Raw genomic sequence first — 53,616 nt, 5'->3', positions numbered from 1 at the left:
GCACCCCGGCCCCCCCCGCCCCGAAGCCGCCCAGACCTTGCTGGCCCTGCTTCACGCCCAGGGTGAAGTGGCACGTCTGAGCGAACGCGAGCAGTTGTACAGTTCTCTGCTCGACAGCGTTAACGCAGTGCTGTGGGCGTTCGACTGGGAGACGCGCCAGGTGCTCTACGTGAGCCCCGCCTACGAGCGCATCTTCGGTCGCCCGGCCAGCCTGGTGCTCGCCGATTACAACGAGTGGCGCGACGCCATCTACCCCGACGACCTCGAGTACGCCGAGCGCAGCCTGGCCCAGGTGCTGGTCAAGGGTACCGTGGAAGACCGCGAGTACCGCATCCTCAACGCCGCCGGCGAAGTGCGCTGGATCAGTGACAAGTGCTACATCAACCAGCCGCGCGAGGGTGACCAGCGGGTGATCATCGTGGGTATCGCCGAAGACATCACCGAGAAGAAGCGGCTGGAAGGCGAGCTGCAGCGCCTGGCCACCACCGATGTACTGACCCAGAGCAGCAACCGCCGACACTTCTTCGACTGCGCCCAGCAAGCCTTCGACAGCGCCCGTGAAGACGGCACGCCGCTGGCTTTTCTGCTGCTGGATATCGACGACTTCAAGCAGATCAACGACAGCTACGGCCATCAGGAAGGCGACCAGGTGCTGCAACGCATCGCCGACGCCGGCAAGGCCGTGCTGCGGCGCGGCGACCAGTTCGGGCGTATTGGTGGTGAAGAGTTCGCGGCGGTGTTCCCCGGCTGCACGGCACAGATGGCCGAGCAGATCGCCGAGCGCCTGCAGCGGGAAATCCAGCACCTGAGCTTCAGCCACGGGCAACAGACCTACGGCGTGACCGTGAGCCAGGGCCTGACCGGGCTCACCGACGAGGACGAGACGCTGGATAGCCTGTTCGCTCGAGCGGATGCCGCCATGTATCGGGCCAAGCGCCAGGGCAAGAACCAGATCGTGAAAGGCTGAGCGGATTACCCACGGCTCACGCGCCGCAAGCAACTCGGTTCACTTCGAAGCGGCGGCACTCCACTCATAGTCAATAGGGCCGCTACGTGGCCCGGCCAGTATCCCCTCTGGCTCCTTTTCCCGACCTTCCTTGAATGCAACTTCAAGAATGTGCCGTTGCTGGTCCGTAATTCCACCCGCCAGGGCGATGGCCTCGGCAGTGTATCGCTTGATCAATGCAGCCTTCCTCGAGCTTGTCGGATATTGCATGGACACCTCTGATACCTGGACAGTGATTTGTGGAGTAAGCGCCCCTACCGGCATTACAAGACGCCCAGCTGGGTCACGGGAGAAACCAAGCGATAGATACAAGGGCTCAGCGCCCGGATCAGGTTGCTGAACTTCAATTTGCGAGCACCTGAGCATCCTGGCGTATTCAATGACAGCTAACAGCGATAGCGATGCCACCAGCCCTCTCAATGGATTCGTCGGGCCTGGGTTACCCTCCAGCAGAATGATCTTGATGCAGTGACTGCTCCGTCGAGGACTGGCATAGCAGAGACCGCAAAGCTCGCGGGCAGACCACAACGAGACGTCGAGCCCCTTGAAATCTCGATCAGTCCAACGTGGCACCTCCTCCCATGGAAAGTGGTGAGTTTGCCTGCCCCAGAGCTGGAGAGCTTCAATAGCACCATGCCCGATAGGTTCGAACCGTACCTTTTCAGCATCAAGCTCTGTACCCGGCGAGCAGGCACCGGTGGAAAATGCTTCGTGAGCGAGCATTCGCGCCTGGGACCGATAGACCTGATAGCGCAGACCACGGTGTCTGTACGTGCTCATCTTCAGCCGCAACCTTCCTGCCATTCCGTTGGTGGAGTGGAGGGAACGCTACGCCTGGGGGACTTGCCTGGATACGAACAACCGTCTGCAAACCCTGTAGGACCAATCCCAAGAATGAATCGCCTACAGCAATGAACAGATCAGGTCGGACGCTCCTCATCTGCTTCGGGCGGGGTTTCTGCCAGTGCCGGATCGTTCAAGGTGGTTTCCGCTTCGTCGGACGCCTCCTGTGCTACCTGGCGCTCGGCCTCCTCGCGCGCCAATGCCTCCGGGTCCACCTTGCGCAGTTGCATCAGCTCCGGCAACCCGAGCTTGAGTAAACGCGCGGTCTTGCTGCTGGCAACCTTCTCCAACCCTTCACTGGGCCGCAACCGTGCCAGCTGTCCCGCCAGGTTCATGGCCAGGATCTCGCGGGAGTAAACGCCACCGCCCAACTGGTACACAGAAGCAATCAGCTCGCGCAGGTTCAACGGCAGGCGCCAGCGAGTGCGCAGCGCCGACCCGAACGGAGCGCCGAATTCGTTGAGCGACAGCTCCACCTGGTCCTCGTCCAGCTCGCCGCCAGCCAGGCGCCATTCCTGCAAGGTACGCAGGACAGCCAGGTCGCCCAGGCAATGCAGCAGGCCAGCGCAGTAGCAAAGGCCCTCGTCCACCTCGACCATGCGCGCCAGGGTACGGGCGTAGTCCGCGGTGTGCAGGGAAAGGCTCCAGTAGTGCGTCGCGTAGCGGGCCAGCAAAGGGTCGCTCAATCGCGCGCTGCGCTTGAGCGTAAGGCCAAGGATGAGGTTCATGCTCTGGGTGCTGCCGAGCTTGTTCAGCGCCTGCAGCAGGGTCTGTACCGGCGACTCGCTGTGCAGCGCGGCACTGTTCGCGGCGGCGATGAGCACGCCGGTGATCTGTGGGTCGTCACGCACCTCCTCCTCGAGCACCCGCAGATTCAGCCCATGGGGGTTGAGGGCACGTTTGATCGCCACCTGCACGTCGGCGAACAAAGGGCCGCCATCGGCCGAGGCGCGGCGTTGTTCGAGGAACGCCGGCAGCTTGAGCCCGGCTTGCAGCGGCGGCACCGGGCAGGCGATCTGCTCGCCGACTTCAAGCAACAGGTTTTCCAGGCGCTTGCGCAGGTTATCCAGGTCGAGCGGCTTGCTCAGGTAGGCGGTGGGGTGCAGCGGCAGCGCCTCGCGCACACTGGCGCTGTCGGTGCGCTCACTCATGAGGATGAACGGCAGGCCAGGTTGCCCGCCCTTGCCGCGTACTTTACGCAGCAGGTCGAGGCCATCGAGCCCGGACAGTTCACGGGCCGCGATGATCAGGTCAGGCTTGGCGGACAACGCATTCAACGCCTGGGAACCATCGGCGCAGACCTGCAGCCGGGCATCGCAGCGCACGCTGAGCAGCATTTCTCGGAGCATGTCACGCACCCAAGGGTCGCCTTCGGCGATCAGCACGCAAGGGGGGACGGGATCGACTGCGCTCATGGGCATTTCTCCAGGCAATGACGCGCGTTCCTTCGCAGCTTCCACGGAATCCTCGTACAACCTTAGCGCCTGATGCCCACAAGCGGCATAAAAAAAACCCGCCGAAGCGGGTTTTTTTCTGACGCGTGTCACATATTTCAGGCCAATTCAGCGAAGCACTCTTCGATGATTGCCAGGCCTTTGTCCAGCAGTGCATCTTCGGCGGTCAGCGGCACCAGGATGCGCAGGACGTTGCCGTAGGTGCCGCAGGACAGCAGGATCAGACCCTTGTCGCGTGCCTTGGCCACAACCTGTGCAACGGCGGCGGCGTTCGGGGTGTGGGTGCCCTTCTCGAAGACTTCCACGGCGATCATCGAACCCAGGCCACGGACGTCGCCGATGATCGGGTGCTTCTTCTGGATTTCGCGCAGGCCAGCGGTCAGACGCTCGCCAACAGCCTGGCTACGCTCCAGCAGCTTCTCTTCCTCGAACACTTCGATCACGGCCAAGGCCGCGGCGCAGGCGATTGGCGAACCGGCGTAGGTGCCACCCAGGCCACCCGGGGCGATGGCGTCCATGTATTCGGCCTTGCCACACACACCGGCCAGCGGGAAGCCGCCGGCGATGGACTTGGCGAAGGTGGTCAGGTCAGGCGCGACGCCCATCTGCTCCATGGCGAAGAAGGTGCCGGTACGGCCAGCGCCGGTCTGCACTTCGTCGGCGATCAGCAGGATGCCGTGCTGGTCGCACAGGGCGCGCAGGCGCTTCATCAGCTCTTTCGGCGCCGGCAGGAAACCGCCTTCGCCTTGGACCGGCTCGAGGATGATCGCGGCGATGTCGCGCGGCTCGGCGTCGTTCTTGAAGATGCGCTCGACCGAGGCGATGGCGTCATCAACGCTGATGCCGTGCAGCTCGCTCGGGAACAGGGCGCGGAAGATGCCGCCTGGCATCAGGCCCATGCCTGCGGAGTACGGCACGACCTTGCCGGTCAGGCCCAGGGTCATCATGGTGCGACCGTGGTAGCCGCCGGTGAAGGCGATCACGCCAGCACGGCCGGTGGCGGCGCGGGCGATCTTCACGGCGTTCTCGACGGCTTCGGAGCCAGTGGTGACCAGCAGGGTCTTCTTGTCGAAGTCGCCTGGGACCAGCTTGTTGATCTTCTCGCACAGCTCGACGTAGGGCTCGTAGGCCAGCACCTGGAAGCAGGTGTGGCTGACCTTGGTCAGCTGCTCTTGCACGGCCGCGACCACTTTCGGGTGCAGGTGGCCGGTGTTCAGTACCGCGATGCCGCCGGCGAAGTCGATCAGTTCGCGGCCTTCAACGTCGATCACCGTCGAGTTCTTCGCGGTATCGACGAAGATCGGGTGGATCTGGCCGACGCCACGTGGAACGGCGGCGATACGGCGTTGCATCAGGGATTCGTTGGTCTTGCTCATAGTGCCCTCAATTGCGCCGGTTCTGCGGCGCTTTTATTCGGGGGTGGCTGGATGCAGGCGTACACAGTATTCGTTGATCGACTGTCACGCATGCCCTGGCCACCAGGTACCGCTATGTCAAAAAGGCCAGCGAGACGTCGCTCTCGCGCCCCGCTGGCAGAGGTAAAACCGTTTACCTGGCGATCAGACGCTGATGCACAGGTATTTGATCTCGAGGTAGTCCTCGATACCGTACTTGGAACCTTCGCGGCCCAGGCCCGAGGCCTTGATGCCGCCGAACGGCGCGACTTCGTTGGAGATCAGGCCGGTGTTGATACCGACCATGCCGTACTCCAGGGCCTCGGCGACGCGGAACACGCGGCTCATGTCACGGGCGTAGAAGTACGAGGCCAGGCCGAATTCGGTGTCGTTGGACATGGCGATGACTTCGGCCTCATCCTTGAAGCGGAACAGCGGCGCCAGCGGGCCGAAGGTCTCTTCCTTGGCGACAGCGGCGGTTTTCGGTACGTCGACGAGGATGGTCGGCTCGAAGAAGTTGCCTTCGATCAGCTTGCCGCCGGACAGCACCTTGGCGCCTTTCGAAACGGCGTCCTCGATGTGCTCCTGAACCTTGGCGACAGCCTTGCCGTCGATCAGCGGGCCAGTGGTGGTGCCTTCTTCCAGACCGTTACCGATCTTCAGCTTGGCGACAGCGGCCTTGAGCTTCTCGGCGAACGCGTCGTAGACACCGTCCTGCACGTAGATACGGTTGGCGCAGACGCAGGTCTGGCCGTTGTTGCGGTACTTGGAGATGATCGCGCCCTCGACCGCCTTGTCCAGGTCGGCGTCGTCGAACACGATGAACGGCGCGTTGCCGCCCAGCTCCAGGGAAACCTTCTTGATGTCCTTGGCGCACTCTTCCATCAGTTGGCGACCGATTTCGGTCGAGCCGGTGAAGGAAAGCTTGCGTACCAGCGAGTTGCCGGTCAGCTCGCTGCCGACTTCGCCGGCGCTGCCGGTGATCACGCTCAGTACACCCGCCGGGATGCCGGCACGGGTGGCCAGCTCGACCAGGGCCAGGGCGGAGTACGGGGTCTGCGAAGCAGGCTTGAGGACCATGGTGCAACCGGCGGCCAGGGCTGGGCCGGCTTTGCGGGTGATCATCGCGGCCGGGAAGTTCCACGGGGTGATGGCAGCGGTGACGCCGATCGGCTGCTTGATGACGATCAGGCGCTTGTCCGGCTGGTGGCCAGGGATGACGTCGCCGTACACGCGCTTGGCTTCTTCGGCGAACCACTCGATGAACGAGGCGGCGTAGGCGATCTCGCCCTTGGCTTCGGCCAGTGGCTTGCCCTGCTCGGTGGTCATCAGGCGGGCCAGGTCGTCCTGGTGCTCGATCATCAGCTCGAACCAGCGGCGCAGCTTGCCGGCACGCTCCTTGGCGGTCAGTGCGCGCCAGGCCGGCAGGGCCTTGTCGGCGGCCTCGATGGCGCGGCGGGTCTCGGCGGCGCCCATCTTCGGCACGCTGCCGATCACTTCACCGGTGGCCGGGTTGGTCACCTTGATGGTCTGGCCGCTGTCCGCATCCAGCCATTCACCGTTGATGAAAGCTTGCTGGCGGAACAACTGAGCGTCTTTGAGCTGCATGTCGGCTTCCCTTTACTGCGAATTATTGATTGTTGAAAAGGCGCCCCCAAAAGGGGGCGGCCGTCAGAAATTCGTGCACCAGGGTGTTCGACGCCTGGGTGCTGAGCGTTTGAAATCTCAAACGGAATGCTAAGCGGGGGTTGGGGTGTTGGACAATAGGCTGTTCGAAAAAAAGAACGAATGGTTGAACACCCTGTCTGAAATTCGCGTCGCCCCCTTCGCGGGTAAACCCGCTCCTGCAGGGTCGGCGATGAACCTGCAGGAGCGGGTTTACCCGCGAAGAGGCCGGTACAGGTTAGCCGATAACCTGTAGGAGGGAGGATCGAGTCAGAACGCCTTGTCGAGGTCGATCACCAGCGCGCGGTAACCCACGCTGCCCGGCTGGCGACTGTGCACTTTCAGCTCCACCGCCACCTCCTGGGTACCACGGCGCACTTCATTGAGCACGGTGGTCGTCAGCTTTTCCGGCGTCAGATAGTTCACCGAGGCCGAATAGATGAACTGGGTATCGGTGTCCGCCCGATACGCCACCACCGAGGTGATCGGGCTGTACCACTCGTCCCCGCGCGCCTTGCCGTACTGCCACACCTGCTCGACCGTGCCCTTGGCCTCGTCGATCCGGTATTCCACCGCCCGGCTGTAGTTGCCGGTCAGCTTGGTCGGCCCGAAGTCACGGCCCCAGCCATTGTCGAACACGGTCAGCGTGCCACGCCCGGTCAGCCAGGCGGTGTGCTGGGTCCAGGACCACTCGAAGCCCTCGCCCAGCGGTTTGAGCACTTTGTCCTGCAAACGTGCCGGCCAACCTTGCGGTGCGGCGAGGATCCACTTCACCCGTTTGTCGCGGCCGATCTTCACCACCCCCTGGTGGCGGGCTGAAACGATGATGCTGTCGTCATCGGCGTCGTAGTCGATGGCATTGACGTGGGCCCAGTTGCGCCCGGTGCCGACGCCGGGGGTATCGCCGAACGGCAGGTCGCCTTCGTTCAGCTCGTTGGCCAACCGGTCGTCCTGTTTCTGCACGCCGTCCGGCAGTTGCAGCGCGGCCTTGCCCAGGGTTTCCAGCAATTCGCCGCGATAGGGGTCGAGAATCTGGTTCAGGTCCCAGAAATCCAGCACGTCGCCCGCCTCGCTGACCTCGATGATGTGGTCACGGATGGAGCGCACGCGCTTACCGTCAGGGCGCCGATAGTCGCTGGTGCCCACGCGTAGCAGGTAGGTGCCGATTAGCGTCTCGCGGATCTCGTGGGAGAAGTCGGCGAACTTGTCCGGCAGGCTGCGTTGCCACACCTGCCGGCCGAGCAGGTCGTACTTGGAGTAGGTCTGGCCCTGGCCCCAGATCAGCTTGCCGTCGCGGGTCTGGTGGAAGCCCATGGTGCCGCCCAGGCCGTCGCGACGATTGGAGTCGTGGATCTGCTCGATATCTAGGTACCAGCGCACATCGCCGTTGCTGTCGGCGATCCAGTTGTTGCCCACCGAATCCCACTCGGCGGCGCCACCCAGGCCATTCCATTTGAAGGCGCGCCCACCGGGGATCTCGGCCAGCAGGTGGTTGAACAGGTACAGGCGCTTTTCGAAACCAGGGGCGACCTTGATCGGCTCCACCTCGGGCAATGCGGCGGTCTGTTTCGCCACCACTGGCAGGCGCACGGCCGGGGCGTAGATCTCGTAACGCTGGCGGATACGCTCACCGTCGAGCTTGTAGCTGACCTCGACCTGGTTGACGTGGTCCGGATAAAGGCCGAACACCGGGATGCCGCCGTAGGTCCACAGTGAACGGTCAGAGACGTCATAGGTGATGTCGACACCGCGCTCGCCCCGGCCCAGCACCCGCACATGGGCACTGGCGATGGCGCGACCTCCGTCGCGGATGATCGCGGTCAGCGGCGCCAGGCGATAGGGGTTGACCACCACGTCGCCCAGCAGGGCTTCGTCGCGATCAGGCACCTTGGCGGTGAGGCAGGCACCTTCGGGCAGTTCATGGGGTTGGGTCTTGGCATTCATGGCAAAGCTCCTTGTGCTCAGAAGTCGTAGCGGGCGGTGGCGCCCACGGTGCGTGGCGTACCCAGCACGCCGGCATAGCCGCCGTTGGCGGAGTTCCACAGGCTGGTGAAATAGGTCTTGTCGCCGGCGTTCTTCACCCACAGCGACAGGTCGAGCACGCCGTCGCCCTGGTCCAGGCGCACGCCGGTGGACAGGTTGACGATGCCGTAGCTGGGGATCTGGCCGTAGTCCGAGTCGTCGATGGTGCCCACCGCCTTGGAGCGGAAGGCATAGCTGGCGGTGACGTAGGGCTCGATGCGCTCGGCCAGCTGCCACTTGTACTGGCCGTTGAGGTTGGCGATGTACTTGGAGGCGCCAACCACCTGGTGGCCGGACAGGTCGCAGGTGGCTGCGGGGTTGGCCAGGCTCACCTCAGGTGGGCACGGTGCATCCTTGTAGTCGGTGTAGCGCACGTCGTTCCATGAACCGTTGAAGTTCACCGTCAGACCCCGGATCGGCAGGGCCGTGGCCTCGAACTCCAGGCCACGCGAACGCACGCTGCCGGCGTTGGCCAGGTACTGCACGCGGTTGGCCTCGTCGTAGACGTTGGCCTGGTAGCCATGAACTTCAGTCCAGAACAGGTTGGTGTTGAGCTGCAGGCGGTTGTCGAACAGGGTGCTCTTGAGCCCGAGCTCGGCGTTGTTGGCGCGCTCGGTGCCCACCAGCAGCGAATCGGTGCCCAGCCGTGGCGCGGCGCCGACGGTGAGGTTGACGCCCCCGGACTTCTCGCCGTGGGACAGGCTGGCGTAGCCCAGCAGGTCGTCAGTGAAGCGGTAGCTCAGGCTGAGCAGGCCGGACGGGGCGAAGCTGTACTGGTTGAGGTCGCCGGAATCGTAGGCCCCCACCCGGCCCTGCCGAGCCGTAGCCGCGGCACCGGCCACCGCGGCACCACCGTAGGGCGCATCGCGGGTAACCCAGGCACTCTTCTCTTCATAGGTGCCGCGTACCCCGGCGGTGAAGTCCAGGCGTTCGGTCAGGTGCCAGGTGCCTTGGGCGAACAGCGCATAACTGTCGGTGTCGATGTGGCCATTGCCGAGGGTGTTCACATTGGCCAGGGCGCCGGCCGGGGTCAGGTTCCAGATATCGGCCTGCGGCCCGTAGTAAGTGAACGATTTGTTGTCCAGGTCCTGCTTGAAGTAGTACGCCCCCAGCACGTAGTCGAAGAAGCCGCCGGTGGGCGAGGCCAGGCGAATCTCCTGCGAGTACTGCTTGTCCCGCACCGACACCCCGGCGCTGTAGAACACCGGCACGTTGAGGCCGTCGTCGTTGCGCGGGGTGAAGTCCCACCAGCGGTAGGCGCTGATGGAGGTGAGGGTGAAGTCGTTGGGCAGCGTCCAGTTGGCCTCTATCGACGTGCCGCCCTGGAATACCTTGACCATCTGGTCGGCGTCGAAGTTGACCTTGCGGTCCTTGCCCGACACCAGGGTCGCCCCGGCTTGGGCGGCCAGGCTTTCGTAGCGGTTCACACCGTTGATGGTCGGGCCGGTGCTGTAGAGGCTGAGGATGCCGTTGTCGGAGTTCTCTTCGTTGTACTCGCCGATCCAGCGCAAGTTGAACGTCTCGTTGGGCTTGAACAGCAACTGCGTGCGAAAGCCCTGGCGCTTGCCGCCGTTGAGATCGTGGCCGTCATGGATGTTCTTCACATAGCCGTCGTCTTCGGTGTGATAGGCACTGATGCGCCCGGCAAGGGTGTCGGCAAGCGGGCCGGAGAAGCTGCCCTGGGTCTGCCAGTAGCCATCCTCACCGAGGGAAGACTGCACGCTGCCTTCCTGGTGGAAGGTCGGCTTGCGCGTGGTGATGTTCAGCACCCCGGCGGTGGTGTTCTTACCGAACAGCGTGCCCTGCGGGCCGCGCAGTACTTCCAGCTGCTCGACATCGAGCAGGTCGAACACCGCCATGCCGGGGCGCCCCAGGTAGACGTTGTCCAGGTACACACCGACGCTGCCCTCCAGGCCATCGCTGGCCGGGTTGTTGCCCAGGCCACGGATGGAAATGCTCGACTGGCGGGCATGCACGTAGGACACGTTGGTGCTCGGCACCAGTTGCTGCAGGTCCTGCACCCGGTAGATGCGCTGGGTTTCCAGGGTTTCGCTGCTCAGCACGCTGATCGGCGTGGGCACGCTCTGGGCGGTTTCCTCACGACGCCGGGCATTGACGGTGACGGTACCGAGCTTGGCCTCCTGCTCGACGGCGGGGGCGCTAACGGGTGCTTCGGCGAAGCTGTTGCCGGCGGCGGCCAGCAGCACGCCAGCCGCCAGGGGCTGCAAAGCGAACAACGATACGCGTGCAGGCCAACGGGAAAGTCGGGACATGCAAATGCTCCTTGAAGGCATGGGCCCTGGCGAGCATTTCCGTTGGCGGAACCGAATCGCGGTCGGACGGGCTTATATTCTTTTAAGAAATATAAATATTTTTAATTCATATTTTGTGGAATAAGTAAGTCCCTTTATAAGGTTCCCAACCCTTCCCAGCAATTGCATTCGACCGAAAGTTTCCATGTAGAAAATGCATATCGACCTGCGCCAGCTCCGCCACTTCATCGCCCTTGTCGAACACCGCAGCTTCGTGGCCGCGGCGGCCGCGGTGAACCTTTCGCAATCGGCGTTCAGCCGCAGCATCCAGACGCTGGAACACAACGTCGGCTGCCGCCTGGTCGACCGCGCCAGCAAGGAACTGGCACCCACCCGCCAGGGGTTGCTGGTGCTGGAGCATGCGCGGCGGCTGGTGCACGGGGCGCACAACCTGGCCAACGAGATCAACCAGTTCAATGGTGCGACCACGGGGGTGGTGCGCTTCGGCTCGGGGCCAGCGCCAGCCGGTGGTTTGGTGCCGCGTGCGGTGGCGCGGTTCGTCGCCGAGTACCCGGCGGCACGCACCTGTTTCCAGGTGGACAACTGGCAGGCGCTGAACCGTCGCCTGATCGCCGAGGAAATCGAATTCTTCGTCGCCGACACCCGCCAGTTCGAGGCCGACCCGGATTACCAGGTGCTCAAGCTCAAGCCCCAGCGCTGGCACTTCTGCTGCCGCGCCGGGCACCCGCTGACCGAGCATGCCGAAGTACGGGCACGGGACCTGTTCGATTACCCATTGGCCACCACGTTTCGCCCACCGAACATCCGCAAGATCCTCAGCGACCTGAGCGGTCGGCAGGACTTTCTGCCCAGCGTGGAGTGCGAGCACGGCTATGCGCTGCTCAATGTCGTGCTGCACTCGGACACCATCGGCATCGCTTGCAGCGCGAATCTGCGGCCGTACCAAGGGGAGCGGGGGTTGGTGGCGTTAGCGTTGGCGGACTTGGCGCCGGAGCAGGAAGAGGCGTTCTACACGCGCTATGGCGTGGTGAGCCGGGTGGGGTATGGGTTGTCGGCGTTGGCGCAGGGGTTGGTCAGGCAGCTGGTGGCCTGTGATACCGAGTTGTAGCAATAGGGGCTGCTGCGCAGCCCTTTCGCGGCACAAGGCCGCTCCTACAGAAAATCGCATGGTCCTGTAGGAGCGGCCTTGTGCCGCGAAAGGGCCGCAAAGCGGCCCCCACGCTCTCAACCTTTACGCGTGGTCCGGCTCAACTGCCCATCCACTCCCACCGGCACCTCTCCAGCCAGCGTCACCCGGCGCACGATGCGCGGCTGGGTGCCGTAGTCGTCCACCGCGTAATGCTGCGTCGCGCGGTTATCCCAGATCGCCACGTCCCCCGCCTGCCAGCGCCAGCGCACGGTGTTCTCCAGGCGTGTCACGTGCCCTTGCAACAGCGCGAACAGGTGCTGTGAATCGGCCAGCGAATAACCCTTGATGCGTTTGACGAAGTGCCCCAGCTGCAAGGCTCGCTCGCCGCTGATCGGGTGCACCCGCACCACCGGGTGCTCAGTCTCGTACACCGTCGAGGTGAACACTTTGCGGTAGCGCTCGAGCTTGGCCGGGTCGACGTCCGGCTTGACGCTGGCATAGTCGTATTCGTTGCTGTGCACCGCCCACAACGAATCGGCCAGCGCCCGCAGCGGCTCAGGCAGTTCCTGGTAGGCGGCGGCGGTATTGGCCCAGACCGTGTCGCCACCCGATGCCGGTGCGACCACGCTGCGCAGGATCGAGGCCTTGGGGTAGGCATCGACGAAGGTCACGTCGGTGTGCCAGGAATTGGCCCGCTGGCCTTCGGCGCCATCGAGCTGGAGCAAGTAACTTGTGCCGTCGACCACCGGCACGGTGGGGTGGGCGATGGGCTCGCCGAGCAACTGGGCGAAGGCCTCCTGGCCTGTGTCGTCCAGGTGATCCTGGGCGCGGAAGAAGATCACCTTGTACCGCACCAGCGCGGCCTGGATGGCCTCGATAGTGGCGGGGTCGAGGCCGGCGGACAGTTGGATGCCACGGATCTCGGCGCCTATACGCCCGGCGACGGGCTGGATGTCGAGTTCGAGGGCTTGCGGCGCGGTGGCCAGTGCGGCGTTGCTCATGGTCGTGCTCCTCACGGTTTCTTGTCGGGGTTCGGGTTCAGCGGGCGGCCTGGGTGGCCTGGTCCTGTTGCAAGGCGGCGTCGAGGAAGCGTGGCTCGATCCAGTCGGCAACCTGGAAGCCGCGGCGGATCAAGCGCTCCTTGGCGGCCAGGTCCACGCCCTGCTGCAGCAGGCCGACGAATTCGGCATCCAGCCGTGGGTCGAAGTAGCGGGCCAGGTTTTCCTGAGCCAGGTCATCGCGCAGGATCGCCCGTGGCCAGTTGGCCTGGGCCGACACCAGGTCCACGTAGGCGTCGCGGTTGTGTTCGTTCTGCAGCCACCTCACTGCTTGCTGCTGGGCAGTGACCAGGCGCTGCACCAGGTCGGGGTGCTGGCGGATGAACTCGCCGGTGCCGATCAGCACGGACTGGGTACCACCGGCACCCTTGAGATCGCGGGAGTTGACCGGCAGCTCGACCAGGCCACGCTCACGCAGCGACAGCAGGTTGGACAGCCCCCAGGTGGCGTCGATCTGCTTGGCGGCCAGGGCGGCGTTGGCGGCGTTGAAGTCCAGGTTGATCACCTTCAGCTCACGCTCGGACAACCCCTGGCTGGCCAGGGCGCTGGCGAACGACAGCTGGTTGGCGGTGCCGCGGAATACCGCGACGCGCTTGCCCTTCAGATCCTGCAAGCTGTGAATACCCGAGCCAGGCACCACGCCCAGGTAACTCTTCACCCCACGCACGCCGGCAGACAGCACGCGGGTGTCGAGGCCATTGGCCTTGCCGATGATTGCCGCCAGGTCACCCAGGTAGGCGAAGTCCGCCTGGCCGTTGGCCAAGGCTTCATTGACCACGGGCCCCGCCCCCTTGAAGAAGTGCCAGTCGATGCGGATGCCATCCTTGGCAAATTCCTTCTCAAGCAGTTGCTGGTCGCGCAGTACATCGACCACACCGCCGGCGCTGGGCTTGCTGCCGGCGCTCAGGTCCGGGACGGCGATACGGATCGACTCGGGCTGGGCAGCATGGGCAGCCAACGGCAAGGCACTTAGCAGGCCGGCCAGCAGGGGGGTGAGCAGGTGGCGGATTCGGGCTTTCATGGCAATGCTCCTGGGCAGGCTGCCACCGGCGATGGCCGGCGCTTTGGCCAGAAGCTAGGCAGGTCGGGTTAGAACCTACAAAGATCAAAACTTCATTTTTTAGTAACCAGAAGACATAAACCAGGTGACACGCGGGGCGCCGGACGGCTTGCAGCGCATGCATGGAAAATATGAGGAAAACGCAATGCCTTGGGGCTTTCGCATGCAGCAGGCGCATGTTCTTATCTCTTGAATATCGTTTATGAGAATTTTTAATTCCATAAGCGAATAAACAAGGAAGGGTTTGAGAGGTGCCTTGATGAGCGAAGTCTTGAGCGTTGGCCAGCGCCGTCGGTGGGGGCCGCTAAGCGGCCCTTTCGCGGCTCAAGGCCGCTCCTGCATACCGTGGGTCGTGCCGTTGGCGGTGGCGGCATTGTGGATTATCGCCAGCCGTGAACACTGGATGAGCGAGCAGATCCTGCCCGCGCCGTCGCTGGTCTGGCACAGCGCGCTGGAGTACGGCTCCAGCGAGCTCTGGGGGCATCTGTGGATAAGTTTGCAACGGCTGATCTGGGGACTATTGGCGGGGGTCGCCGGCGGGTTGCTGCTGGGTGCCTGGCTGGGCGCGTCGCAGCGTGCGCAGACACTGGTGCTACCGACCTTCATCGCGCTGGCGCAGATCCCCACACTGGCCTGGATCCCGCTGTTCATGCTGTTCTTCGGCATCGGCGAGCAGCTCAAGCTGGTGGTGCTGGTCAAGGCCGTGGTGGTGCCGGTCACCCTGCACACCCTGGTCGGCGTGCGCGACGCCCAGCCCAAGTTGCGCGAAGCCGCTGCCACCTTGCGCCTGCCGCGCCACCTGCTGTTCCTGCGTTTGCTGCTGCCGGCCGCCCTGCCGGCCTTCCTCGCGGGCGTGCGCCTGGCCTTGGCCACCGGCTGGACCTCATTGCTGGCAGTGGAGCTGCTGGCTTCTAGCGAGGGCATCGGTTACCTGATGGTCTGGGGTCGACAGTTGTTCATGCTCGACCTGGTGTTCCTGTGCATCCTGCTGATCGGTTTGGTCGGCGCGTCGATGGACCGAGGCTTCTCAGGCCTGGAGCGCCGGCTGTTGTACTGGCCGCAGCCGGCCACCGGCGAACAGGTGCGCGGGCCGAGCCCACGAGGCTGGCAGAGCCTGTTGCTGCCGGCGGCGCTACTGGCCCTGTGGCAGGCCAGCAACAGTTTCGGCTGGATCGATGGCAGCATCCTCACCTCGCCACTGCAGGTGCTACGCAGCTTGCAGGACGGTCTGCTGGACGGCTCGCTGCCCGAAGCCCTGCGCCTGAGCCTGCAACGCACCCTGGCAGGCCTGCTGCTCGGCGGTGGCGCAGGCTTGGCCCTGGGCCTGTGGCTGGGGTTGTCGCATGGCGCCGAGCGCCTGCTCGGCCCGAGCCTGTCGGCGCTGCGCCAAGTGGCGTTGTTCGCCTGGGTACCGCTGCTCACCGCCTGGTTCGGCCTGGGTGAGGGCTCCAAGCTGGTCTTCGTTGGCCTGGCGGCGTTCTTCCCGCTGCTGATTGCCACCCAACGCGGCATCGCCAGCCTGTCGCCGCAGCTCGGCGAGGCCGCCAGGACGCTGCGCCTGAACCTGGCGCAGCGCCTGCGCCTGCTGGTGCTGCCAGGGGCCGCTCCGGCGATCTTCGCCGGGGCCCGGCTGTCATTGATCTATGCCTGGCTCGGCACCATCGGCGCCGAGTACTTCATGCCCTCCAACGGCGGCATCGCCAGCCTGATGATCGGCGCCCAACAGTTGTTCCGCATGGACCAGGTGATGGCCGCCATGGTCCTGATCGGCCTGGTCGGTGCCCTGCTCGGCCATCTCGGCCAATCCCTCGAATCACGCGCCACGCGCTGGAGAACCGCATGAACGCCTTCATCACCCCGGCCCTGCACGCGGCCAACCAAGCCGATGCCACGCCACCGCTGGTCAGCTTCGAGCGGGTCGGCAAGGCCTTCACGGTCGACGGCCAGTCATTCGAGGCCATCCGCGATTTCGACCTGTCGATCAATGAAGGCGAATTCATCGCCATCGTCGGTGCGTCCGGCTGTGGCAAATCCACCCTGCTGCGCCTGCTGGTGGGGCTGGACACCGAGTACAACGGCAGTATCCAGGTCGATGGCCACCCCGTCGGCGGCGTCGGTGGCGAACGCGGCATCGTGTTCCAGGAACACCGTCTGTTCCCCTGGTTGACGGTGGAGCAGAACATCGGCCTGGGCCTGGCGACTGAAAAACTGACCCAAGGCGAGCGCGCGCGGCGCGTGCACGAATTCGTGCAACTGGTGGGCCTGGTCGGCTTCGAGTCGGCCTACCCGCACCAGTTGTCCGGCGGCATGGCCCAGCGTGTGGCGATCGCCCGCGGCCTGGTGGCCAGCCCCAGGATCCTGTTGCTGGACGAACCCTTCGGCGCCCTCGACGCCCTCACCCGCCAACAGTTGCAGGATGAACTGCTGGCGATTCGCAAGCGTTCGGGGGTCACCATCCTGCTGGTCACCCACGATGCCGAGGAAGCGACCTACCTGGCTGACCGGGTGGTGGTGCTGGAACCGCGTCCCGGGCGCATCAAGGCCGTGGTGGAAATCGACCTGCCGCACCCGCGCCTGCGCACGGGCGCGACCTTGCACGAGCTGCGCGAGAAGGTGCTGCTGCAGATCACCGGTGGCGACGGCCATCGCCCGCCCCCGGCACGCCGGATCGAAGGGCTGCGTCCCGAGCTGATCGCCCTCTAGTGTGGTGTTTTGCAAATACGACCAATAACTCGCGAGCGATTTTTGCGCTCAGGCAAGGCGTCGCGACGAGTCGTAGCCCAGCTATGGCGAGGAGCGACAACGCCGCATGAGCGCAAAAAGCGCCGCGAATCATGGTCGTTATTTGTGAAACACCACACTAGGCCTCAGGCCATTGGCTGGCCGGGAAACAGCGCTCCACCAGCTTGTCGTACTGGACCCGCTCGAGGTAGGCCTCCCGATCGAACGGCAGGCCGCTGCGCAGATCGAAGACCCGCTCACCCTGCGCCCGCTCAACCTCGCGCAACCTGAAGCGCAGGAAGCGATAGTGCTGGCCACCGATGTCGCGGACCGACTCGATGCGGAACAAGCGCCCCGGCGTGAACAGCACCTCTGACTCCTGCCACTGCGTCATCGGCGCGACGGGCACCCCCGTGACCTTGCCGTCGTTGACCAGCTCGTAGAGCACGGTGTGCTCGTCGAACTGGCCGGTGATTTCCGCCAAGGGTCGCCCGACGAAGGGCTTGTCCACCATGAACCACCGGGGAATGTAGGGGTTCTCGGTAAACGAGGTGATGTCGGTGCTGACCAGCAGGTCGCCCGGCCCGACCGCGCCCGCCCGATAGTGTGCAGCCAGCCCCGAGCGCCCGCCTCGCACGCCACGCCACAGCAACGGCGCCGTCGAATGCGGCAGCTCTGCCATCGAGGCGAACAGGTTGTCCAGGTAGTGCATCAACTCGGGGAGTTGGACGAACGTCGGTCGCGGCCGAGTGGCGGAGAACAGGTCATTGATCTTGGCCATCTGGCCGCTGTACTGCTCGAGCAGGCTGTTGTGGATATCGCCTTCATGCCAGAACGTATAGTGCGTCGTGCCATTGACCGTGACGCAAGGATTGCCATGGGTATCCATCGGGGCCATGTGGCCGACGAACTCCGGCAGGTTGCCCGACCTGAGCAACGCGCGCTGCCGGGCCTCGATACGCCTTGCCAATGCCTGGCTTTGTACTTCGTCGACCTCCATGTAGACATTCCAGAAGTCCGTGGCGAGCGCGTCGAGGTCGCCGTCGGGGGCGAGCAGCTGCCAGGCGCCTCCCTCGCCCAGGCGCACGGGCAAGGCTGGCATCAGGCCGTAGGGGGCTCGTTCATGGGTCACCACCCAGCTGTCCAGCTGTGTCTCGAAGCGGGTGCGCAGGCTCAGGCCGTTCATTTCGATCCAGGTCGCCCCCTGTGCATCGACCTCCACCCCCTGGAAGCGTCCGGGCGTCTGTATGGCGTTGCCAGCACGACGCGCACTGGCAAATGGCACCAGCTCCTCGCCGGGCGCGCCCACCGGCAGCCATGCCTTCGGCGTCGCCCTGAGCACCTGCGGCGCGGCGCGATAGCCAACCGCGCTCGCCCCCACCGCGACATCCAGGCTCGCCAGCACCACCGTCAGCGCATCGGCGAAAGCACTTAGAAAGGCTTCCCAGCGCCGCTTTTCATTGGTGGCGACCAACGATGCCTGCACATCCAACGCCACACTGACCATGCCCAGGCCCACCATGAACAGGCTGAACGGCCAGAACAGCAAGGTGAACGAACCGAACATCCGGGTGGCCGTGGTGATGTAAGCGTGCCAGTGCTGCTTATCCAGCGCCTCGTTGCTGACAATGACCTGGTGCTGGGCGCTCAGGTCTTCCTGGGTCATGCGCTTGAGCAACGCGAACAGGTCGCCGGTGACGTCCGCCCCAGGGCCGAAAGGCCACCAGGGCGAGACGGGGATGCGTCCTCGCCACGGTCTCCTCAGGCGAAATTCACGGCGCTCGGCGGCGCTCGCCAGCCAACCCGGCGGGTGCAACTGATCGAACCACTGCTGGGCATCCGGCGCGCTGGCGCGCTCGCCAACCCAGGCCACCAGTCGCGCCCCACTGGCAAACGCCTGCAGCACCGTCGGAGCGGTAGGCGTGTACAGCAGTATCCGCCCGTCCTCGGTGCTCAGCGTCAGCAGGTGCCCCCCTCCTTGCACCTCATACTGGCGAATCTTGAAGCGACTGTCCGGCACGTTGCCCCGCAGTGTCTCGAGCCCCACTGGCCCCTCTGCCTCAAGGCCCAGCCAGGCCCGCAGGCGCTCGGCGTCGAAGGGCTCGATATGCCCTTGCGCCAGGCTCTGCTGGATCTGCTGGACGAAACTGACCTTGGCCAGCATCTCGAATACGCTGCCGTTATGCGCCCAGAAATCAGCCGTGCGCTGTTCGACCCGAGCCGCGAAATCCAGTGCGCGCATGTCCTCCCTGATCCTGATCGGGTCCAGCTCCAGCTGGTTCTCGACACCGTAGGCATCGGCGCTACCGTCCTGGCGGTAGAAGCCGCCATAGACCGGGAGCAGGTCGACCGCCCACTGGAACCCTTCGTCGAAGCGGCTGATCCACAACTGGGTGAATGTCAGGGAATGCCGGGGTTTGCCAGTGTGCTGCCAACCCGTGAATGTCGGCCCGTTCAGCGCATTGTCGAAGACATGCCACCAGACCTGGTCGGGATCCGGTGACTGCGGATGGTGCTCGCGCAGGTACTCGCCTGCCGCCTGGCGCGCCAGGCTGAAGACATCGGGCCAGGTCTCGGCAAGCTGCCGGGCATTGTCCATGAGCGCCCAGGCGCCGCTCAGTTCGGCAAGGTCGCGTTCAGCATGGTCGGTATTCATGAGTATTGAACCCAAGTAAGTCACGAACCCTGAGTGGGCCATGCCGCCCATGGCTGCTGGCGGTAGGTATGTAGCGCACCGACTCACGTGACCGGGACATCATTGGCCAGTTGCGGAAAACGACTACAGATCAAGGCGATGGACGCCACCGACCCAGATGGGTATCATGCGCCCCGTTGCACTCGTAGCTCAGCTGGATAGAGTACTGCCCTCCGAAGGCAGGGGTCGTGGGTTCGAATCCCGCCGAGTGCGCCATCTTCTGAAACCCCGGAATGCTTCCGGGGTTTTTTCGTTTCAGGGTACCGGTAGCGTGAAAGCCAACTGCTGGACCACCGTGGCGCTGCTTGTCTGCCTTGGCCTGCATGGCTGCGCGACCCTGCCCTTGCCACAGCAACGCAGCCAACAGGCAGACGCCCTGGCCAGCACCGTGAACTTGACGCGCGAGCAGGTACGCACCGATACCTTCCTGCTGACCAGTTACGTGCGCATCGAACGCCCGGACCTGCCGCTGACGGTATACATCGAAGGCGACGGCCTGGCCTTCCGCAGTCGCTCGCAACCCTCGGACGACCCCACCCCGGTCAACCCGGTGGGGTTGGCCCTGGCAGCGGCGGACCCTACCGCCAACGTGCTATACCTCGCCCGCCCCTGTCAGTTCGCCCACGCCGCCGACAACCCGCGCTGCGCCGTGGGGTACTGGACCGGCAAGCGGTTCGCCGAAGAAGTGGTGCAGGCCATGGACCAGGCGGTCGATCACTATGCCCGGCAAGTGCCCGGGCAAGCGCTGCACCTGATCGGCTACTCCGGCGGTGGCGCCATCGCCGCGCTGCTGGCGGCGCGCCGGGTCGACGTGGCCAGCCTGCGCACCGTGGCGGGCAATCTCGATGTCGCCGAGTTCAATCGGTTGCACAGGACCACCCCTATGCCTGAGTCACTCAACCCGATCGACCAGGCTGCCAGGCTGCGCGCGCTGCCACAGATTCACTTCCATGGCACCGCCGACCACGTCGTGCCTGGTGTCATTGCCGAACGATTCGCCCAGGCGGTGGCCGGCGACTGCACGCAAGTACGTGCGGTTCCCGGGATGGGCCATGGTGGTGACTGGGCGGCGCGCTGGCCAGGCCTGCTCGCCGAACCGGCGCGCTGCGGGTGCGAACACTAACGGGTGAAATTGTGCATGAATGCACGGTGCTACCTCTCCCTGGGAAGCGTGTATTGGTGTTAGCGTGGGCATCTTCCCGTTTGCGTAAACGGGCACCACCCACCTTTGCAAAGGAATGCGCACACCCATGCCATTTTCCAAGCTTTCCGCCGCTTCCCTGATGCTGGCCAGCCTGGCGATGTTCTCGATCCCGGCCCACGCCAACCTCTCCCAGCAACAGTCCGCCGCCATCATCAAGGCCTACGACGGCAGCAACCCGGCCGACTTCAAGCAGTTCCTCGGCAAACTGGCCGGCAGCGACCTGGCCAAGGCCGACAAGCTCGGTGACACCCTCAAGCTGTACCTGGCCGGCAAGCCGCTGAGCACTGAGCAGCAGGACGAGATCAACCGCCTGCTGGGCCTGTACACCCGGATCAAGTACGGCGAGGCCGCCAAGCAGACCCTGCGCGAACTGGTGGAGATCCCGACGGTACGCAAAGAGGGTGTTGAGCAGCACGAGAACCCGGAATTCCTCAAGATCGCCGACAAGATCAAGGCCCTGGCCGAGGGCTTCGGCCTGCAGTTCCGCAACGTCGACAACCGTGTCTACGAAATCACCCTCGGCGAAGGCAAGGAAGTGATCGGCATCCATGCCCACGCTGACGTGGTGCCGGTAACTCCGGAAAACTGGAAGCTCAAGGACGGCACCAAACTCGACCCGTTCAAGGTCACCCTGGTGGGCGACCGCATGTACGGCCGTGGCACCGAGGACGACAAGAACGGCATCGTCGTTGCGCTCTACGCGTTGAAAGTGGCCAAGGACGAGAAACTGCCCCTGGCCCGCCAGTTCAAGCTGCTGGTGGACACCACCGAAGAAACCACCGGCGACGCGATCCCCTATTACTTCGCGCGCAACGCCACCCCCGACTACAACCTGGCGCTGGACGGCGGCTACCCGGTGGTGATCGCCGAGAAAGGCTACGGCACCGTCATGGCGACCTTTACCAAGCGCGCCGGCACCGGCAAAGGCGCCGAAGTGGTGAAGCTGACCGGTGGCCTGGCCACCAACCAGATCCCCGGCAGCTCGGTGGCGACGCTGAACGCTGACAAGCCAGCTGACGTGGCCAAGGCCCTGGAAAAAGCCGGCGCCGAGTACGTCAAGCAACACGGCGGCGACTTCAGCATCGACGCCAAGGCCGAAGGCAAGCAAGTACTGCTGACCGTGACCGGCGTGTCGGCACATTCCTCCGAGCCTGAGTCCGGGGTCAACCCGGTGGCGCGCATGCTCGACTTCCTCAACGGCGTGCAGAAGCAGGTGCCGCTCAAGCACAACCACATCACCGACGCTGCCCGCTACGCCGCCGACAACTGGGGCCTGGACTACCTGGGCAACAAGCTTGGCGTAGGCTTCAAGGACGATTTCATGGGCCCGCTGACCACCTCGCTGACCTTCGTCGGCCTGGATGACAAGGCGCTGAAGCTGGCGGTGAACCTGCGCATTCCCAAGGGCAAGTCGCTCGAGACCCTCAAGTCCGAGATCTCCGACAAGCTCGGTGAGTGGGCGCGTACCAGCCACACCTCGGTGGCCTTCGACTACACCCTCGACGAGCCGATGTACCGCAACCCCGAAGGCGAGTGGGTCAAGGCCCTGCTGGCCGTGGCCAGCGAGAACCTGGGCATGAAGCACGAGTTCGGTACCTCCGCCGGTGCCACCTCGGTGCACGACCTGCCCAACGGCGTGCAGTTCGGCCTGGCCATGCCGGACGTGAAGTACACCGGTCACAACGACAACGAGTTCAAGACCGTGGAGCAATTCATGCTCGACCTGCAGATCGTCAGCGAGATGGTGGCGCGGATCGGGCAGATGCCGAAACTCTGAGGCACGCGTGTAAAGACGGGAGGCGCCTGCGGGCGCCTTTCTCGTTTGCGTGTTGATTTTCTGGCGCCACTGTTTCGCCACCCATGAAATGTTTGGTAACCTTCGCGCCGGCCACCCGTTCGGGTGACACGTTATGCGAACAGGGACGCGTTCGACGAACGCTACAAAAGGAATTGCGATGGCGATGGTCTATTGCCGCGGCTGTGCCAGACAGCTGCACGAAACGGCACCCACCTGCCCACAATGCGGCGCTCCACAGCACGCAATCTCCCCCACGAACCCGGTCAGCGGCGAATCGCCGTGGATGGGCATCGTCTCCCTGATTCTCGGCGTTCTCTGTGTACTGACGCTGTTCGATGACGCTGACTGGGACGGTGAAACCCTCCTTGGCATGGTCATGCTTTCAATGGCGGGCCTGGTCCTGGGCATCGTCAGCATCAGTCAGAAGAAGCCCGGTCACGGCATGGCCATTTCCGGTGTGGTCATGGCAGTCATTTCACTGCTGTGCTTCATCGGCCTATCTGCTAGCTAATCAAAACGTGAGGGAAAACAAATGAGCATGGTGTTCTGCCGCGGCTGCGCCAAACAGATCCATCAATCGGCCCTGAGCTGCCCGGGCTGCGGCGCACCCCAGGCCGCCACTGCCGGCAACGGCACAATCGCGGGTACCACTGCCGTGAGCAGTGGCAATGCCTACCTCGAAGTGATGAAGAAGTACGCCGTATTCAAGGGCCGCGCGCGCCGCAAGGAATACTGGATGTTCGTGCTGTTCAACCTGTTGATCACGATCGCGATCGGTATCGTCGACAATGCTATAGGCACCAAGCCGCTGCTGGGCCTGGTGTACAACCTGGCGATCATGATCCCGAGCATCGCCGTTGCCGTACGTCGTGTGCACGACAATGACCACAGCGGCTGGTGGTTGCTGGTGCCTATCGTCGGCTTGGTGTTCCTGATCAAGGACGGCACCCCAGGCAACAACCGCTTCGGTCCGAGCCCCAAGGGCCTGGTGTAAGCGCAGCCTGCACGGGAATCGAAAGGCGGCCTTCGGCCGCCTTTTTTCATGCTGCCCGCCCATGACGTTTTTCAATCGCCTCCATGCCGTTTCCTGCATTGCCGTGCAGAGCGCCGTGCCGGATGCTTTATTTACCCCGACACATCGCCTTTCCACCCACTGAGGCCCGTATGAAGAACGTCGAACAGATCCTGAAAAACAAGTCGCAACCTCAGGCCGTCTATACCATCGCCCCTGATGATTCGGTGCTGGATGCCTTGAAACTGCTGGCGGAGAAAAACATCGGCGCCCTGCCGGTGGTGGAGAACGACCAGGTGGTCGGGATCGTCAGTGAGCGTGACTACGCTCGCAAGCTGGTGCTCAAGGGCCGTTCCTCACCTTTCACCACCGTACGCGAGATCATGAGTTCGCCGGTGGTCACCGTGGAGCCCAAGCAGAACCTCGAGTACTGCATGAACCTGATGACCAACCGCCACCTGCGTCACCTGCCGGTGGTGGACAATGGCCAACTGCTCGGGCTGCTGTCGATCGGCGACCTGGTGAAAGAGACCATCGCCGAGCAGGCCAATCTCATCCTCCAGCTGGAGCAGTACATTCGCGGCGAATAATCCTCAGTGGTAGGCGCGCTCCAGCTCGTCCAGCTGATGGTCGAAGCTGCGCAGCCGCGCCGACCAGGTGTACACCAGCACTTCCAGGTCACGGTTGAGCACCGCGGTGTTGCCACCGTCGCGTACCGGCGCATCGCACAAGTCCAGCTGATAGCGCTCGCGGGCCATGGCCGTGGCCACGCTGGACAGGTCGCGGGCATTGGCCAGCCAGTGGTGATGGTGATCATGCACTTCCCGGTCGAGCTCCCGGCACTGGCGCTTGAGGGCATCCAGGCTTTGCTCCAGGGGCGTGCCCTTGAGCTCGCCCATGACCTCTTCGAAGGTCCGCCCGGAGTGCCAGTAGCTACCCCAGAAATAACGGTCGAACACCGTCTCGACCCGGCGCAGGGCGACCTTGGTGTTCCAGATGGTCAGCAGCGTTCGCCCCTGCGCCACTTCGCGGCGGTTCAGGTGCAACTGCTGCCAGGCGATCCATGCCAACCCGCACAATGCCACCCCCGCGGTCACGGCGGCGGCGGCATACAGAAACTGCACGGCCTGGTTCATCTGCTGGGTGTGCCGGATACCATAGAAGTAGCCGGCGGTCAGGGTGCCCAGGATCGTCACGGAGCACCAGAAACCTGGTGCGTAGGGATCTTTCATCGCGCCATCCCCTGTTGTTTTTCCTGAGCATAGCAACGGCCCGATCACCCATCAGGTGCCGCTCGGCACTTTATTGTCGGGGGCGACGCAAGGCTTCGTTGAGCTGATCGAATAGCTCCGCCCAATCGGCATCGTCATCAATGCTTTGCCTCAGAAACGCCCGCTGGCCATCGGTCCAGAAGGGCGCATCCACCAGTTTCACATCGCCCTTGAGCGGCGAATGGCTGGTGATGAACTGGTCGATACCCAACGGATCGTCCGGCAGCCCCAGCTGCTTGAACAGTTCGGAAAACTTGTGGATCGGCGCTTCCATGGTTCACTCCTTCGGCCGGGCCGGTCATCCACGATGCCCGCCCGGCATGGGTTGCGAGCATCAGCTCAATTCGCGCACTTCGGCGTGCGGCACCAGTTTCAAGTATTGCTCCATGCTCATGTGGATCAGGTGATCGTGGTCACCCGCCTCAAGATAGACATCACCCTGGCGGGTCAGCGTGCGATCGAGCAGCATCGGGATGTTGTAGGCATCGCCGAGCGCCGGGATCGCGCCACGTTCGCAGTCACCGAACAGGCTGGGCAGCGCGCTCTCGCGGGTCAGCTGCCAGGCGCCGGTCATGCGCACCTCGGTCATGTCCAGATGCCGGTTGGCCGGCAGCACGGCCATGATGTAGTTGCCATGGCGGTCGTCGAGCATCACCGACTTGGCGACCCGCTCGGCGGGTACGCCGGCCGTGCGCGCCGACTCCAGGCTGGTGGCCGAATGTGGATGGGGAACGATGTCGTAGTCGCAGTTGGCCTGGTCCAGGCGCTGCTGAAGGGTCTTGGCCATTCGCATGATGCACCTCCGGTTTAGCCCCCACCCTCAAGTTTAGGCCGTGGTCGGTCGGGCACGACTAAACTTCAGGAACAGGTCCGCATGAGGTGACGACAGGTGATCGCTCACTGCTGGCGCGTGTTGTTGCTGTCGCTGTTGCTTGGCCTCGCCCCGGGCGGCCAGGCCACGCCGGTTACGGATGTCTGGCTACTGAGCGTGGACGACGCCATCGGCCCGGCCAGCGCCGATTACCTGCTACGCGGCCTTGAACAAGCACAGGCGCAGGGTGCGCAACTGGTGGTGATCCGCCTGGACACCCCCGGTGGCCTGGATAGCGCCATGCGCCAGATCATCAAGGCCATCCTCGCCAGCCCCGTGCCGGTGGCCACCTTCGTCGCTCCCGGCGGCGCCCGGGCGGCCAGCGCCGGCACCTACATCCTCTATGCCAGCCATGTGGCGGCGATGGCACCCGGCACCAACCTGGGCGCGGCGACGCCGGTACAGATCGGCGCGCCTGGCATGGGCGACAAACCGCCCGCCAACAACGAAGACGAAACCCGCGCCCGCAAGCAGGTCAACGATGCCGCCGCCTACATCCGTGGCTTGGCCCAGCTGCGCGGGCGCAACGCCGATTGGGCGGAAAAAGCGGTGCGCGAGGCCGTGAGTCTCTCGGCCAGCGAAGCCCTGCGCCTGAAGGTGATCGACCAGGTCGCCAGCGACCTGCCTGAACTGCTGCGCCAGCTCGATGGCCGCACCTTGCAGGTCGCCGGCCAGCCCGTGCAACTGCGCACCGCCGACGCTGCCGTGGTGGAGCACCTGCCCGACTGGCGCACTCGCCTGCTGGCGGTGATCACCAACCCCAGCGTGGCGCTGATCCTGATCATGATCGGGGTGTACGGCCTGTTGTTCGAATTCATGAACCCCGGCACCGGCGCGGGAGGCGTGGTCGGCGGCATCAGCCTTTTGCTGGCGCTGTACGCCCTGCAATTGTTGCCGGTCAGCCATGCCGGCGTGGCGCTGATCCTGCTGGGAATCGCTTTCATGGTTGCCGAAGCGTTCCTGCCCAGCTTCGGCGTGATCGGCTTCGGCGGCATCGTCGCCTTCGTGGTCGGCGCACTGATCCTGATGGACACCGATGCCCCTGGCTTCGGCATTCCCCTGGCACTGATCATCAGCCTCGCCGTGGTCTCGGCGCTGCTGCTCGGCGGCGTGCTGGGCATGGCGCTCAGGGCGCGGCGCCGGGCGCTGGTCAGCGGCGACGCCGGGCTGGTGGGCAGCCTGGTCACCGTGACCGTGGTACACCAGGACAACCCGTTCCTCGGCTCGGTACAGGCCCAGGGCGAACAGTGGCAGGTGCAGTGCGCGACCCCCTTGCAACCCGGCCAGCACGTCAGGGTCATGGCCCGTAACGGTTTGACACTCGAGGTCAGCGCCACCGCGCCCACGGCGCAAGGAGAGTGAAGATGTTCATGCAGTTCGGTTTTGGCACCCTGCTGGTGCTGCTGGCCCTGTTGCTGCTGTCGGCCTTGCGCATCCTGCGCGAGTACGAGCGCGGGGTGGTGTTCCAGCTCGGGCGCTTCTGGCAGGTCAAGGGCCCGGGGTTGATCATCCTGATCCCGGGGATCCAGCAAATGGTGCGGGTCGACCTGCGCACGGTGGTGCTCGACGTGCCGCCCCAGGACGTGATCACCCGCGACAACGTCTCGGTGAAGGTCAACGCCGTGGTGTACTTCCGCGTGCTCGACCCGCAGAAGGCGATCATCCAGGTCGAGGATTTTCTCAGTGCCACCAGCCAGCTGGCCCAGACCACCCTGCGCGCGGTGCTTGGCAAGCACGAGCTCGACGAGCTGCTGGCCGAACGCGAACAGCTCAACGCCGACATCCGCGCCGTGCTCGACGCGCAGACCGATGCCTGGGGCATCAAGGTGGCCAATGTCGAGATCAAGCATGTCGACCTCAACGAGTCGATGGTCCGCGCCATCGCCCGCCAGGCCGAGGCCGAGCGCGAACGGCGAGCCAAGGTGATCCATGCCGAAGGCGAGCTGCAAGCGTCGGAGAAACTGATGCAGGCAGCGCAGATGCTGGGCAAGGAGCCTGGGGCGATGCAGTTGCGCTACATGCAGACGCTGGGGGCGATTGCCGGGGACAAGAGCTCGACCATCGTCTTTCCGTTGCCGGTGGATCTGCTCAAGGGGTTGGTGGACAAACAACGTTGAGGCCACACGATCCCCCGTAGGAGCCAGCTTGCTGGCTCCTACGGGATGAAGTTCAGATCGGCGCCCGCCGCAGGGTGGCGAGGAAGGTCGCCGCGCCGATGAACAACCCGGCGAACGTGCGGTTCAGGCGTTTCTGCTGTCTAGGGGTGCGCAACAGGCGCAGCACCCGCGACGCCAGCCCGGTGTAGCCCGCCATCACCAGCATGTCGACGCTGATCATGGTCACGGTGATCGCCACGTACTGTGGCAGCAGCGCTTCATGCGGGTTGATGAACTGCGGCAGCACCGCAAGCATGAACACCAGCGCCTTGGGGTTGCTGACGTTGACCAGGAAACCCCGGAACACCAGGCTCAGCGGCTTGCCGATCGGGCGCACGCCGGACTCGTCGCTCATGTCCATCGGCAAGGCTTTCCATTGCTTGTAGGCAAGGTAGACCAGATAGACGACGCCGAACCACTTGATGATCTGGAAGGCGGTTGCCGAAGCGGCGAGGATGGCACCAACGCCGGCGGCAATGATGGCGATCTGCACGATCAGGCCCAGTTGCAGGCCCAGGGCATTCCAGTAACCGCGCCAGAAGCCATACTGCAGGCCACTGGACATCGAGGCGATCGCCCCGGCGCCCGGCGACAGGCTGATCACCCAGCACGCGGCAAAGAAGGCCAACCACGTTTCCATCGACATCGCACACCTCGCTCGAACATTTATTGCAAAACGTTAAGCTACGGTGCTGGCGAAAAAATAACCAGTGGTTTTTACAGTGTCGGTGAGGGCCTCTTCGCGGGTAAACCCGCTCCCACTCCGACCGCGCCAACCTTGCGCGCTCCTTGTAGGAGCGGCCTTGTGCCGCGAAAGGGCTGCGCAGCAGCCCAAGATTTCAGTGCTGGCGACGTTCGTCGGGGCCGCTTTGCGGCCCTTTCGCGGTACAAGGCCGCTCCTACAGACTGAATAGACCAGTGCAGCCTTAATCAGCCTCGATGGCCGGATCCTTGACTGGAACAGGCACTTCGGCCCCGCGCCAACGCCGCACCGCCTTCTGGAAGAACTGGCTGTTCGGCACCTGTACCAGCGCCCCGCCCGCCTCGGGCGTCTCCATCAGCGTGGTGTACAGCAGGTTGATGGCGATCACCCGGCCTTTCACTCCCGGCTTGTCGAGGGTATCGACCAGCTCGACCACATCACCGATGCGAAACGGCCCGACGGTGAAGATCAGCACCGCGCACAGCAGGTTCGACAGCACGCTCCAGATGGCGAAGAAAGCCACCGCCGCCACTGCAACGAAACCGGAGAGCGCCGTCCACAGTACCGTGGCCGACACCCCCATGCGCTCCAGCACGAACAGCAGCGCGCTGCCCATGATCAGCCAGCGCAGGGCGCCGCGCACCGGCACCATCAACTCGTGCGGCAGCGGATAACGCTCGCCCAGGCTCCTCAACCCACGGGCGACCATGCGCTGCAGGATGAACGCGGCGATCAGGATCAGCAGGATCTGCAGCCCCAGCCAGAACGTGTCCATCCATTGCCCTGGCAGCAGCGAACGCAGTTCCTCCATCAGCTCAGCGCCTCGAGCTCGGCCTGCATGCTTTCCAGCGTTTCCAGAGCTTCCATCCAGGCCTCTTCAAGCTCGCCTTCGCGTTGCTTGAACTGGGTCTGGCGGGCCAGCAGGTCGCGCAGCTCGTCCTTGCGCGAAGCCTCGTACACACCACCGTCGCCCAAGGCCGCCTCGATCCCGGCCAGTTCCTTGTGGACCTGGTTGAGCTCGGTTTCCAGCTTGTCGGCCGCCTTCTTGTGCGGCGCCAACTGCTGGCGCAAGGCCGCGGCGGCTTGGCGCTGGGCCTTCTTGTCGGTCTTGTCCGGGTTGACCGGTGTGCTGCTGGCCGGCGCGTTGCGCTGGCGGTACTCGACCAGCCAGCGGCTGTAATCGTCCAGGTCGCCGTCGAAGGTGTCGACCTTGCCATCGGCCACCAGCAGGAAATCGTTGGTGGTGCTCTTGAGCAGGTGACGGTCGTGGGATACCACCACCACGGCGCCGGCGAACTCTTGCAGGGCCATGGTCAGCGCCAGGCGCATCTCCAGGTCCAGGTGGTTGGTCGGTTCATCGAGCAGCAGCAGGTTCGGCCGTTCCCAGGCGATCAGCGCCAGGGCCAGGCGCGCCTTCTCGCCACCGGAGAAATTGACCACCGGCTCATCGACGCGGTTGCCGTGGAAGTCGAAGCCACCGAGGAAGTCGCGCAGGGTCTGCTCGCGCTCGCCGGGGGCGATACGCTGCAAGTGCAACAACGGGCTGGCCTTGTCGTCCAGCGAGTCGAGCTGATGCTGGGCGAAGTAGCCAACAGCGAGGTTCTCACCCCGCACCAGGCGGCCGGACAACGGCTGCAGTTCACCGGCGAGGTTCTTGATCAGGGTCGACTTGCCCGCGCCGTTGGGGCCAAGCAGGCCGATCCGCGCACCGGGTGCCAACTGCAGCTTGACCTTCTCGAGAATGGCTTTGTCGCCATAGCCCAGGCGGCCTTCGGACAGGTCGAGCAAGGGGCTGGAGATTTTCTCCGACTCGCGGAAGACGAAGTCGAACGGCGAGTCGACGTGGGCCGCCGACAGCTCCTCCATGCGTTCCAGGGCCTTGATCCGGCTCTGCGCCTGGCGGGCCTTGGTGGCCTGGGCCTTGAAGCGGGCGATGTACTTTTCCATGTGCGCGCGCTGCGCCTGCTGCTTCTCATAGGCCTGCTGCTGTTGCGCCAGGCGTTCGGCGCGGGTGCGCTCGAAGGCGCTGTAGCCGCCCTTGTAGAGATTGAGCTTGCGTTGCTCGACGTGTAGCACATGGTCGACCACGGCATCGAGGAAATCGCGGTCGTGGGAGATCAGCAATAGCGTGCCCGGGTAGCCCTTGAGCCAGTCCTCGAGCCAGAGGATGGCGTCGAGGTCCAGGTGGTTGGTGGGCTCGTCGAGCAGCAGCAGGTCGGACGGGCACATCAATGCCTGGGCCAGGTTCAGGCGCATCCGCCAGCCACCGGAGAAGTCGCCGACGCGGCGGTCCATCTGCTCGTTGGTGAACCCAAGGCCGGCCAGCAGCTTGCGCGCACGCGCGTCGGCGGTGTAGCCGTCGGCGCTGTCCAGCTCACTGTGCAGGCGCGCCAGGGCGGTGCCGTCGTGGGCCTGCTCGGCGGCGGCCAGGTCGGCCTGGACCTTGCGCAGACGGGCATCGCCATCGAGCACATAGTCCACGGCGATGCGGTCGAGGGTGTCGACCTCCTGGCGCATGTGGGCGATGCGCCAGTCGCCGGGCAGCAGGCAGTCGCCGGCATCGGGCGACAGCTCACCGCGCAGCAGCGCGAACAGGCTGGATTTGCCGGCGCCGTTGGCACCGATCAGGCCGGCCTTGTGACCGGTGTGCAGGGTCATCTCGGCGCCTTCTAGCAGGCGCTGTGGACCACGCTGTAAAGTGAGGTTCGATAGTCTGATCATGATGGTCGCGGAGTCTACCAGCTTCCCCGATCACTGGCGCGAGTGAAACCATGCACACCGACCTGTGGAACCATGCCTTGGCCCTGTACGCACGACCGGGTGTCGAAGGCGCCTGCCTGACCCTCCAGGCGTTGGGCGGCGATGTCTGCCTGCTGCTCTGCGGTACCTGGCTGCAGGCCCGCCAGGCAGCTCCGAATGAACGACGGATACAGGCCCTTCAAGCATTAGCCAGCCCTTGGCAGCGTGACGTGGTCTCCCCGCTGCGCACGCTGCGCCAGCAGTGGCGCGAGCAGGCGCTGGCCGACCCGAGCTTGAGCGTGCTGCGTGAGCAAGTGAAGAGCCTGGAGCTACAGGCTGAACGCACGCTGCTTGAGCGCCTGGAAGCATTGGCCCGCGAGTGGCCCGCCGAACAGAATGAGACGGAAGATTGGCTGGCCCGGCTGGCACCGGACCAGGCCCGGGATCACGACGCGCTGCATACGCTGCGCGCCGTGGCCCGGAGGCTTCAGGAGGCCGAGGAAGGCGACTGAGCCGGGGTGCTGGCCGCGGCCGGTGCTGCTGGCGTCGCTACTGGGGCCGGGGTGGCGCTGGCAGCCGGAGTGGCTGGCTTGGCTGCGGGTTTCGCAGCGGCAGGCTTGGTCGGGGCCTTGACGGCGGCGGGTCTGGCTGCAGGTTTGGCCGGAGCCTTGACGGTGGCGGGTTTGGCGGCAGGTTTTGCTGCGGCGGTCTTGGCCGGCGCTTTGGCGGCGGCCGGTTTAGCAGCTGGCTTGGCTGCAGGTTTTGCTGCGGCAGTCTTGGCCGGGGCTTTGGCGGCAGCCGGTTTGGCGGCTGGCTTGGCGGCCGGTTTTGCTGCGGCAGTCTTGGCCGGGGCCTTGGCGGCGGCCGGTTTGGCGGCTGGCTTGGCGGCCGGTTTTGCTGCGGCGGTCTTGGCCGGCGCTTTGGCGGCGGCTGGTTTGGCGACTGGCTTGGCTGCCGGTTTTGCTGCGGCAGTCTTGACCGGGGCCTTGGCGGCGGCCGGTTTGGCGGCTTGCTTAGCGGCCGGTTTTGCTGCGGCAGTCTTGGCCGGGGCCTTGGCGGCAGCCGGTTTGGCTGCAGGTTTTGCAGCAGCCTTCGGTGCCTCGGAGCGCAAGTGCAACGCCTTGGCCGCAGCCTCGCGAACCTTGCCCACGCCCTGGGCCAGTTTCAGGCTTTCCTGGGCATCACGCTTGAGCTGCTGGATATAGGTGCGAGTCTGAGCCTGACGCGCCTTCAGCGCATCGAGCAGCGCTTCAAGTTCACTGGCGGCTTTCTGCGCCTTGCCTTGTGCCTTGGCTTTGCCAGCCTTGGCCGCGTCCTGCAACTTCAGGCGCGCGTTGTGCAGTTTCTCCTGCGCCTTGCCACGTTGTTTTTCCAACTTGGCCAACAGTTTCTCGGCATCCGCCAGTGCTTGGGAGCAGGCATCTTCCAAATGTTCGAGCAGGCTGCCCGAAAGTTGCTGGAGCAGGTGCAACGGCGTACTGACTGCTTTCTTTTTGGCCGACATGGATTACCTCCTGGCTGACGAGAGTGCGACTCATACTATGCTTCTGCTGCTACTGCCGCTAGGGCATGTTGACAGTATCAGTAGCGCCGCGTTGCATGCCTGGGCAAAGTTGTTGTCTTGCAGCTGGAAGCAAGTGTAGTTGCCTGTTAATTCCTTGCCGACAATTGCACATCTTTCTTCGACAACGCTGGCATACTTCGCGCTCTTTGCAGCAGGAGTCGACCATGCCTCGTTACCTGATTCTCGGCCTGTGCCTGGTGGCCCCACTGGCGCTGGCCAACCCCGAGTCCTCACCCGGCAACGACAGCGACCTGGCCTACAGCCTCGGCGCCAGCCTGGGCGAGCGCCTGCGCCAGGAGGTGCCTGGCCTGCAGCTCGATGCCCTGGTCGAAGGCCTGCGCCAGGCCTATCAGGGCCAGCCGCCACGGATCGCCAAGTCACAGATGGAGGCGATCCTGCAGACGCATGAAGAGCAGGCCAATGCCGCCGCCGAGCAGGCGCGCGTGGACACCCTGCTGAGCGCGGAAAAGCGCTTCATGGCCAGCGAGCGCGCACGCGCCGGTGTGCATGAACTGCCCGAAGGCATCCTCTACAGTGAACTGGCCAGCGGCAACGGTGCGCAGCCCAAGGCCACCGGCAGCGTGCAGGTGCGTTACGTGGGGAAATTGCCGGACGGCTCGGTGTTCGACCAGAGCCAGCAACCGCAGTGGTTCAAGCTGGACTCGGTGATCGAAGGCTGGCAGGTGGCGCTGCCCAGGATGAAGGCGGGGTCGAAATGGCGGCTGGTGATACCGTCGGCGCAAGCCTATGGCGCCGACGGCGCGGGCGACCTGATCGCGCCCTACACCCCGCTGGTGTTCGAGATCGAACTGCTGGCGGTGGCCGACTGAGTCAGGCCTGCACCGCGTCCTCTTCCTTGTGCGCGGTGTGCAGCACTTCGATGAGGCAGTCCTCCAGCTCGAAGCGTTCGCGCAACAGGCCGCCCAACTTGCCCAACTTGTCCGCGAAGCGCTCGGGGTCGGTGCACTCGCCCTTCTCGCAATGGTCGTTGAAGGCCAGCGCGATCTGGGTGCTGTCATCGATACGCGGGTTGATCTGCGTGGCCAGTTCCAGGGCCTTGGTATCGCCAAAGGCCTTGGCTTCGCTGACCAGCTGCTCGCTGACTTCGAAGTGCCAGGCCGAGACATAATCGACCAGGAGCGCGCAGAAATCGCGGTTCTTGTCCTTGTCGGCAAAGGCCGGCTTGGCATCGCGCAGTGCGCGGAAGGCTTGCACCAGCTCCTGGCGCTCCTCCAGCCAACGATCGATCAGCTTGTGAACACCGCCCCAGCGTTCCTGGGCGTTCTGGCAACTATCGAGCATGGCGATCTCTTCCCTTCTGGATAGATGCCGCTGCACCTCGCGACACAACACCGTGGCACAAAGGTGACATCAGCAGGACGGCATCGAACAGGTGTGTTTTGGGTATGCGTGCTGCGAGATTATTCCCGCGCGACCTGCCCTTCAAGGTACGCAGTGGACAAAGTTCATACAAGCGTTTAATCCCGTTCCTACCTGCCACTGGTCGAGCAACCCCCGCAGTGTTGCTCTGGATCAAGCCATCGGGCGATTGCGGAATCGATACGCCACCAGCCAGGACAGGGGCATGGCGGCGAGCAGCAAAAACGCCAGAAGGCTCCATTCGGGCAAGGTCAGGTCGAGAAAACTCCAGCTGATGGAAACACAATCCGGGCTGCCCAGCAGGAACATGCGCAAGATCTCGCCCATGGGGCGCTGCATGATTTGGTCTACTGGCAGAGGGCAGCCGTCAGCCACCAGGGGATCACCTTGCAGCCAGACATGTCGGCCAGCCAGCAATGCACCACCGAGTGCACCGGCAAGCGCCAGCCACGCATAACCCCGCCGCCCACGCTCGGTGGGCGAATGCACGAGCGCAGCCAGGCAGACCAGAGCGTACCCCCCAAGCATCAGGCGCTGGCTGAAACACAGCGCGCAGGGCACCAGGCCGATAACCGACTCCAGTTGAAACGACGCCACCAGCACAGCCATCGAGGCCAGCAGGGCGGGAAGGAAAAAGCTGCGCAAGCAGGCCAGCGACATGGGCGATGAATGTCCGCGAAGTTGGGAGAAGTGGTTGGGAACGGTAGAGGAAAGAGGCGCTTTGTATCAAGGCGCTACGGCGCGGACAAGTCGCTGATTGGCAAGGAAACGCTTCTAATGCAAGTAGGAACATTCCTATGGAGCAAGAGGATCTTTCGACGCGACGCTGTAAGGCAGGCTCCAACTGCGCTGGAGCCTGTGGACAAGTACTCCGCTATTGCCGGGCCGCGCCTTTCCAGCCCCCGCCCAAGGCCAGGAACACGCCAATTTGCCCCATCGCTACCTGGCTGTTCGCCGCCGCCAACTGTGACCGCACATCGGTGTAGGTACGGGTTGCCTGCAAGTCGGCGAGGAACGACTCACGCCCGACCTGGTAACGCAGGTGCGTCTGGTCCGCCGATTCCTTGGCCGAGCGCTCGGCGTCGGCCAGGGCGTCGCGGCGGTCGAGCAAGGCGCTGTATTGGGCCAGGCGGGTCTGGGTTTCGCGGATGGCGTTGAGCACCACGCCGTCGAAGCGCGCCAATGCCGCCTGGGTGGAAGCCTCTGCCTCGCGAATGCGCGCGCGGGTGCCGTTGGTGGGGATGTTCCAGGTGATCTGCGGGCCGAAGCCCCAACGGTTGGTCGAGGGCTCGCCGAGGTTCTTCAGCAGGCCGATGGTGCCCACCTGGGCGCCGATGCTGATGTCCGGGTACAACGCGCCGGTGGCCACGCCGATGTAGGCGGTCGCCGCCGCCAGCTGGCGCTCGGCCTGGCGCACGTCGGGGCGGCGCTTGAGCAGCGCGGCGCCGTCGCCCACCGGGATCAGTTGCGCCAACTGCGGCAGCTCGGCGCAATCGGCGGTACCCGCAGGCAGTTGCTCGACGGGTCTGGCCAGCAATGCGGCCAGCGTGTACAGGCCGGCCTCACGCTCGGCCTTGAAACGCGGCAACTCGGCACGCAGCGACTTGAACTGCGTTTGCGAACGGGTGACCTGGGTCTCGTCGCCGCGGCCGGCGTCGCGCAGGCGCTGGGTCAGCTGCACGCTCTGTTCCTGCAGGTCCAGCGACTCGCGGGCGATGTGGTATTCCTCGTTGGCCGAGCACACCTGGGTGTAGGCCTTGACCACATCGGCCACCAGGGTGATGCGCGCGGTGTCGGCGGCCGCCTGCACCGCGTCGGCATTGGCCTTGGCAGCCTCGGTGCCGCGCTTGAAGGTGCCCCACAGGTCGAATTGGTAGCTGGCGCTGATGATCGTCTCGCCGATGTTGGCCACCGGCACCTTCTCCGGCAGCAGGAAGGCTTCGCCGGACTCCTGCAGGCGCTGGGCGCCCGCCTTGATACCGCCGTTGAAGCCACCCTGGGACTCGGCCACCTCGACCTGGGCACGGGCCTTGGCGATATTGGCGGCGGCCACGCGCAGCTCGGTATTGGCGCTCAGGGCCTGACGCACCAACGCGTCGAGGCGTGGATCCTGGTAGAGCTGCCACCAGTCCTCGGCCACCGGTGCCGACACCACGCTGTCGGCGTCCTGGCGCAGCGGGCCGTTGAGGTCGGCACGCTGCACGGCCGCGTCCTTGGGCACCTCGTAGTTCGGGCCGACCATCATGCAGGCGCCCAAGGACAGGCTGAGCCCGGCCAGGATCAGGTGTTTCATGGGCGCTTGTCCTCGATGATCGACACCGTGGCGGTGCGCCCGGCAATCATGCGGAAGTCTTCCGGCACCTCGTCGAACGCAATGCGCACCGGGATCCGCTGGGCCAGGCGCACCCAGCTGAACGCCGGGTTGACGTTGGGCAGCAGGTTGGCACCGCTGCTGCGGTCGCGGTCCTCGATGCCGGCGGCCAGGCTCTGCACGCGACCGCGCAGGCGGGTGTTGTCGCCCATCACGCGGATCTCCACGGCATCGCCAATGTGGATGCCACCCAGCTTGGTTTCTTCGAAGTAGCCATCAACATGGTAGGAAGCGCTGTCGACCACCGACAGCACCGGGTGGCCGGCGCTGACGAACTCGTGGGCACGCGGGGCGCGGTCGTTGAGGTAGCCGTCCACCGGGCTGCGCACCACCGAGCGGTCGAGGTTGAGCTGGGCGACGTCGACCTGTACCTGGGCTTCATTGACCGCCGAGCGCGCGCGGGCCTCGCGGGACTGGCTCTCTTCCAGTTGCTCGGCTGCCACCAGGTTGCCCAGCTTGCGGTTGCGCAGGGCCTCGCGCGAAGCCTGGGCCAGGGTCTCCTGGCGCTCGGCCAGGGTCGCCTTGGCCTGGCGCAGGGCCAGGGTGAAGCGGTCCTGGTCGATGGTGAACAGCACGTCGCCGCGCTTGACGGTCTGGTTGTCGCGCACCTCGACCTTCTGGATCAGCCCGGAGACATCCGGGGCGATCTGGATCACGTCGGCGCGGATATGCCCGTCGCGGGTCCACGGCGCGAACATGTAGTACACGACCATCTGCCACACGAGCACGGCGGCGAAGGTCACTACCAGCAAGGTCAGGACCACGCGGCCCAGGGTCAGCAAAGGTTTTTTCATGGCAGCATCAGGCTTCGGCAAAAGTGGTCCACCGCGCCAAGCAGCACGGCATACAGGGCAACGTTGAACAACGCCCGGTGCCAGACCAGGCGGTAGAAGTGCAGGCGCACCAGCACGGCGTGCACGCCCAGGTACAACAGGTAGGTGCCAAACATCATCACCAGCAGCGTGGGCAGGAACACCCCACTGATATCCAGTTCACCGATCACAGGGGCGCTCCATCGAGGCCGGGGGGCAGTTGCGTTTGTTCGGCGGGCTCGAGCATCACCTCGACCCCTGGCAGCAGCGCCAGGCGCAGGCCGGCCAGGGCGTGCAGCAGGTGAGTGCGGGCAGCGCCGCGTTCGTACAGTTCGTCCAGGTTCAGCGCCAGGCGCGCGCGCTCCATGTTGCGCAGCAGCGCCGCCGGGGCGTGCAGCCGCTGGTTGGCGCGCAGGCAGGCGGCGTAGTGGCCGCCGACTTCCTCGACCACGGTACGCAGGCGCTCGCGGGCCTGGCTGCCGGCACGGGGCATGTAGGCCAGCAGGTCGAGCAGGTTCAGGCCCACACGCAGGTCGCGCAGGGCCACGCCGCTGTCCTGCCCCGTCTGCGACAGCCGCGGCAGGTGCTGCATCAGGCGGTCGAGCATCTGTACACCGACCTGGCGATGTTCGGCCAGCGTGGCCGGCTCGGTCATCTCGACGATGTCGCGCCAGGCGAAGCGGGTCATGCGCTTGGCCGCCAGCTCCACACCGAACGGGCGCACGACCAAGGTCCAGATGAAGGCGAACAGCAGGCCCACGGGGCCGGCCAGGTTGGCGTTGATGAAAGTGAAGAAGTCGGCGTCGTAGGCACCCTGGATGCTGATGAAGGTCGAGGTGTTGACGATGGTCAGCAAGGTGCCCAGGTAGAAGCGCGGTTGCACGGTCAGGGTGCCGACGCAGATGAACGGCACGGCGAAGGCCAGCACCAGCATGGCGAAGTCGTGCAGGTTGGGCAGCACCAGGAACAGGTACAGGCTGGAGAAGATCACCGACATCAGCGTCCAGAAGAAGAACCGGTAGATCTGCGGCGCCGGGTCGTCCATCGCGGCGAAGAAGCTGCACGACACGGCGGCGAGGATCACCGCGCTGGCGCCGTCGTTCCAGCCCAGGCCGATCCACAGGCCGCAGGCGACGACGATGGCGGTGACCGTGGAGAACACCGAGTAGAGCATCAGGCCACGGTCGAAGAACGGCGTCAGGCGGCCCAGGCGCCAGTGGCGGTACACCGCGCGCCAGGGTTTGGCGTCATCCGTGCGCAAGGCGTGCTGCAGGGTGCAGCAGTCTTGCCAGAGGTCGGCCCACTCGGTCAGCCGGTAGAGCGCGTTGGACAGCAGCAACTCGGCGCGCTGGTCGATGGCCGCGGCGCCGGGTTGCAGGCGGTCGATCTGCTCGTGCAGGGCTGTCCAGCGTGCCACCGAGGCGCTGTCGGCGGTGCCCTTGAGCCATTCGCGGGCGCTGTCCAGCAGCGGTTGCAACTGGGCGAACTGGGCGGGGGCTCGGCCTTCGAGGGCGACCAGGGCATCGTCGAGCGCGTCGATTACCGGCAACAGGTGGATCATGCGGCCGCGCAGCTCGCGGGCATTTTTCAGGGTGTGGGGGCCGGCGCCTTCATGGCCGAGCTGACCGATCATCATCTCCAGCGAGTTGAAGGTGGCGACCATCGCGCCGCGCATGCCGCCGAGCTTGTCGGCGCTGGCCTCGCGGGCGAGGTAGGTGTCGCTGTAGCGGATCGCCTCGTTGAACCAGCTGCCGGTGGCGCCGACCACCACCGGAGCCAGGCGCCGAGGCCAGAAGACCGCGCCGACCACCGCCGCACAGACGATCCCCAGGCAGATCTCCTGGGCGCGGGACGAAGCCACGTCGAACACCGCCAGCGGGTTGTCGACCACGGCCAGGGCGATCATCGGCAGGGTATAGCCGGCCAGCATCAGCACGTAGTTGTTGGCCGTGCGCAGGTTCAGCGAGAGGAACAGCAGGGTGCCGGTCCACAGGGCGATGGCGATGCTCAGCAGCAGGGGCGACTGCACCAGCGGTGGCACCAGGAAGATCGCCCCACCGGTGCCTAGCAGCGTACCAAGGGCGCGATACAGTGCCTTGGACGTGGTCGGGCCGAGGAACGGGCTGGAAACGATGTACACCGTGGCCATCGCCCAGTACGGGCGCGGCAGCTGCATCAGCAGGGCAATGTACAGGGCGATCATCGAGGCGGCGAAGGTGCGCACGCCATAGAACCAGTCGCGGGCCGGGGGCACCGAGCTGAAGAAGCCGTTCATGGCAGCACGCCCGCCGTTTCGAACGCCTGGATCACCCGCAGGGTGGCTTCCAGGTCGGCCTGGTCGATGCCGTGCAGCACTTCGCGGCGCAAACGCACCAGTTCACCCTCGATGGACTCGGCCAGGGCGCGGCCCTCGACGGTAAGGCTCAGGGCCTTGGCGCGGCGGTCCAGCGGGTCTTCGCTGCGGCACACCAGGCCCGCCTTGCACAGCTGGTCGAGCAGGCGCACCAGCGATGGGCTTTCCAACCCGGCTGCCTGGGCCACCGCCACCTGATGCACACCGTCGCCCAGGCGCACGATCATCAGCAACGGCACGGCGCAGGCTTCGGAAATGCCATAGCCGGTCAGCGCGCCTTGGCACAGGCGACGCCAATGCCGGGCGGCCACGACCATGCCGCTGCTGATCTTCAGGTGCAGTGCGTCAAGGGACATAAGGGGAACCGAGGATATTCATAGTTTGCTAACTATCAATATACGCCCTGCCCTCCCCCTGTCGTCAACCGGGGGCGATGGCAGGTTTGGATGAAAGGTTGTTCATGATCCTCGTAGGAGCGGCTTCAGCCGCGATGCCGGCAACGCAGTGCCTGGCACCCGCTTCGCGGGTGATCGCGGCTGCAGCCGCTCCTACAGAGGACTCTTCAAATCAATGGGTTATGGCTGGATCTGATCTTCCAGCTTCATGGTCAATGCCAGGTTGCTGCCCAGCTTGATCGCCTGGTCGCGCCACCCCAGGTAGCGCGCCGCGTCGCGGCTGCTGAAATGCACCGCCAGCTCTTCAGCCGCCTGCATCACCCCGGTCGCCGCCGCCAGCTCGAGCCAGTACAGCGCGGCCTTGGTATCCGGCTCCACATACAACCCATGCAGCAACCGATAGCCCACCTCGAATCGACAGCGTGTCTCACCCTGCCGGGCCCCGCGCAGGAACCATTGGTAGGCTTCGCAGGGGTCGACTTGCCAGTCCTGGCCGCCGTCGCAGACTTCTTCCTCGTACAGGTCCCCCAGCGCTGCGGCGGCCAGGGGCATGCCGCGCTCGAAGGCATGCCGGTAATACTCGGCGGCGTTGGCATAGGAGATATCCACACCCTTGCCGAAGTAGTGCTGCTGCCCGAGGTTGAACCAGGCCGCGGCATTGCCCTGCAACGCCGCCATGCGCAGCAGGTGCCCCGCCAGCACCGTATCGCCGCGCCAGTACTTGCCGTTGAGCCAGATCCAGCCCAGGTCGTTGAGCACCGCCACGTTGCCCAGCAGTGCCTGGCGACAGAGGTCGGCATAGATCGCCTGCACGTCGACCGCTTCATCCAGACGGTCGACCAGGCCGAAGCGCTCGCCCGCCAGCGCCTGCTGGCTCGGCATGCCGATCCCGGCGAACAGCCGGTGGCGCTGCCCCGGGCGTGCCGGCGCCGGGACGATCCGCTCGGGTAGAAGCCGCGCGAGCAGCGAATGGATATTGCTGGCAGCAGACATGTTCATCCTCATTGAACGACCCACAGCACCGACCACGACTGTGATGAGGCGTGATTCTGCGCGATGCCACGACAAAACCTGTCGCGAACGATTCGATCCCTGGCAACCATTTGCCTGTTCCTTGATCTGAGCAGGCTGTGGCCAATTGCCATGCCCCACCCGTGTCGCCATCCTATGGCGGCATAGCCTAGACAAGGACGTTTCCTTTTGCCGTTCGCCACCACCCGCGCCACCCTCAGCCGCCAATGGGCCTTGCTGCGCCAGCTGCCCAGCCGCTCCCCCGGGATCACCAGTGCCGAGCTGGTGTGGCGCCTGCGTGACGTGGGTTTCAGTGTCAGCAAGCGCACGGTGGAGCGGGACCTGAACGAGCTGTCGCTGATCTTCCCGCTGGAGCGCAATGACAAGAGCATTCCGTTTGGCTGGCACTGGTCGGCCAGCGCCGGAAGCGAGTTGCGGGGAAACTTCGACCTGCAGGGCTATCTGCGGGGCGATTCGCTACAGCCTGTCGTGGGTGAAGGGGTCGAGTTGCAGGCGTGGGTCAGCGACCACCTGGCCCGCCAACTGCGCGAGTCGCCGTTGACCGGGGACATGCAACTGACCGCACTGGAGCAGGGGCATCGGTTGCGGGCAACGGTGGTCGATGGCTGGCCGCTGCGCTGGTGGCTGCTGAGCCAGGGACAAGGGTTGGTGGTGGAGTTGCCAAGCACATTGCGCGAGGAAATCGCCCGCACACTGGCCGCCGCCGCCGCCCAGTACCAAGGCCTGTAGGAGCCAGCCTTGCTGGCGATGCAAGGCGTAGCCTTGCCCAGGATACCGAGCAAGGCCGGTTCGCCAGCAAGGCTGGCTCCTACAGGGCCAAGCTAGCGCTGCATCCCCCAGCGCCTTACTGTCAGCCGCTCCAGGGTATTGAACACCAGCCCCTCCACCAGCAAGCCGATCAGGATCACCACCGCCAGCCCGGCGAATACCTTGTCGGTGTACAGCTCGTTGCGGTTCTGGAAGATGTACCAGCCCAACCCGCCCTTGCCGCTGCTGGCGCCGAACACCAGCTCGGCGGCGATCAGCGTGCGCCAGGCGAACGCCCAGCCGATCTTCAGCCCCGACAGGATCGACGGCAGCGCCGCCGGCACGAGGATGTGCAGTACCAGCCGCAAACCGCGCAAACCATAGTTGCGCCCCGCCATGCGCAAGGTTTCGGAAACCCCGAGAAAACCGGCGTAGGTATTCAGCGCCAGCGCCCACAGCACCGAATGCACCAGCACGAAGATCAGGCTGTTGTCGCCCAGGCCGAACCACAGCAACGCCAGTGGCAAAAGCGCGATGGCCGGCAAGGGGTTGAACATCGAGGTGAGGGTACCCAGCAGGTCACGCCCCAACTGGGTCGAGACCGCCAGGCTGGTCAGGCCGAAGGCCAGGACGATACCCAGCACATAGCCCTTGAGCAGCACCACCAGCGAAACACCGACCTTGGCCGGCAGCTCGCCACTGGCCAGGCCATCCCACAGTGCCATGGCGGTCTGCAGGAAGCTGGGCAGCAGCAGGTCATTGCCGGTATAGCGGGCCACCGCCTCCCAGATGCCCGCGAGCAGCACCAGGATCAGCGCCTTGCGCAACCAGCCCTGCTGCCACAGCCGTTGCGCCACCGGCAGCTCACGCTCCAGCGGCACCCCGGGCAGGGGCTGCAGCTGCACTTCGTATTCCTGGCGTACAGGTGTCATCGTCATGCCCAGGCTCCTGTCAGTAGGCGATGCGGATGTCGTTGAAGCCCAGATCACCCGCTTGCTCCGGGGCATCGGCCTCGTCGAACAGCAGGCGGTGAATACGCCTGGCGCTGGCCTGGAAATCGCTGCCACCCAGGCTGCCGAGGTCGTACTGGTGGCTATGCACTTCGGCCCGCACCCGCCCAGGGTGCGGCGATAGCAGCAGGATGCGGTTGCCGACCACCAGCGCCTCCTCGATGGAGTGGGTGACGAACAGCAGGGTGAAACGCACCTCCTCCCACAACAGCAGCAGTTCTTCCTGCATCTTGCGCCGGGTCAGCGCGTCGAGCGCGGCGAACGGCTCGTCCATCAGCAGGATCTTCGGCTGGGTCGCCAGTGCCCGGGCGATGGCCACGCGGGCCTTCATGCCGCCGGACAGGGTATGGGGATAGGCGTCGGCAAAGGCCGCCAAGCCCACCTTGTCGAGATAGTGCAGCGCCCGCTCCTCGGCTTCGGCGCGCTTGAGCTGCCCGGACACCAACAGCGGGAACATCACGTTCTGCTTCACCGTCTTCCAAGGCGGCAACTGGTCGAACTCCTGGAACACCACGATACGGTCCGGCCCGGGGCCGCGCACCGGCTGGCCCTGGAGCAGGATCCGCCCTTCGCGGGGCTCGATGAAGCCGGCCACGGCCTTGAGCAAGGTGGACTTGCCGCAACCGGACGGGCCGAGCAGCACGAAGCGGTCGGCGCGGTCGACTTCGAAGCTGACCTGGTGGGTGGCCCGCACCACGCGCTGGGCGGTGCGGTATTCGAGGCTGAGGTTGTCCACCGCCAGCAGCGGTGGGGTGGCGACAGGGCTCAGTTTGCTGGCCGTGTGGCCTGGCAAGGGGGCGGTCATGGGTGATCAGCTCCCCTGCAATGGGCGTTCATCCTGGAAGAAGTAGTCCTTCCACGACGCCGGCTTGTTCTTGATCGCGCCGACCCGGTAGAGGAAGTCGGCCAGCTTGTAGGTGTTCTTCGGGGTGACGGTGAACTCGTACCGGGGGTTGTCGATCAGCTTGATCAGCGCGTCGCGGTCGATCTTGGCCTTGGTCACGCGGATGTAGGTGTCGGCGGCGGCGGCCTTGTCCTTCTGGGCGAACTCAGCCGCTTGCGCCAGGGCGTCGACGAAAGCCTTGTAGGTCTTCGGGTTGTCGTTGCGGAACTTCTCGGTGGCGAACAGCAGCGTCGGCGAGTTGGGGCCGAGCAGGTCATAGCTGTCGAGCACCACATGCACGTTCTTGTTGGCCAGCACCTGGTCCTGGAACGGCGGGTTGGAGAAGTGCCCGTTGAGCTCGGTGCCACCGGCCAGCAGCGCCGCGGTGGCGTCCGGGTGCGGCACCGCCAGGGTGTACTTGTCGAGGCGGTTGTATGCCTTGTCGCCCCACTGCTGGGCGGCGGCGTACTGCAGGAAGCGCGACTGCACCGAAACGCCCACCGCCGGTACGGCGATGCGGTCCTTGTCACCGATATCGGCGATGGTCTTCACGTTGGGGTTGCTGCTGACCAGGTAGTACGGGAAGTTGCCCAGCGAGGCCACGGCCTTGACGTTCTGCCGGCCCTTGGTGCGATCCCATACCGTGAGCAGCGGGCCGACACCGGCACCGGCGATGTCCACCGAGCCGGACAGCAGTGCGTCGTTGATCGCCGCGCCGCCGGAGAGCTGGACCCAGTCGACCTTGATGTCGATGCCCTGCTCCTTGCCGTGCTTCTCGATCAGTTGCTGGTCACGGACGACGTTGAGCAGCAGGTAGACGATGCCGAACTGTTCGGCGATGCGGATCTGCCCTTCGGCGTGGGCCACGGTGGGCGCCACGAGGCTGCCGGTGACCAGACTGGCACCCAGGGCGATGCTGGCCGCCAGGCGGCTGATGGATATGCGCATGATGAATTTCCTCAGTCGTCAGAACGGGGCGTCGCCCTGGATGGTGGTGCGGTACAGCTTGCGCCGCAGGTGCGCGGGGCAGCCGGCGGCCAGGTGGATCAGCGAGCGGTTGTCCCAGAACACCAGGTCGTTCGGCCGCCATTGGTGGCGGTAGATGTTCTGCTCGAGCACGCTCAGGGCATACAGCTGCTGCAGCACATCGCGGCTTTCGTCATCCGGCAGGCCGACGATGCGGGTGGTGAAGCCCTCGCTGACGAACAGCGCCTTGCGGCCGTTTTCGGGGTGAGTGCGCACCACGGGATGGATGACTTCCTGGACTTGGGCGAGTTGCTCGGCGGTGAGGCTCGGGCGCCAGTTGCCTTCGAACTTGGTCTCGGCGTAGCGGGCGGTATAGGAGTGAGCGGCGACGCGGCCCTCGACGACTTTGCACAGGGCCTCGGGCACGGCGTCCCAGGCCTTGTGCATGTCGGCGAACAGGGTATCGCCACCTTCGCTGGGCAGCTCTTGTGCATGCAACATCGAGCCCAGGCTGGGGAGTGCCTTGTACGACAGGTCGGAGTGCCAGAACTTGCCGGCATCGCCCAGGCCGACGTTACGGCCGTCCTCGACGATATTGGACACGATCAGGATCTCGGGGTGGCCTGCCAGCAGGAACTGCTTGAGCACATGGATCTGCAGCTCACCGAAACGGCGGCTGAAGGCGATCTGTTGTTCGGGGCTGATGCGCTGGTCGCGAAACACCAGGACATGGTGGTCCAGATGGGCGCGGTGGATTCGGCTGAAATCCTCGGCATTGACCGGTCGGGCCAGGTCGAGGCCGACGATCTCGGCGCCGACGGCACCCGGGAACGGGCGGATGTCGAAGGTTTGCGGCAGGGCACTGTCGATGGACGACAGGGCGTTCGAGGCGGCTGGCATTGGTCACTCCCACGCAGTGCGCGACTTCAGGGCGCGCAACGATCGGAAACGCACGGGGTTTGCCCGTGTGGGTTCGAGTCGTGCGGCGCGCCGATTGGTCGGCGGGTACGCAGTGGGAATGACTATAAAGTCATAAGAACGATATTTTAAATACCGTTACGGCATATCCATATGAAGGGCTTGTTCCTTCAGACCCTACGTTCATCTGTGGGAACAACTGTCTTGTGCTGGCTGCACTGGCCCCTTCGCCGGCAAGGCCGGCTCCTACAGGTGCGGCGCTAGCCTTGAGACTGCGCAGGAAACATGAGCCTCACTGCAGACCTGTAGGAGCCAGCCTTGCTGGCGATGCCCGGCATGGCCGGGCCAGCGTCCACGAAGAAGACAGTTGCTCCCACAAGATCGATCAACGCTCGCGCAGGGCTTCCGAGCGGGCCTTGATGATCGGCTTGAGCAGGTAGCTCATGATGGTCTTCTTGCCGGTCATGATGTCCACCGTCGCCACCATCCCGGGGATGATCAGCAACGGCTTCTCGTCCGTGCCCAGGTGGCTCTTGTCGGTGCGCAGCTTGATCAGGTAGTAGGTGGTCTTCTTGTCTTCGTCGGTGATGGTGTCGGCGCCGATCTGCTCGAGCTTGGCCTTCATGCCGCCGTAGATGGTGTAGTCGTAGGCGCTGAACTTGACCGTGGCTTCCTGGCCCGGGTGCAGGAAGGCGATATCCTTGGGCAGGATCTTCGCCTCGATCACCAGGGTGTCGTCCAGCGGCACGATCTCGATGATGTCGCTGCCCGGCTGGATCACCCCGCCGATGGTGTTGACCAGCAGCTGCTTGACGATGCCCCGTACCGGCGAGATGACCACGGTGCGGTTCACCCGGTCATCCAGCGCCTTGCTGGTGGCGGTGGCCTTGTTCAGCTCGGTGCGCGCCTCGTTGAGCTGGGTCAGCGCCTCGCTGCGGAACTTGCCGCGGGTCTCCTCGATCTTGCTCTCGACTTCCTTGATCGCCGCTTCGGCCCGCGGGATGGCCAGGCTGGTGGAATCCATCTGGCCACGGTTCTCGACTTCGGCGCGGCGCAGGCGCAGCACCTCGACCTGGGAGATCGCGCCCTGGGCCACCAGTGGCTCGGACATGGCGATCTCCTGGCGCAGCAGCTGCAAGCTGTTGGCGTACTGGGCGCGCTTGGAGTTGAACTCGCGCAGCTCCTGTTGCTTCTGCACCAGTTGCTGCTGCAAACCCGCCACCTCGTCCTGCAACTGCTGGCGACGGCTCTGGTACAGCGACTGCTCGTTGGCGGCCTGGTTGGGGGCGGCCTTGCGCAGCTCTTCGTCGATCTGCAGCGGCTTGTCCTCGACTTCGGCGGTCAGGCGCTGCACGCGCAGGGCCATGGCCAGGCGCAGGGCCTCGGTTTCGTCGACGTTGGAGGCGAAGCGGGTCTCGTCCAGGCGCAGCAGCGGCTGGCCGACCTCGACGATCTCGCCTTCCTTGGCGAAGATCTCGGCGACGATGCCGCCCTCGAGGTTCTGGATCTTCTGTACCTTGGACGACGGGATGGCCTTGCCCTCCCCGCGCGTCACCTCGTCGATGGGCGCGACGCTGGCCCAGACGATCATGAACAGGAAGAACGCGATCACGCCCCAGATGGTCAGGCGCACGATGCGCGGCGCATCCTCGATCAGCGCCTTGTTGACCTCGGGCAGCGGCTGCCCGGCCAGGGACTCGGAGCCCTTGAAGTAACGGCGCAGGTTGTCCTTGAAACGCCCCATATCCAGCTTATGCAACACTGATCTGCCCCTTCTTCAGCGCATCCATGACGGCGGCTTTCGGGCCATCCGCGACAATCTGTCCACGATCGATGACGATCAACCGGTCCACCAGCGACAGCAACGAGGCGCGGTGGGTGACCAGCAGCACGGTCTTGCCTTCGATCACCGCGGCCAGGCGCTGCTTGAGGCGCTCTTCGCCGGTGTTGTCCATGGCGCTGGTGGGCTCGTCGAGCAGCAGGATCTGCGGGTTGAGCAGCAAGGCACGGCCCAGGGCGACGTTCTGCCGCTGGCCGCCGGAGAGGTTCTGGCCGCGCTCGCCGACCTGCAGCTCGTAACCGTCCGGGTGCAGGCGGGCGAACTCGTGCACACCCGCCAGTTCCGCGGCCTGCAGGATCAGCTCGTCCTCGATGTAGCGGGCGCCGCTGACCAGGTTGTCGCGCAGGGTGCCGGCCAGCAGCTGGATGTCCTGGGGCACATAGCCGATGTTGTGGCGCAGCTCGCTGACATCGATCTGGCGGATATCCACGCCGTCGACCAGCAGCGAGCCGTTGTCCGGCTCGTAGAGGCCGACGATCAGCTTGGCCAGCGAGCTCTTGCCCGAGCCGCTGCGGCCGATGATGCCGACCTTCTCGCCCGGGCGGATGGTCAGGTTGATGCCCTTGAGCGCCTGGTTCTGCTGGTTGGGGTAAGTGAACTCGACCCCACGGAACTCGACCGCGCCCTGCAGCACCTGACGGCTCAGCGGGCGCTCCTCGAAGTTGCGCTCTTGCGGCAGTTCCATCATCTGGTCGGTGGCGACCATGGTCACCTTGGCTTGCTGGTAGCGGGCCAGCAGGCCGTTGAGCTGGCCCAGCGGGCCGAGGGCACGGCCACTGAGCATGTAGCAGGCCACCAGGCCGCCCATGCTGAGGTTGCCGTCGATGATCAGGTACACGCCGACGCAGATCATCGCCACGCCGGCCAGTTGCTGGATCAGCAGGGTGATGTTCATGGCCAGGCCCGACAGCACCTTGACCCGCAGTTCCAGGCGGCTGAGGGTGCCGAGGGTCTGCTCCCACATGTACTGGCGCTCGCTCTCGGCGTTGTTGACCTTGACCGCGTCCAGCCCGGCGAGGGTTTCGATCAGGCTCGACTGGCGCTCGGAGGCCAGGGCCATGGTCCGTTCCATGGTCGCCATCAGCGGCTTCTGCAGGGCGTAGCCGATGCCCAGGGCCAGCGGGAAGGCCAGGATCGGGATCCACACCAGGTGCCCGCCGATGATGGCGATGACCATCAGGATCAGCAGGGTGAACGGCAAGTCGATCAGGCTGGTGAGCGTGAGCGAGGCGAGGAAGTCGCGCAGCCCCTGGAACTCATGGATGTTCTGGGCAAAGCTGCCGACCCGCGCCGGGCGGTACTTCATCGACATCCCGACGATGCGCTCGAACAGCGTCGCCGAGATGATCAGGTCGGTCTTCTTGCCGGCCAGGTCCAGGCAAAGGCTGCGCAGGCCCTTGAGGATGAGGTCGAAGACATAGGCGCCGGCAATGCCGATGGCCAGGACCCACAGGGTCGAGGTGGCCTGGTTGGGCACCACGCGGTCGTACACGTTCATCACGAACAGCGGCGCGGCCAGGGCGATCAGGTTGATCACCAGGCTGGCGGCGATGGCGTCGATGTACAGCCATTTGCTGCGCAGCAGCGTGTCGCGGAACCAGGAGCGGGCGCGCGGGATGAGGTTGCCGTGGTTGACGTCGAACTTGTGCTGCGGCTGGGCGAAGAACACCTTGCCGCTGTAGTCGCTCTGCAACGCTTCACGGGTGACATGCACCTCGCCGCCGTCGCTCTCGCTGAGCAGCAGGCGGGCGGTGTCTTCGTTCTCCCAACCGAGCAGGACCGCGCAGCGGCCCTCCTTGAGCAGCACCATCGCCGGCATGGCGATGTTCGGGATCTGCTCCAGCTTGCGCTGCAGCAGGCGGCCCTGCAGGCCCGCCCGGGCGGCGGCGCGGGGCAGCAGCTCGGCGGTCAGGCGCTGCGAGGGCAAGGGCAGCCCGGTGGTCAGCATGGCCCGGCTGGCGGGCTTCTGGTGCAGGACACACAGGGTCAGCAGACTGTCCAGCAACGGGTCGTCATGCTGACTGCGTGGATCGTGGCTGAGTTGGACTCGACTGACTTCGGATTCCACGCGGCGCTCTCTTCATCCTTGCGGGTAGGGGCAAGGCGCGCCTGTCAGTTCATGCCTGGCAGGTTCACCTTGGGTTTCAGGTCGTTCTGCACAACGGATGCCATGGGGGCTACGACGCCCTGGCTCTTGAGCAGTTGGCCAATGGTCGCCTTGATTCGGTACTGAGTAAACATTTGTGTGTTCTTCACCTCTACCAGACGGCGCTGGGCGGTGAAGGTTTCATTTTCGCTGTCGAGCAAATCGAGCAGGGTGCGCTCGCCCAGGCCGAACTGTTGCTGGTAGGCGCTGCGCACGCGCTGGCTGTGATCGACGTACTGCTGGGCGATCGGCACCTGGGCATTGGCGTTGTCCAGAGCATTCCATGCCAAGCCTAACTCCTCATTGAGCTGGCGCAAGGCGTTGTTGCGAATGTCCAGGGCCTGGTTGGCCAGGTACGACTTCGATTCCAGGTCCGCCTTGTTGCTGCCACCGGCGTACAGGTTGAAGTTCATGCGCAGCATGGCCTGCCATTCGTTGTTGTGGCCGACCGCGCCGTCGAGGTTGTTGTCGGCCGTTCGTCCGAGTTCGGCATCGAAGCGTGGATAGAACGTAGACTTCGCGGCTTCATATTGCTTTTCGGCGGCGGCGATGTCGGACTCGGCCGAGCGCAGGATCGGGCTGTCTTCGATCAGCTGGTGGCGGGCTTCGTCGAGGGTGGCCGGCAACAGATCGACAAATGGCGCTGGCGTGCTTAACTCGTCCGGCATTTGCCCGACGACGCTCAGGTAGTTGGTGTTGGCGTCGGCCAGGTTGGTCTGCTCGGTGATCAGGTTGTTGCGGGCCTGGGCCTGGCGCGCTTCGGCCTGGTCGAGGTCGGCCATGCGACCCACGCCGCGGCTGGTGCGCAGCTTGATCTGGTCAAGGATGCGGTCGTGGTTGCGCAGGTTGTCTTCGGCCAGGCGCACCATTTCGCGGCGGGCCAGCACGTCCAGGTAGACCTGGGCCACGGTCAGCGCGGTGCGTTCGGAAGTACCCAGCAGGGAATAGGCGCGAGCGTTGACGGTGGCTTGCTGGCGGCCTACTTCGCTGGAGGTGGCGAAGCCGTCGAAGACCATCTGCCGCAGGCGCAGGGCCGACTCGCCACGGTTGAGGGTTTCCCAGCGGTTGCCAGTGCTGGGGCTGTCGGTGCCCTCACGGCCATAGCCGGCGGTCACGTCGACCCGCGGCAAATAGCCGCCCTTGGCGGCGCGCAGTTGGTGATCCGCAGCCATGCGGGCATTCACGCCGGCCTGGATTTCCGGGTGCACCTCGAGGGCCTTCTGCATGGCTTCGGGCAGGGTCTGTGCTTGAGCGAAGGTGGCGGCAAGCGCGAAAGGAAGAGCGGTGAACAGTGACGCACGCATTTTTACTGGTTCCCGAGAGAGCTGTTGTCCCAAATCACAGCCGAAGCTGTGCCTGCCTTGGAAAATGGCAAACCCCGATCCTGTGTGTAGGAAGCTTCCGAATAGGCAGTGCGATTAATACGAAAGAAAGGGCTGTGGATGGCCAAATATCAATGTGACATTACGTTGGCGATTGTTTAGGATGGCAGCCAGAAGGTCAATAGTTTGGCATAAAGTAAATCGCCAATAGTTATAGACGTAAAATTGACACTTTAGGGTGTCAAAAACATTTTTGAAACATTCCATCAGTCGCCGCCTTTGCATGCCGGCCAGGCATGGAAGCCAACTGAACGGGTAGTCCGGAGAGTCCAATGAGCACTGTTGTTGCCATCGTCAAAAGCATTGTTGGCCAAGTCATCGCAGTTTCCCCAGAAGGCATCCGGCGCGTACTCATCGAAGGCGACCGCCTGTTCGCCGGCGAACAGGTAGACACCGGCGCTGGCGGCGCGGTCACCTTGGAGCTGGCGGACGGCCGCCTGCTCGACCTGGGCCGCGACACCCAATGGAGCGCCGACGCGCCCGACAGCAGCACCGACCTGAGCCAGGCCACCGCCCAGGCAGCGCCCTCGGTCGAAGAACTGCAGCAGGCCATCGCGGCGGGTGCCGACCCGACCACCGAACTGGAAGCCACCGCAGCCGGCCCGGCCGCGGCAGGCGGCGGCTCGGTCGGCGGCGGCCACAGCTTCGTGCTGCTCGAGGAAACTGCCGGGGCGGTCGACCCGAACATCGGTTTCCCCACCGGCCCTATCGGCTTCGCCAGCGGGCTGGGCAACCAGGAAATCGGCGGGCTGGACACGACAGGCACCGACACCACCGCCAACACGCCGATCAGCACTGGCCTCACCCTCAGCGCCACCCCTTCGATCACTGAAGCGGGTGGCGTGATCGTCTATACCGCGACCGTCGGCCAAGCACCGCTGAGCAACCTCACCGTCACCCTGTCCAACGGCGCGGTGATCGTGATTCCGGCCGGGCAAACCACCGGCACCGTCAACGTCACCATCCCGGCCAACGACACGCCGTACAACGATGGCGGTCAGATCTCCACCACCATCACCGGCACCACCGGCGGCAACGGCCTGATCGTCACCCCGAGCACCACGCCGGCCGTGACCCAGGTCACCGACACAATCGACACCACCACGGCGACGCTGACCGCGACCCCGAGCGTGACCGAAGGTGGCGTGATCACCTACACCGTGACCCTGACCAACCCGGCGCAGACGCCGGTCACCGTCACCCTGTCCAACGGCCAGACCGTCACCATCGAAGCGGGCAAGTCTTCCGCCAGCGTTGATTTCCAGACCCCGGCCAACGACGTCTACAACAATGGCAGCACCGTCAGCACCACGATCACGGGGGCAACGGGCGGCAACTTCGAGAATCTGGTGCCGAACCCGACGCCAGCGCAGACCGTCATCAATGACTCGGTCGACACCACCACCGCCACCCTCACCGCCACCCCGAGCGTGACCGAAGGCGGTGTGATCACCTACACCGTGACCTTGACCAACCCGGCGCAGACGCCAGTCACTGTCACCCTGTCCAACGGCCAGACCGTCACCATCGAAGCCGGCAAGTCTTCCGGCAGCGTCGATTTCCAGACCCCGGCCGATGACGTCTACAACAACGGCAGCACCGTAAGCACCACGATCACGGGTACAACGGGCGGTAACTTCGAGAATCTGGTACCGAACCCGACGCCAGCGCAGACCGTCATCAATGACTCGGTCGACACCACCACCGCTACCCTCACCGCCACCCCGAGCGTGACCGAAGGCGGTGTGATCACCTACACCGTGACCCTGACCAACCCGGCGCAGACGCCGGTGACCGTCACCTTGTCCAATGGCCAGACCGTTACCATCGAAGCGGGCAAGTCGTCCGCCAGCGTCGACTTCCAGACGCCCGCCAACGACGTGTTCGTCAATGGCAGCACCGTCAGTACCACGATCACGGGGGCAACGGGCGGCAACTTCGAGAATCTGGTGCCGAACCCGACGCCAGCGCAGACCGTCGTCAACGACAGTGTCGACACCGTCACGGTCAGCATCGCCAGCAATGGCAACGTCACCGAGGCCGAGCAGCCGACCTTTACCGTTTCGGTCAGCCAGAAACTCGACCATGACCTGACTGTCACCCTGTCCAATGGCGACAAGGTGGTTATCGCAGCCGGCCAGACCCAGGCGACCTACAGCCTTCCGGCCCAGGGCGACGACGTGTTCAAGGATGGCGGTTCGGTGACCTTGGGTGTGACCGACGCCAGCGTCCCGGGCAAGACCTTCGAGAACCTGGAGCTGGGTGGCAACGCCACCGTGCAGATCACTGACACCGTCAGTGAAGTGGTCGCAACCCTGACTGCGGACAAGACCACCGTCAGCGAAGGCGGCCAGGTCACCTACACCGTGACCCTGACCAATGCCCAGGGCCTGTCGGTCACCGGCCACAACGGTCTGACCTTCACCCTGACCGATGGCACCAAGGTGACCATCCCAGCTGGCAGCGCCAGCGGCACCTTCACCATCACCGCCAAGGATGATGTCTACGTCGGTGGCCAACCTTCGATCGTCAACAAGATCGAATCGGTCGTCGGTGGCGACAACTTCGAGAAGCTGACCCTCGGCGACAACACCATCACCACCACCGTCACTGACGAGCCAGGCACCGGCACCCCGGGCACCGGCAACGAAGGCGACAAGGTCGCCGTGACCATCGTCAGCAATGGTGACGTGAACGAAACCCAACAGCCGACCTTCACTGTCAAAGTGAACCAGCCGCTGGA

46 protein-coding genes and 1 tRNA gene are annotated in these 53,616 nt (G+C 64.8%); 16 read left to right on the top strand and 31 right to left on the bottom strand.

What is annotated here, in order from left to right; genetic code table 11:
• Positions 1 to 967: GGDEF domain-containing protein (locus tag P5705_RS19600; RefSeq protein ID WP_431196967.1), on the top strand; the 967-nt coding region annotated here is incomplete at its 5' end.
• A 39-nt stretch (positions 968 to 1,006) separates the two neighbouring features.
• Here the strand turns inward: P5705_RS19600 and P5705_RS19595 are convergent.
• From P5705_RS19595 to P5705_RS19570, 6 genes are all read right to left on the bottom strand, one after another.
• Positions 1,007 to 1,786 (bottom strand): hypothetical protein, encoded by a 780-nt coding sequence (locus P5705_RS19595; RefSeq protein ID WP_277462614.1) that lies wholly within the window; start codon positions 1,784 to 1,786, stop codon positions 1,007 to 1,009.
• Between the two features lie 140 nt (positions 1,787 to 1,926).
• Complete coding sequence (locus tag P5705_RS19590; RefSeq protein WP_277462613.1) at positions 1,927 to 3,264, bottom strand: response regulator; 1,338 nt, start codon at positions 3,262 to 3,264, stop codon at positions 1,927 to 1,929.
• Between the two features lie 137 nt (positions 3,265 to 3,401).
• On the bottom strand, positions 3,402 to 4,679 hold the full coding sequence (gene gabT / locus P5705_RS19585; RefSeq protein ID WP_277462612.1) for a 4-aminobutyrate--2-oxoglutarate transaminase: 1,278 nt from the start codon (positions 4,677 to 4,679) through the stop codon (positions 3,402 to 3,404).
• Positions 4,680 to 4,862: 183 nt separating this feature from the next.
• On the bottom strand, positions 4,863 to 6,305 hold the full coding sequence (gene gabD, locus P5705_RS19580) for an NADP-dependent succinate-semialdehyde dehydrogenase (RefSeq protein WP_023632033.1): 1,443 nt from the start codon (positions 6,303 to 6,305) through the stop codon (positions 4,863 to 4,865).
• Between the two features lie 327 nt (positions 6,306 to 6,632).
• The gene (locus P5705_RS19575; protein ID WP_277462611.1) at positions 6,633 to 8,306 is read right to left on the bottom strand and encodes an aryl-sulfate sulfotransferase; all 1,674 of its coding nucleotides are present in this window, start codon (positions 8,304 to 8,306) and stop codon (positions 6,633 to 6,635) included.
• Positions 8,307 to 8,323: 17 nt separating this feature from the next.
• Positions 8,324 to 10,657: a TonB-dependent receptor gene (locus P5705_RS19570; RefSeq protein ID WP_277462610.1), complete on the bottom strand. Its 2,334-nt coding sequence runs from the start codon at positions 10,655 to 10,657 to the stop codon at positions 8,324 to 8,326.
• A gap of 193 nt (positions 10,658 to 10,850) precedes the next feature.
• On the opposite strand from P5705_RS19570, the gene P5705_RS19565 reads away from it, so the two are divergent.
• The gene (locus P5705_RS19565) at positions 10,851 to 11,765 is read left to right on the top strand and encodes a LysR family transcriptional regulator (protein WP_277462609.1); all 915 of its coding nucleotides are present in this window, start codon (positions 10,851 to 10,853) and stop codon (positions 11,763 to 11,765) included.
• A 116-nt stretch (positions 11,766 to 11,881) separates the two neighbouring features.
• Here P5705_RS19565 and P5705_RS19560 read toward each other — a convergent pair whose 3' ends face one another.
• Both P5705_RS19560 and P5705_RS19555 read right to left on the bottom strand, forming a co-directional pair.
• On the bottom strand, positions 11,882 to 12,787 hold the full coding sequence (locus P5705_RS19560; RefSeq protein ID WP_277462608.1) for a TauD/TfdA dioxygenase family protein: 906 nt from the start codon (positions 12,785 to 12,787) through the stop codon (positions 11,882 to 11,884).
• A 37-nt stretch (positions 12,788 to 12,824) separates the two neighbouring features.
• A complete protein-coding gene (locus P5705_RS19555; protein WP_277462607.1) occupies positions 12,825 to 13,865 on the bottom strand; it encodes an ABC transporter substrate-binding protein in 1,041 nt (346 codons plus the stop codon).
• Between the two features lie 298 nt (positions 13,866 to 14,163).
• Between P5705_RS19555 and P5705_RS19550 the strand changes: the two genes are divergently transcribed.
• Both P5705_RS19550 and P5705_RS19545 read left to right on the top strand, forming a co-directional pair.
• Positions 14,164 to 15,747 (top strand): ABC transporter permease, encoded by a 1,584-nt coding sequence (locus P5705_RS19550; protein ID WP_277462606.1) that lies wholly within the window; start codon positions 14,164 to 14,166, stop codon positions 15,745 to 15,747.
• Positions 15,744 to 16,607, top strand: a complete 864-nt coding sequence (locus P5705_RS19545; protein ID WP_277462605.1) for an ABC transporter ATP-binding protein — start codon at positions 15,744 to 15,746, stop codon at positions 16,605 to 16,607. Before P5705_RS19550 ends, P5705_RS19545 begins: the two co-directional genes overlap by 4 nt.
• Positions 16,608 to 16,764: 157 nt before the next feature.
• Here the strand turns inward: P5705_RS19545 and P5705_RS19540 are convergent, their stop codons facing one another.
• Positions 16,765 to 19,281, bottom strand: a complete 2,517-nt coding sequence (locus tag P5705_RS19540; RefSeq protein WP_277462604.1) for a dermonecrotic toxin domain-containing protein — start codon at positions 19,279 to 19,281, stop codon at positions 16,765 to 16,767.
• A 178-nt stretch (positions 19,282 to 19,459) separates the two neighbouring features.
• Between P5705_RS19540 and P5705_RS19535 the strand changes: the two genes are divergently transcribed.
• The 6 genes from P5705_RS19535 to P5705_RS19510 all read left to right on the top strand — a co-directional run bounded on the left by P5705_RS19535 (position 19,460) and on the right by P5705_RS19510 (position 23,924).
• Positions 19,460 to 19,536 (top strand) — tRNA-Arg (locus P5705_RS19535).
• A gap of 55 nt (positions 19,537 to 19,591) precedes the next feature.
• Entirely contained in the window at positions 19,592 to 20,443 is an 852-nt protein-coding gene (locus tag P5705_RS19530) for an alpha/beta hydrolase (protein ID WP_277462603.1), read from the top strand.
• Positions 20,444 to 20,570: 127 nt separating this feature from the next.
• Positions 20,571 to 22,301 carry a dipeptidase gene (locus tag P5705_RS19525; protein WP_277462602.1) on the top strand — a complete coding sequence of 577 codons (1,731 nt, stop codon included), beginning with the start codon at positions 20,571 to 20,573 and terminating at the stop codon, positions 22,299 to 22,301.
• 178 nt (positions 22,302 to 22,479) lie between these two features.
• A complete protein-coding gene (locus tag P5705_RS19520; RefSeq protein ID WP_277462601.1) occupies positions 22,480 to 22,833 on the top strand; it encodes a DUF4190 domain-containing protein in 354 nt (117 codons plus the stop codon).
• Positions 22,834 to 22,854: 21 nt separating this feature from the next.
• Positions 22,855 to 23,316, top strand: a complete 462-nt coding sequence (locus P5705_RS19515) for a DUF805 domain-containing protein (RefSeq protein WP_431196966.1) — start codon at positions 22,855 to 22,857, stop codon at positions 23,314 to 23,316.
• 170 nt (positions 23,317 to 23,486) lie between these two features.
• A complete protein-coding gene (locus tag P5705_RS19510; RefSeq protein ID WP_248918205.1) occupies positions 23,487 to 23,924 on the top strand; it encodes a CBS domain-containing protein in 438 nt (145 codons plus the stop codon).
• A 3-nt stretch (positions 23,925 to 23,927) separates the two neighbouring features.
• On the opposite strand, the gene P5705_RS19505 is transcribed toward P5705_RS19510, so the two are convergent.
• The 3 genes from P5705_RS19505 to P5705_RS19495 form a co-directional block, all read right to left on the bottom strand.
• Entirely contained in the window at positions 23,928 to 24,566 is a 639-nt protein-coding gene (locus P5705_RS19505; RefSeq protein ID WP_277462600.1) for an NADH:ubiquinone oxidoreductase subunit N, read from the bottom strand.
• Between the two features lie 70 nt (positions 24,567 to 24,636).
• Positions 24,637 to 24,879 (bottom strand): DUF2789 domain-containing protein, encoded by a 243-nt coding sequence (locus tag P5705_RS19500; RefSeq protein WP_277462599.1) that lies wholly within the window; start codon positions 24,877 to 24,879, stop codon positions 24,637 to 24,639.
• A 60-nt stretch (positions 24,880 to 24,939) separates the two neighbouring features.
• The gene (locus tag P5705_RS19495; RefSeq protein ID WP_213659102.1) at positions 24,940 to 25,398 is read right to left on the bottom strand and encodes an aminoacyl-tRNA deacylase; all 459 of its coding nucleotides are present in this window, start codon (positions 25,396 to 25,398) and stop codon (positions 24,940 to 24,942) included.
• A gap of 96 nt (positions 25,399 to 25,494) precedes the next feature.
• Between P5705_RS19495 and P5705_RS19490 the strand changes: the two genes are divergently transcribed.
• Positions 25,495 to 26,838 carry an NfeD family protein gene (locus P5705_RS19490; RefSeq protein ID WP_277462598.1) on the top strand — a complete coding sequence of 448 codons (1,344 nt, stop codon included), beginning with the start codon at positions 25,495 to 25,497 and terminating at the stop codon, positions 26,836 to 26,838.
• Between the two features lie 2 nt (positions 26,839 to 26,840).
• The gene (locus P5705_RS19485) at positions 26,841 to 27,593 is read left to right on the top strand and encodes a slipin family protein (RefSeq protein ID WP_011531601.1); all 753 of its coding nucleotides are present in this window, start codon (positions 26,841 to 26,843) and stop codon (positions 27,591 to 27,593) included.
• A gap of 52 nt (positions 27,594 to 27,645) precedes the next feature.
• On the opposite strand, the gene P5705_RS19480 is transcribed toward P5705_RS19485, so the two are convergent.
• From P5705_RS19480 to P5705_RS19470, 3 genes are all read right to left on the bottom strand, one after another.
• Positions 27,646 to 28,278 (bottom strand): LysE family transporter, encoded by a 633-nt coding sequence (locus tag P5705_RS19480; protein ID WP_277462597.1) that lies wholly within the window; start codon positions 28,276 to 28,278, stop codon positions 27,646 to 27,648.
• A 280-nt stretch (positions 28,279 to 28,558) separates the two neighbouring features.
• Positions 28,559 to 29,146 (bottom strand): mechanosensitive ion channel family protein, encoded by a 588-nt coding sequence (locus P5705_RS19475; RefSeq protein WP_011531599.1) that lies wholly within the window; start codon positions 29,144 to 29,146, stop codon positions 28,559 to 28,561.
• Positions 29,146 to 31,056, bottom strand: a complete 1,911-nt coding sequence (locus P5705_RS19470) for an ATP-binding cassette domain-containing protein (RefSeq protein WP_277462596.1) — start codon at positions 31,054 to 31,056, stop codon at positions 29,146 to 29,148. Before P5705_RS19470 ends, P5705_RS19475 begins: the two co-directional genes overlap by 1 nt.
• A gap of 50 nt (positions 31,057 to 31,106) precedes the next feature.
• On the opposite strand from P5705_RS19470, the gene P5705_RS19465 reads away from it, so the two are divergent.
• On the top strand, positions 31,107 to 31,586 hold the full coding sequence (locus tag P5705_RS19465) for a TIGR02444 family protein (RefSeq protein WP_277462595.1): 480 nt from the start codon (positions 31,107 to 31,109) through the stop codon (positions 31,584 to 31,586).
• On the opposite strand, the gene P5705_RS19460 is transcribed toward P5705_RS19465, so the two are convergent.
• Complete coding sequence (locus P5705_RS19460; RefSeq protein WP_277462594.1) at positions 31,562 to 32,578, bottom strand: AlgP family protein; 1,017 nt, start codon at positions 32,576 to 32,578, stop codon at positions 31,562 to 31,564. The two genes, P5705_RS19465 and P5705_RS19460, sit on opposite strands and share 25 nt — an antisense overlap.
• 224 nt (positions 32,579 to 32,802) lie before the next feature.
• Here P5705_RS19460 and P5705_RS19455 point away from each other — a divergent pair, with 224 nt between their 5' ends.
• Positions 32,803 to 33,468, top strand: a complete 666-nt coding sequence (locus P5705_RS19455) for an FKBP-type peptidyl-prolyl cis-trans isomerase (RefSeq protein ID WP_277462593.1) — start codon at positions 32,803 to 32,805, stop codon at positions 33,466 to 33,468.
• 1 nt (position 33,469) lies between these two features.
• On the opposite strand, the gene rsd is transcribed toward P5705_RS19455, so the two are convergent.
• The 8 genes from rsd to P5705_RS19415 all read right to left on the bottom strand — a co-directional run bounded on the left by rsd (position 33,470) and on the right by P5705_RS19415 (position 40,942).
• Entirely contained in the window at positions 33,470 to 33,940 is a 471-nt protein-coding gene (gene rsd / locus P5705_RS19450) for a sigma D regulator (RefSeq protein WP_277462592.1), read from the bottom strand.
• Between the two features lie 231 nt (positions 33,941 to 34,171).
• A complete protein-coding gene (locus P5705_RS19445; RefSeq protein WP_277462591.1) occupies positions 34,172 to 34,678 on the bottom strand; it encodes a disulfide bond formation protein B in 507 nt (168 codons plus the stop codon).
• A 214-nt stretch (positions 34,679 to 34,892) separates the two neighbouring features.
• A complete protein-coding gene (locus P5705_RS19440; protein WP_277462590.1) occupies positions 34,893 to 36,311 on the bottom strand; it encodes an efflux transporter outer membrane subunit in 1,419 nt (472 codons plus the stop codon).
• Positions 36,308 to 37,183 (bottom strand): efflux RND transporter periplasmic adaptor subunit, encoded by an 876-nt coding sequence (locus P5705_RS19435; protein WP_277462589.1) that lies wholly within the window; start codon positions 37,181 to 37,183, stop codon positions 36,308 to 36,310. The genes P5705_RS19440 and P5705_RS19435 overlap by 4 nt, the downstream gene beginning before the upstream one ends.
• Positions 37,180 to 37,392, bottom strand: a complete 213-nt coding sequence (locus P5705_RS19430) for a DUF1656 domain-containing protein (protein WP_011531590.1) — start codon at positions 37,390 to 37,392, stop codon at positions 37,180 to 37,182. Before P5705_RS19430 ends, P5705_RS19435 begins: the two co-directional genes overlap by 4 nt.
• Complete coding sequence (locus P5705_RS19425) at positions 37,389 to 39,476, bottom strand: FUSC family protein (RefSeq protein WP_277462588.1); 2,088 nt, start codon at positions 39,474 to 39,476, stop codon at positions 37,389 to 37,391. The genes P5705_RS19430 and P5705_RS19425 overlap by 4 nt, the downstream gene beginning before the upstream one ends.
• The gene (locus tag P5705_RS19420; protein WP_277462587.1) at positions 39,473 to 39,910 is read right to left on the bottom strand and encodes a MarR family winged helix-turn-helix transcriptional regulator; all 438 of its coding nucleotides are present in this window, start codon (positions 39,908 to 39,910) and stop codon (positions 39,473 to 39,475) included. Before P5705_RS19420 ends, P5705_RS19425 begins: the two co-directional genes overlap by 4 nt.
• Before the next feature lie 219 nt (positions 39,911 to 40,129).
• Positions 40,130 to 40,942: a tetratricopeptide repeat protein gene (locus P5705_RS19415; protein WP_277462586.1), complete on the bottom strand. Its 813-nt coding sequence runs from the start codon at positions 40,940 to 40,942 to the stop codon at positions 40,130 to 40,132.
• Positions 40,943 to 41,149: 207 nt separating this feature from the next.
• Between P5705_RS19415 and P5705_RS19410 the strand changes: the two genes are divergently transcribed.
• Positions 41,150 to 41,710: a WYL domain-containing protein gene (locus P5705_RS19410; RefSeq protein WP_213659088.1), complete on the top strand. Its 561-nt coding sequence runs from the start codon at positions 41,150 to 41,152 to the stop codon at positions 41,708 to 41,710.
• A 92-nt stretch (positions 41,711 to 41,802) separates the two neighbouring features.
• Here P5705_RS19410 and P5705_RS19405 read toward each other — a convergent pair whose 3' ends face one another.
• The 7 genes from P5705_RS19405 to P5705_RS19375 all read right to left on the bottom strand — a co-directional run bounded on the left by P5705_RS19405 (position 41,803) and on the right by P5705_RS19375 (position 50,795).
• A complete protein-coding gene (locus P5705_RS19405; protein WP_277462585.1) occupies positions 41,803 to 42,666 on the bottom strand; it encodes an ABC transporter permease in 864 nt (287 codons plus the stop codon).
• Between the two features lie 13 nt (positions 42,667 to 42,679).
• Positions 42,680 to 43,543, bottom strand: a complete 864-nt coding sequence (locus P5705_RS19400; protein ID WP_277462584.1) for an ABC transporter ATP-binding protein — start codon at positions 43,541 to 43,543, stop codon at positions 42,680 to 42,682.
• A 6-nt stretch (positions 43,544 to 43,549) separates the two neighbouring features.
• On the bottom strand, positions 43,550 to 44,569 hold the full coding sequence (locus P5705_RS19395) for an ABC transporter substrate-binding protein (protein WP_277462583.1): 1,020 nt from the start codon (positions 44,567 to 44,569) through the stop codon (positions 43,550 to 43,552).
• A gap of 18 nt (positions 44,570 to 44,587) precedes the next feature.
• Positions 44,588 to 45,487, bottom strand: a complete 900-nt coding sequence (locus tag P5705_RS19390; protein ID WP_277462582.1) for a TauD/TfdA dioxygenase family protein — start codon at positions 45,485 to 45,487, stop codon at positions 44,588 to 44,590.
• A 403-nt stretch (positions 45,488 to 45,890) separates the two neighbouring features.
• Positions 45,891 to 47,249, bottom strand: a complete 1,359-nt coding sequence (locus P5705_RS19385) for an HlyD family type I secretion periplasmic adaptor subunit (protein WP_240064090.1) — start codon at positions 47,247 to 47,249, stop codon at positions 45,891 to 45,893.
• A gap of 7 nt (positions 47,250 to 47,256) precedes the next feature.
• Positions 47,257 to 49,413: a type I secretion system permease/ATPase gene (locus P5705_RS19380; RefSeq protein WP_277462581.1), complete on the bottom strand. Its 2,157-nt coding sequence runs from the start codon at positions 49,411 to 49,413 to the stop codon at positions 47,257 to 47,259.
• Between the two features lie 44 nt (positions 49,414 to 49,457).
• A complete protein-coding gene (locus P5705_RS19375) occupies positions 49,458 to 50,795 on the bottom strand; it encodes a TolC family outer membrane protein (protein ID WP_277462580.1) in 1,338 nt (445 codons plus the stop codon).
• A 350-nt stretch (positions 50,796 to 51,145) separates the two neighbouring features.
• On the opposite strand from P5705_RS19375, the gene P5705_RS19370 reads away from it, so the two are divergent.
• On the top strand, positions 51,146 to 53,616 hold a 2,471-nt coding region (locus P5705_RS19370; RefSeq protein ID WP_277462579.1), incomplete at its 3' end, for a retention module-containing protein.

The sequence above is a fragment of the Pseudomonas entomophila genome, from assembly GCF_029478665.1.
Taxonomy (GTDB): Bacteria; Pseudomonadota; Gammaproteobacteria; order Pseudomonadales; family Pseudomonadaceae; genus Aquipseudomonas; species Aquipseudomonas entomophila_F.
The sequence above is the reverse complement of the archived record's forward strand: the minus strand, read 5'-3'. Positions and strand labels throughout refer to the sequence as shown.

Excerpts from the sequence above, each read along its gene's own strand:
- P5705_RS19595 (WP_277462614.1), bottom strand. The coding sequence starts at position 1,786 with ATGAGCACGTACAGACACCGTGGTCTGCGCTATCAGGTCTATCGGTCC.
- P5705_RS19590 (WP_277462613.1), bottom strand. The coding sequence starts at position 3,264 with ATGAGCGCAGTCGATCCCGTCCCCCCTTGCGTGCTGATCGCCGAAGGC.
- gabT (WP_277462612.1), bottom strand. The coding sequence starts at position 4,679 with ATGAGCAAGACCAACGAATCCCTGATGCAACGCCGTATCGCCGCCGTT.
- gabD (WP_023632033.1), bottom strand. The coding sequence starts at position 6,305 with ATGCAGCTCAAAGACGCTCAGTTGTTCCGCCAGCAAGCTTTCATCAAC.
- P5705_RS19575 (WP_277462611.1), bottom strand. The coding sequence starts at position 8,306 with ATGAATGCCAAGACCCAACCCCATGAACTGCCCGAAGGTGCCTGCCTC.
- P5705_RS19570 (WP_277462610.1), bottom strand. The coding sequence starts at position 10,657 with ATGTCCCGACTTTCCCGTTGGCCTGCACGCGTATCGTTGTTCGCTTTG.
- P5705_RS19565 (WP_277462609.1), top strand. The coding sequence starts at position 10,851 with ATGCATATCGACCTGCGCCAGCTCCGCCACTTCATCGCCCTTGTCGAA.
- P5705_RS19560 (WP_277462608.1), bottom strand. The coding sequence starts at position 12,787 with ATGAGCAACGCCGCACTGGCCACCGCGCCGCAAGCCCTCGAACTCGAC.
- P5705_RS19555 (WP_277462607.1), bottom strand. The coding sequence starts at position 13,865 with ATGAAAGCCCGAATCCGCCACCTGCTCACCCCCCTGCTGGCCGGCCTG.
- P5705_RS19550 (WP_277462606.1), top strand. The coding sequence starts at position 14,164 with ATGAGCGAAGTCTTGAGCGTTGGCCAGCGCCGTCGGTGGGGGCCGCTA.
- P5705_RS19545 (WP_277462605.1), top strand. The coding sequence starts at position 15,744 with ATGAACGCCTTCATCACCCCGGCCCTGCACGCGGCCAACCAAGCCGAT.
- P5705_RS19540 (WP_277462604.1), bottom strand. The coding sequence starts at position 19,281 with ATGAATACCGACCATGCTGAACGCGACCTTGCCGAACTGAGCGGCGCC.
- P5705_RS19525 (WP_277462602.1), top strand. The coding sequence starts at position 20,571 with ATGCCATTTTCCAAGCTTTCCGCCGCTTCCCTGATGCTGGCCAGCCTG.
- P5705_RS19520 (WP_277462601.1), top strand. The coding sequence starts at position 22,480 with ATGGCGATGGTCTATTGCCGCGGCTGTGCCAGACAGCTGCACGAAACG.
- P5705_RS19515 (WP_431196966.1), top strand. The coding sequence starts at position 22,855 with ATGAGCATGGTGTTCTGCCGCGGCTGCGCCAAACAGATCCATCAATCG.
- P5705_RS19510 (WP_248918205.1), top strand. The coding sequence starts at position 23,487 with ATGAAGAACGTCGAACAGATCCTGAAAAACAAGTCGCAACCTCAGGCC.
- P5705_RS19505 (WP_277462600.1), bottom strand. The coding sequence starts at position 24,566 with ATGAAAGATCCCTACGCACCAGGTTTCTGGTGCTCCGTGACGATCCTG.
- P5705_RS19500 (WP_277462599.1), bottom strand. The coding sequence starts at position 24,879 with ATGGAAGCGCCGATCCACAAGTTTTCCGAACTGTTCAAGCAGCTGGGG.
- P5705_RS19495 (WP_213659102.1), bottom strand. The coding sequence starts at position 25,398 with ATGCGAATGGCCAAGACCCTTCAGCAGCGCCTGGACCAGGCCAACTGC.
- P5705_RS19485 (WP_011531601.1), top strand. The coding sequence starts at position 26,841 with ATGTTCATGCAGTTCGGTTTTGGCACCCTGCTGGTGCTGCTGGCCCTG.
- P5705_RS19480 (WP_277462597.1), bottom strand. The coding sequence starts at position 28,278 with ATGTCGATGGAAACGTGGTTGGCCTTCTTTGCCGCGTGCTGGGTGATC.
- P5705_RS19475 (WP_011531599.1), bottom strand. The coding sequence starts at position 29,146 with ATGGAGGAACTGCGTTCGCTGCTGCCAGGGCAATGGATGGACACGTTC.
- P5705_RS19470 (WP_277462596.1), bottom strand. The coding sequence starts at position 31,056 with ATGATCAGACTATCGAACCTCACTTTACAGCGTGGTCCACAGCGCCTG.
- P5705_RS19465 (WP_277462595.1), top strand. The coding sequence starts at position 31,107 with ATGCACACCGACCTGTGGAACCATGCCTTGGCCCTGTACGCACGACCG.
- P5705_RS19460 (WP_277462594.1), bottom strand. The coding sequence starts at position 32,578 with ATGTCGGCCAAAAAGAAAGCAGTCAGTACGCCGTTGCACCTGCTCCAG.
- P5705_RS19455 (WP_277462593.1), top strand. The coding sequence starts at position 32,803 with ATGCCTCGTTACCTGATTCTCGGCCTGTGCCTGGTGGCCCCACTGGCG.
- rsd (WP_277462592.1), bottom strand. The coding sequence starts at position 33,940 with ATGCTCGATAGTTGCCAGAACGCCCAGGAACGCTGGGGCGGTGTTCAC.
- P5705_RS19445 (WP_277462591.1), bottom strand. The coding sequence starts at position 34,678 with ATGTCGCTGGCCTGCTTGCGCAGCTTTTTCCTTCCCGCCCTGCTGGCC.
- P5705_RS19440 (WP_277462590.1), bottom strand. The coding sequence starts at position 36,311 with ATGAAACACCTGATCCTGGCCGGGCTCAGCCTGTCCTTGGGCGCCTGC.
- P5705_RS19435 (WP_277462589.1), bottom strand. The coding sequence starts at position 37,183 with ATGAAAAAACCTTTGCTGACCCTGGGCCGCGTGGTCCTGACCTTGCTG.
- P5705_RS19425 (WP_277462588.1), bottom strand. The coding sequence starts at position 39,476 with ATGAACGGCTTCTTCAGCTCGGTGCCCCCGGCCCGCGACTGGTTCTAT.
- P5705_RS19420 (WP_277462587.1), bottom strand. The coding sequence starts at position 39,910 with ATGTCCCTTGACGCACTGCACCTGAAGATCAGCAGCGGCATGGTCGTG.
- P5705_RS19415 (WP_277462586.1), bottom strand. The coding sequence starts at position 40,942 with ATGTCTGCTGCCAGCAATATCCATTCGCTGCTCGCGCGGCTTCTACCC.
- P5705_RS19405 (WP_277462585.1), bottom strand. The coding sequence starts at position 42,666 with ATGACGATGACACCTGTACGCCAGGAATACGAAGTGCAGCTGCAGCCC.
- P5705_RS19400 (WP_277462584.1), bottom strand. The coding sequence starts at position 43,543 with ATGACCGCCCCCTTGCCAGGCCACACGGCCAGCAAACTGAGCCCTGTC.
- P5705_RS19395 (WP_277462583.1), bottom strand. The coding sequence starts at position 44,569 with ATGCGCATATCCATCAGCCGCCTGGCGGCCAGCATCGCCCTGGGTGCC.
- P5705_RS19390 (WP_277462582.1), bottom strand. The coding sequence starts at position 45,487 with ATGCCAGCCGCCTCGAACGCCCTGTCGTCCATCGACAGTGCCCTGCCG.
- P5705_RS19385 (WP_240064090.1), bottom strand. The coding sequence starts at position 47,249 with ATGGGGCGTTTCAAGGACAACCTGCGCCGTTACTTCAAGGGCTCCGAG.
- P5705_RS19375 (WP_277462580.1), bottom strand. The coding sequence starts at position 50,795 with ATGCGTGCGTCACTGTTCACCGCTCTTCCTTTCGCGCTTGCCGCCACC.